Genomic DNA, 57,671 nt, shown 5'->3' with positions numbered 1-57,671 from the left:
GATATCTCAAGTGGAAGAAGCTCAACAAGCTATTGTAAATGTTGTTAGACGACTTGAAGATGCTGGCGAAATAACATTATCTAGAGGTTCAGACGATGAGTTTATTTAAAAGTAACAGTATTTTAAAATCTAATGGAATAGTTTTTAAAGGTGTTAAGCCTTTAAAAACTACTTCTAAACCAAAAGAAATTAATAATGAAGAAATAGTTGATGAAAATGAAGAATTAAAAGTCAAAGAAGAAATAGAAGAACAACTGCATCAAGCAAAGGATACTTGTGAAAATATGATATCAAATGCACAAGTAGAAAGTGAAAGAATTGTTCAAGAAGCACAAAATGAATGTGAAGAAATAAAAAAAAGAGCATATGAAGAAGGCCATAACATAGGATTAAGAAATGGATATGAAGATGGATACAAGGAATCATATGAAGATAATATTGAAAAAGCAAAACGAGAGTCAGAAGAGATTATAAATAAAGCAAGTAATATTTTATTACAATCCAATGAGCAATTTACAGACTTTTTAAAAGATAGTAAAAAAGACATTATTAGCTTGAGTATATCTATAGCAGAAAAAGTTCTTAAAGAAAAATTTAAAGATATAGACTCTATGAATAATATACTTGAAGCTACTATAAAAGAATATGAAATTAAAGAAAATTTTGTAATAAGAACTAATGCAATCCATATAGAAAAAATTAATGAACAATTAAATGAGTTAAAAAGCCAACAATTAATAAAAGGAGAATCCTTTATACTAGCAGATGACTTTATAGAACCAGGAAACGCAATAATTGAAACCAATAAAGGTAGATTGATAGTAGGAGTTGACTGTGTTTTAGAAAAAGTGAAAGAGGAACTTTTATGATAGATATAGACTTTGAAAGATTGAAAAATAAAGTTTTAGAAGTGAAAGAGGTTATATCAGAAGGTAAGGTAACGAAGATAATAGGACTTACTGTTGAAGTAGAAGGTATAAAGGCTTTTGTAGGAGAGCTTTGCACAGTTTATAATTATGCGGATGAGCCTATAAACTGTGAAGTTGTTGGTTTTAAAGATAAAAATGTAATTCTAATGCCACTAGGAGAACTTGCAGGAGTAGCGCCTGGGTGTAGAGTTGTTGCTAGAGGAATACCACTTAGTGTCAAATGTAGTAATGATTTATTGGGAAAAGTTCTTGATGGAATTGGAAATCCAATAGATGATGAAGAAGTTTTAGGAGGAGAAAGGTACAGTCTTTCAAATGAACCCCCAGATCCGATGAAAAGGCCAAGAATAAAAAATATAATGCCTACAGGAATAAGAGCAATTGATGGTTTTTTGACTTGTGGAGAGGGGCAGAGGATAGGAATATTTGCAGGAAGTGGTGTTGGGAAAAGTACAACTTTAGGAATGATGGCAAAGACAGCTAGAGCTGATGTAAATGTTATTGCGCTTATAGGAGAAAGAGGTAGAGAAGTACTAGATTTCATAGAGAGAGATTTAGGTGAAGAAGGTATGAAAAAATCTGTAGTAGTTTGTGCAACATCAGATAAATCACCTTTACTTAGATTAAAGGGGGCATTAACCGCAACAGCTATAGCTGAATATTTTAGAGATCAAGGTAAAAAAGTTATTTTAATGATGGATTCAGTAACAAGGTTTGCAATGGCTCAAAGAGAAGTGGGGTTAGCTATAGGAGAGCCGCCTGCACAAAAAGGATACACACCCTCAGTATTTGCACTACTTCCAAAACTTATGGAAAGAAGTGGGATGTCTGATAAAGGGTCGATAACTGCTTTTTATACAGTTTTAGTTGATGGAGATGACTTTAATGAACCAATCGCAGATACAGTAAGAGGTATTTTAGATGGTCACATTGTTCTATCTAGAGAGCTTGCACATAAAAATCATTACCCAGCTATAGACATTTTAAATAGTGTAAGTAGACTTATGAAAGAAATTTGCGAGGATCAACATCAAGAATGTGCATCTTTAGCAAGAGATATATTAGCTACATATAAAGAGGCTGAAGATTTAATTAATATAGGTGCATACGAACATGGCTCTAATAAAAATATAGATTTAGCAATTGAATACATAGATAAAGTTAATTCTTTTTTAAAGCAAGGTGTAAATGAAAAAACTAAATTTGAAGAGAGTATAGTTGAACTAAAGAACATATTCAAATAACGAGGAGAGGTTTAAGTGACAAACTATAAGTTTAAGCTACAAAAGTTATTAGATATAAAAATAAAAGAAGAAGAAGAAAGTAAATTAGAATATACAAAGGCACAAAATGATAAAAAAGTAATAGAAGATAACATAAAAAAATTAGATTGTAGTTATAAAAAATATGCTCAGTTTGAAGATGTAGAGGATACTATAAGTCAGAAAGTAAGATTAAACTATCTTCACTCAATAAGTCAAACTATAGAGCAAAGTAATCAAATATTAGTAGAAAAAGAAAGAATAGTAGTAGAAGCTAAAGATAAATTTATTGAAAAACAAATAAATAGAAAATCCTTAGAGACATTAAAAGAAAATAAATTTATAAAGTTAAGAAAAGAAGAAGCGAGAAAAGAACAAATAGAAAATGATGAATTTGCTTTATATGCGTACATCAGAAATAAAAAGAATATATCATAAAGGATGATTGAGATATGAATTTTAACTTGGATTTTTCCTTCGACTTAGTAAACTTAGCACTTGGAAAAAGTAATTTAAGCACTAAGTTATCAAGTAAAGGTGGATTTGAAGATTTACTAGCTTCTTTAGATATGGACATTGAAAATACAAATGTAGATCAAAAAAATGAAGATTGTAATTTAATAGCATCATTAATTCAAAATCTTTTTTCAAATTTAAGTAAATTAAAAGATATGGATAATAAAGATTTAAAAAAAGAAGAAATTTTGAAGTCAATAAACGATACCATTTTAAGCATAAATAACGAATTAAATTTAAACTTAAAAACGCTAGATATCGATAAGATGATGAAATTAAGTAATGATGAAATGAGTAGTTATATTGATTTAAATTTTGATTTAGATAAATTTACTAAAACTGGTAGTTTAGATTTACCAATGGATGATGAAATTATTTTACCTAAAGGCCTAAACATAGATGAATTGTCGAAAAAAACTGGTGAATCAAATAATAAACTAACAGAAAATATACATAAACAGGATGGAAATCCGAAAGATGGAATTAAAAAAGTAGACAGTGAGATAAAGTCTTTAAAGTCATATGAAGAATTAAGTGTAGCAACAAATATTAATAAAAATAATATTGTAGATGTGAATCAAAAAGATAAAAGCAAAGATGAAAGCTTAAATATCCTAGAAAATATAGCAGATAAAAATGCAAGTGATTTATCTATAATAAACAACAAAACATTTACTCAAGAACCAGCTGCAAATAAAAATTTACCAGCAGTAACTATACGTGCAAGTAATCTTGGTGATGATTTTATAAAAATGGTTAAATACTTGAAAAGTAACAATATAGAAGAAATTAAAGTAAATATAAATCCTAAAGAATTAGGGGATATGACAATAAAGCTTTTAAAAGACAGTGAAGCCACAAAGGTATTTATACATGTAGGAAAAGAAGAGACTTTTAATATGTTAAATAAAAATTTAAATGATATAAATAAACATCTAGCCGATTTAGGAATAAAAGCTAAAGACATAGTTGTTGAAATGAAATCAAATGATCAAAATTTCTTTTCTGATAATTTAAGTCAAGAGTTTAGCAGAAAAGAAGAACAAAAAAGCAAAAAGAAGTAGTAAAATAATGATATAGCACTAAATTCCATAGAGGATTTAGATGAAGATAAAATAGATGAATCAAATCTTAATATATTAGCTTAGAGGTTAAAATATGAATAATTTTATGAAAGTAAATACACAACAATCAAGTACTAAAACTGTAGCAAATACTAAATCTACTAATAAAACAGAAAATGGAACACAAATAGTTATGCCAGGAGAAGAAACTAATAAAGATTTATTTCTAAAGTTATTAGTAGCACAAATGAGCAATCAAGATCCTTTAAATCCACAGGATCCTACACAATATATAACGCAGCTTGCTCAATTTAGTACACTAGAGCAGATGCAAAGTTTAAATGAAGGGATGTCATACCTAGTAGGGTATAATCAAGGAATTTTCATAAACTCAGCAATGAGTACAGCATCAGCGCTTATAGGAAAAAGAATAGAAGCTTATGCTCCAAAGGAAGAAGATACTGAGGAAAATAATAATGTAGTTAAAGACGATAACAAAACAGATGACAAAAAAACTATTACAGGAGTAGTAGAAGGCGTAAAGATTGAAGATGGTATTGTTTATATGGAAGTAAGATTAGATGAAACAGGAGAATTAAAATCCATAGAATATGGGTCTCTTATAAAAGCAAGTGAAAATAAAGACTCTTCAGAGTCAAATACAAATAAAAAGGGAGAGTAATGATATGTTAAAGTCAATGTATTCAGGAATAAGTGGAATGAAGGCAAATCAAACTAAAATGGACGTTGTTGGTAATAATGTTGCAAATGTTGGAACAACAGCTTTTAAAAAATCAACTACAAGATTTTCAGATGCATTAAATCAAACGGTAATATATTCAAGTGTTCCTGGGGGAGCGGCTGGAGATCCTAATGTAATAGGAGGGGTTAACCCAGGTCAAATAGGTATTGGAACGAAGGTAAGTGGAATATTTAGAAATATGGTACAAGGAAATATACAACCAACAGGAAGACCAACAGATTTAGCTATAGATGGGGATGGGTTCTTTGTTGTAAGTGTAGGACCTAATCAAGAAGCTTACACAAGAGATGGATCTTTTACATTAGATGCCAATGGAAACTTAGTAACAGCTGATGGATATAAAGTTTTAAATACAGATGGAAAACCAATAGAAATACCAAAAGAACAACCTAATCCAGATGGAGAAATGCAAAAAGTATTATCTTTTAATATATCAAAAGAAGGTAAAGTTTCATATCTACTAGCAGATGGAACAAAGGTTGAAAATGCTCAAACATTAAAAATAGCAGTATTCCAAAATCCAGAAGGTTTAGAATCTTTAAGTGGAAACCTTTATGGAGAAACTGCTAACTCAGGAAATGCTATGTACGGAGTAAAATATGGGCAGATAAATCAAGGGGCTATAGAAATGTCAAATGTTGATTTATCAGAGGAATTCACAGAAATGATAGTAACAACAAGAGCATTCCAAGCAGCAAGTAAAGTTATAACGACAAGTGATGAACTTTTACAGGAAATAATAAACTTAAAAAGATAGTAGGAGGGCAATATGAAAAAAAATGATATGTTAACTCCCGTAGGTCTTGTCTTAGCTATTGGATTTGTTGCATATGGTATAGCAATAGGAAAAACAGGGATTGGCGCATTTATAAATGTGCCATCCTTAGCAATTACAGTTGGAGGATCTTTTGCAGCTGTACTTACAACATTTTCCATGGAAGATTTAAAAACGGGATTAAAAATAACTAAAGAAACATTACGATCAGGCAATATAAATAAAGTTGATCTAGTAGATCAATTTAAGGAATTAGCTAGAAAAGTTAGAAAAGACGGACCTTTAGCCGTAGAGCAAGAGGTATCTGAAATAGAAGATGCTTTTTTAAGAAAAGGCTTAGAGTTAGCTATAGATGGAATTGATATGGAAGATATTAAAGAAATATTAGAAATAGAAATAGATGAAGTAGAAAGCAAATACAGTACAGGATCAAAAATATTTAAAATATGGGGATCTTATGCACCTGCATTTGGTATGGTTGGTACATTAATAGGATTAATTCAGATGCTTTCAGACATGGGAAGTCCATCTACAATTGCAAGTGGTATGGCAGCAGCTCTTATAACTACATTTTATGGAGCATTAATGGCAAATGCATTATTAAATCCAATTGGATTTAATATTCAATAAAAGGTGAAAAAGAATGTGAACGTATGGATATGATGATTTGTGGAATTATGAGTATTCAAAATGGGGATAGCACTAGAGTTATTGAAGAAAAATTAGTAAACTTCTTAACTCCAAAAGAGAAGAAATCTTATTACACTAGAGGAACGATAGAAGGTGAAGCAGTAAATGTCGCGTAGAGCTAGAAGAAGAGGAAAAGGCGATGATGTAGAAACTGGGTCTTGGATGGACACATATGCTGATACAATAACTCTACTTCTTACTTTCTTTATCCTACTATATTCAATATCGGCAGTAGATAGTCAAAAGTTAAGTAAATTATCAAAAGCTTTACAAAGTTCTTTAGGTGGTAGCACATCTATAGAAAAGCTTGAAAATATAGAAGATTTAAAAGTGGGAGTAGATAAACCAAATTTAGAAAAAGAGGACCTTGCAAAAAAAGTTAATAAAGCAGTACAAGATAATAATCTTCAAGACTCGGTAAAAGTAAGAGAAGAGGACAGAGGTATAGTACTTCAACTAGATGAGAATATACTATATGACTCTGGTAGAGCAGACTTAAAAGAAACAAGTATAAAAGCATTAGACACTATAACTAAACTAGTTAAAGACATGGATAATGATGTTTTAGTAGAAGGGCACACAGACAATATTCCTATACATAACTCAGAATATGTATCAAACTGGGAACTTTCAACAGCTAGAGCTGTAAGTGTTGTAAGATACTTTGTTGAGACTAAAGAGGTTCCACCAACTAGGTTTGCAGTAAAAGGATATGCAGAGTTTAGACCTTTAGTAGCTAACGATACTCCAGAAAACAGATCGACAAATAGAAGAGTAGATATTTTGATAATAGATAAAAAAGAAAAAGTTAAGAAAGAAGAAAATCAAGAACAGCAACAAAGTCAAGACACGAAGGAGTAAGATAACTTATTATGTATGAAACATTGAGATACTTAGTAAACTTAAGTGCATTTATAATTCTGATGATTGGAGTAATTGCTATTGCTTATAAAATGAATGGAATTAACTTACAAAATGTTGGAATGTATAAATATACAAAAATTTTAGAAAAAGTTGGGATTAATAAAGATACATATTTAGTTGTTTTAAAAACAGGAGAAGATGGATGTGTGTTGTTAGTCTCAAATAATAATATAGAAAGAATAAAAGACTTAACTCCAGAAGACGTAAAAGAGATAGAAGATAAAAGACAAAAGAACAATGTATTAAAAGGCGATAAATTAAAGTTTAAAAAATTAAACTTAAAAAAGATATACAAAGCCCTATAAATTTAATAGGTAAGCTAAAGGAGAAGAAAGATGCAAACACTAAGTGATATAACACCATATTTAAGCGATTATACTCCTTTAATGAAAATGTTTATAGTTTTAACCGGTTTAATGTTTTTAGGTGCAATAGTCTTTATGATGACAAGTTTTGTAAGAATTATAATAACATTTTCTTTTATAAAGTCTGCACTAGGTGCTCAGCAAACAATACCTAATCAGGTGTTAGTTGGACTTGCAATATGTTTGACTATGTTTATTATGGCTCCTACCGTGAAACAAATAAATGAGCAAGCATTAAAACCCTATATGAGCCATGAAATTAAGTTTGAAGAAGCTGTAGAAAAAGCAGAAAAACCTATAAGAAAATTCTTATTAAAACAGACTAGACAAGAAGATATAAAACTATTTGTTGAAAACTCAGATTTAAATGAAAAAAATTTAACTAGAGAAAATATACCCTTGTATGTATTAATACCAGCATTTTCTATTAGTGAATTAAAAACAGCTTTCCAAATAGGATTTTTAATTTATTTACCATTCTTGTTAATAGATTTAGTAGTATCAAGTGTACTTATGTCTATGGGTATGTTTATGCTGCCACCTGTTATGATTTCGCTGCCATTTAAATTGTTACTATTTATTATGGTAGATGGATGGAATTTATTAATAAAATCTTTATTGCTAAGTTTTCAATAATTGAGGAGCGTAATAAAATGAGTGAAAGTGTAGTAGTCAGCATAGTAAAAGAAACTTTATATACAGGAATGTTAATAGCAGGGCCTATTTTAATATTATCTTTATTGGTAGGTTTACTAATAAGTATATTCCAGGCAACCACTCAAATCCAAGAACAAACATTATCTTTTATACCAAAGTTAATAGTTGTAGCACTTACATTGGCAATCGGTGGAGCTTGGATGTTAAATGAGCTTATTCAATTTACAAATAAAATTATGAATATGGTTGCAAATATAAAAGGATAATTTTAAAAATTGATATTTGTATTTTTTAGATTGATTGCATTTTTTTCATGCATAAGTATCATTTTCCCGAGTGGAACGCCAAATGTATTTAAAGTTACTTTCACACTATTTATGTCGGTAATAATTACTTCTACAATAAATGTTCATGTAGAGGTTAAAAATGTATATGAACTAGTCAATATTGGAGTAATGGAAACTATAACAGGATTAGTTTTAGGTTATATAACAAGTATATGTATAAACAGTTTAAAGATCGCTGGAAGCTTAATAGATCAACAACTTGGATTATCGATGATAAATATTTACGATCCAAGTAGTCATGAGAGTAACACACTAATTGAGAATATAATTTATTGGATTGGAATAATGGTATTTTTTAGTATAAATGGTCATCATGAGCTTATAAAAGGTATAAGTCAAAGTTTTAAACTTATAGAGGTGGGAAGTTATATATTAAAAGATAACTACACATATGTTGTAAATATATTTATTCAGTGTTTTATAATCGGATTCAAGATAGCAGTTCCGATAATATTAGCACTTATAATAACCGACTTTATAATGGGATTAATTTCAAGAAGTGTACCACAATTAAATGTAATGGTAATAGGAATGCCTTTAAAGATAATTGTTGGAATAATGTTCTTTGTAGTTTCATTACCATTTCTATTAAATGAATTACATAATTTATTGATTAATATGACTGATATTTTAGATGGAACTTTTAAAGCCACTAGCAAAATGCACGTAACATCTATGGCACCATTAGGTTTTTTCCTTTCAACTGATGATAAAACAGAAGAGCCTTCTGGTAAAAAAATAAAAGATGCTAGAAAAAAGTGGTAATATAGCAAAAAGTAAAGAAGTTGTAACGACGGTAACACTTTTAGGTGTCCTTATGATAATTTACGCTATGTCTGATTTTATAATTGGGGAGCTACAAAGTTATATAGTTCAATATTTAAATACTGGCTTTACAAATGAGTTTTCAATAGTATTGGTAAAAGATTTACTTATGATTCTTTTGATGGGGTTTATGAAAATCATAATACCCATTGGCATGATTATCATACTTTTTTCATCAATAGGAAACCTTATGCAAAGTGGATTTTTAATGACAACAGATCCATTAAAGCCAAAGCTATCAAAATTAAATCCAATAAGTGGATTTAAAAATATGTTCTCTAAGAAAGCATTAGGAAATTTAATAAAAAGTGTAATAATTGTAACTGTTCTTTTTAAAGTAGGATATTCATTTATGGAGAAAAACTTCATGGGAATAATGAAAACTGGAGATATTTATCTACCATATTTAATGAAAACTATAGTTGAGTTAATTAGAGATTTAATACAGAACATACTTTTAGTTTTAGTAGTTGTATCTACTCTAGATTATGCATACCAAAAGTATGTATATAAAAAAGATCTTAAAATGACAAAACAAGAGGTAAAAGAAGAGTACAAGCAAATGGAAGGTAATCCAGAAATAAAAGGAAAGATAAAGCAAAAACAAAGAGAAATAGCATCAAGAAGAATGGTGGAATCTGTACCATCAGCTAGTGTAATTGTAACAAATCCTACTCATATATCTATAGCTATAAAGTATGAAAAAGGAGCAGATTCTGCACCAATAGTTGTAGCAAAAGGAGCAGATTTAATAGCCTTTAAAATAAGAGAAATAGCAAAAGAGCATGATATACCTATTATAGAAAATAAGCCATTAGCAAGACTTATTTATAAAGAAGTAGAGATTGAACAAGAGATACCTGAAAGATGTATCAAGAAGTAGCAGAGGTATTGGTTGCAGTTTATAAAATAAAAAATAGATATAAAAAAATGTAAAAAGAGGTTTTAAATGGAAAAATTAGGACTTAAAAAAAGAACTGATATATTAGTTGGATTTGGGATAATAGGAATTATACTTATGATAATAATTCCACTACCACCGTTTTTATTAGATATAATGCTAGCTATAAATATAGGTTTGTCGGTGCTTATATTACTAATGACGATATTTTCAACTAGTATATTAGAATTATCAATATTTCCAACGATACTTCTAGTGACAACTTTATTTAGGCTAGGTCTTAATATATCATCTACAAGACTTATATTAGGGCAAGGTTATGCAGGAAATGTTATAGAGTCTTTTGGAAGTTTTGTTGTTGGAGGAAATTACGTAGTTGGTATAATCATATTTTTAATAATTGTAATAATACAATTTGTTGTTATAACAAATGGTTCGAGTAGAGTATCTGAAGTATCAGCAAGATTTACATTAGATGCAATGCCAGGTAAGCAGATGAGTATAGATGCAGATTTAAATGCAGGAGCTATAGATGAAAAGACAGCTCGAAAAAGAAGAACAGAATTACAACAAGAAGCTGAGTTTTATGGGTCTATGGATGGTGCATCTAAGTTTGTAAAAGGTGATGCAATTGCAGGTATAATCATAACTACAATAAATATACTTGCGGGGATAGTTATTGGGGTTGTAATGCTTAATATGGATTTTATGGAATCTATTCAAACTTATACAAGGCTTACAATAGGAGATGGACTAGTAAGTCAGGTTCCTGCATTAATTATTTCAACTTCTGCAGGTATATTAGTAACTAAAGTTAATGGCGATGAAAACTTTAGTACTCAATTAGGAAAACAGTTAATATCAATTCCTAAAGCGGTAATTATGGCAGGTATAGTTTTAGTATTACTAGGATTATTGCCTGGGTTACCTAAATTATCATTTTTCACTCTAGGTGCAGGAGCTATATTTATAGGATACACACTTAAAAAAGAAGAAAAAGAAGCTGAAGAAGAAGCATTGTATGAAGTTGAAGCTGCACCAACAGCTGAGGAAAGTCTAGAAAATGCAGAAGATGTTTCATCTCTTTTAAATGTAGAACCTATAGAGATAGAAATTGGATATGGAATAATTCCTCTAGCTGATGAAAGTAGCGGTGGAGATTTATTACAAAGGATTGTATCTGTTAGAAGACAGTGTGCAATTGATATGGGAATAATAGTTCACCCAATAAGGATAAGAGATAACCTTCAGTTAAATCCAAATCAATACACTATAAAGATAAAAGGTATACCGGTAACCACATATGAACTTATGCCAAATATGCTTTTATGCATGAACCCAATGGGTATGGATGTGGATTTAGATGGTATATCAACTAAAGAACCTACATTTGGGTTAGATGCCTTATGGATAGAAAAAGACAAAGCAGAAGAGGCAGAATTATACGGATTTACTGTTGTAGACCCTACAACTATATTAGTAACTCACTTACTTGAGACTATAAAATCTAAATCTCATGAACTTATGGGACGTCAAGAAGTAAAGGCGATAATAGATGCTACAAGAGAAAAATACAGTGCAGTTGTAGAAGAATTAATACCAGATTTAATGACATTAGGAGAAGTTCAAAAAGTATTCCAAAATCTATTAAAAGAAAAGGTATCTATAAAAGATAGAGTCACTATACTAGAAACTTTAGCAGATAATGCAAGAAATACTAAAGATTTAGAGCTACTTACCGAATATGTAAGAATGGCTATGAGTAGAAGTATATGTCTTGAATTAATAGATGAAAACAATTCGATAGTGGTTACAACACTATCTATGGAAATTGAAAATTTAGTAGCTAATAGTTTACAAAGATCTGTAAATGGAACATATCCAGCTATAGATCCAGAAACCACTAATAAGATTTTCAAAGGAATACAGTCGACTATAGAGTCTATGAATTTTAATAATAATAGACCAATAGTATTAGTTTCTCCTAAGATAAGAGCACCATTAGAAAATTAGTTGAAATGGTGTTTACTAATTTAACTATATTGTCATTAAATGAAATACCTAATGATGTGCAAATAAAATCTCAAGGGGTAATTAATATATAGTGATTGGAGTTGTTGACATTATGATTAGTAAAGAAGATCTTATAAATCAAAATATGCCTATTGTTAGAAGCATAGCTTCTAAGTACTATACAAATAAAATAGGAATGGAATACGAAGACTTAGTAAGTTATGGGGTTATGGGATTATTAGATGCAAGTGATAAGTTTGATGAAGGAAAAGGTGTTAAATTTTCAACATATGCTTCTATAAGAATAACATCTTATATAATCGATGAAATTAGAAAGCAATCACCAGTATCTAGAGGATGTATAAGTAAAGTAAGGTCATATAAAAATTGTATAGAAAATTTACAACATAAACATTTTAGAGAGCCTACAGTAAATGAAATAGCTGACTTTATGGAAATATCGAATGACGAAGTTCATAAAATAAGAAAAAGCACTTTAAATTTAAGTACAAGTTCTCTTGATAATATGGTTTTAGATAATGAAAATGATTTAAAACTTATAGATATAATAAAAGACGAGTCTATAAATGTAGAAGCATCAATAGAAAAAGAAGAGTTAATAGAAACAGTTGCTAAGGCTTTAGATTTGTTAAAAGAAAAAGATAGACTTGTACTATCACTTTATTATTACGAAGAGTTGACACTTAAAGAAATTGGAGAAATATTAGGCGTTACAGAGTCTAGAGTTTCACAGTTAAGTAAAAAAGCTATTTCAAATTTAAGAGGTATTATGAAAAAACTAAAATACCTGGATTAGGAGGAAATATGATAAGAGGACTATATGCATCTGTATCTTCGATGATAAACTTACAATCGAGACAAAGTATAATAACAAATAATGTAGCAAATTTAAAAACAAACGGATATAAAGAAGATAAGTTAATATCTAAAAGTTTTGAAGAAATGACTTTATCCAATAATGATAACTATAAAAATGGAAAAGCATATCAGCAAATTTTAGGTGGAGTAAGTTTTGGAGCTAGAATAGATGAAGTTAATACAAATTTTAAACAAGGGACTTTTCTATCAACTGAAAATAATTCCGATTTTGCAATAGATGGAAGTGGATTTTTTCAGATAAGAGACTCTGGTGGTAATACGTTTTATTCTAGAGATGGATCATTTAAGGTTAATTCACAAGGATATCTTGTAACTAATGGCGGTCATAATGTTATGGGATTGAATCAGGCAAGTGGAGCTAATGAACCTATATATGTGGGCAATGGTAAAATTACAGCTACACCTTCAAATGAGATACTTGTGGAAGGTGGAGCTAGGTATAAGTTTTCTATTGTAGATTTTAATGATTACAAAAACCTTAAAAAAGTTGGAGATAACTTATATTCAGGAAATAACCCTGTAAACTCAAATAATTATTCTATAAAGCAAGGTTATGTAGAAGGATCAAACGTAGATTACATAAGCTCAGTAACAGAAATGATGGAAACCGTAAAAGAGTTTGAAGCTAATCAAAAAGTTATACAAACTATAGATTCAACATTAAGACAAATAGCTAATGAAATCGGAAGCGTAAGGTAGGTATAAAATATGTATAATATAATGCATAATAGTAAGTCTGGGATGTTATCAAGTCAATCTAATATAGATTTAATTTCAAATAATATAACAAATGTTCAGACTGTAGGATATAAAAAATTAGATGCTAATTTTTTAGATTTATATCAAGAATCATTACATAAAAATTCATACCCAACTAACTCTACAAGTGTTAGAACAGGTACTGGAAGTAGAATATCTCAAGCAACTAGAAACTATGAACAAGGTGCAATTAAAGAAACTAAAATAAATACTAATTTAGCAATAGATGGAGATGGCTTTTTTAGAGTGATGAAATCAGATGGAAGCTATGCATACACTAGAAATGGGGAATTTAATTTAGACTCAACTGGTAAATTAGTAGATGATAAGGGTAATATACTAGATATACAACCATTAAATGGTAATGGTAAAAATATTAATCTAAAAAATGGAGATTTAAGTATAAATAAAAATGGGGAAATATACCTAGATAATAACAAAGTTGGAGTTATTAATTTATATCAACCTAAAGGGGATGCTGATTTTGTATCAGTAGGAGATAACTTGTTTACTGCAAAACCAACCAATGTTGAAACTGTACAAAATAAAAGCATATTACAAGGATATGTAGAAATGTCAAATGTAAATATGCAAGATGAATGGTAAATTTAATCATGGCTCAAAGGTCATTTCAGTATAACAGCAAGGGTATACAGGTAGGAGACGATATGTGGTCAATGGTAAACAATCTTCAAAGTAGATAGCACCGGAGGCATATAAAATGGAAATTACAATCAGAGATTATGATTTTAAAAAACCTCAAAGATATTCTGCTGATAATATGAGATTTTTATCACTTATAGCCGAAGACTTTTGCAAGTACATGAATTTAAATATAGCATATGATTTAAAACAGAAAAGTATAAATTCTGAACTTAAAAAAATAAGGCAAACTAATTTTGAAGAATTTATGAAATCGATTGAATATGACTCGATAATAATAGAACATGACATATTACCCTTAGTAAAGGGACTTATATATCAAATGGATAAAACAGTAGCTCTTACACTTATAGATTTAATGTTAGGTGGAGATGGAAGCTTTAAAAATAAAAATAGAGAATTAACTGAAATTGATAAGCATCTAATTTTGAATATTGCTGAAACTTTCATAAAGAGATTACACATAGTAGATGGATGTAATAAACGGGAAGTTTCAAATATTTATACCAATATTGAATCCAGTAATAAGTTTTCAGTAAGTGAGTCTGTACTTATTGCACAAATGACTATGTATAACGGGAACGAAAAAATTGGAAAGATGCATTTTGCAATCCTTATTGTTGCATGGAGCCAGTACTTGAACAATTAGAAACAAAAAAACTTCTAAAAACTAGAGATATAGAAGGTCAATATGAATTTACCAATGCTATATATCAAAACATTTGTAGTGTAAAGGCTGATATGACTGCAACATTAGGAAATACAAACATATCTGTAAGAGACCTTATTAATTTAAATGTAGGAGATGTTTTGAAACTAGACAATAAAGCTAATGGAGTTGCACTACTTAGCGTAAATGGATATAATGTTTATGAGTGTAAGCCAGGGCTTATAAAAAATAAAAAAGGACTTATTATAGTAGACACAATAGATAAATAACAACCATAGATAACAAAGTTCATTTGTAAAGGGTGAAAATTATATATGACAAAGATACTAAAAAGTAAATATAGTAGCAGTGGCGAACGATGTGTTGATGCATGTTTGAATTATGGTGAGCTAAGATTTGTAAACGAAGATGGATCACCTATGAGTATTGAAATACCTCTAGATAAATATGAAGAAGCTATAGCGGATTTTGAAGATAGAATAAAAGAAGGTATGACGCATGCAACATTAGAGCCAAAAGAAATATTAAAAAGAGGAGCTTTTACATACAATCAAGCTAAAATTATAGCTAACGAAGGTAGAGTAAGAGGAGTTGAGTTTTTTGAAATTGATGGAAGTGTGGAGACAGAACATATACTAGGTATGTCAGGGTGTATAGAGTATGCACTATCTATATGGAATGGAGATTCAAAAAATGAAGCGCTTATCAAATCTATTTTGAGAAGTATAAAAATTTATGGAGATAAATTTATTGAAAGTATAAAATTAGATAATACTGTGGATAAAAGTGAATACTGTAGATTTGCAAATAGTCTACAATCTACGAACAATTCATTTGATATAGATTTGTATAAATATAGAAATCACACAATAGAAGATGATTTTTATTTAGAAGATGAAAAAAATTATCAAAAGATTAACAATATGAAATTAATATTAGGAGTTTTAGGAGGTACATTAGCCTTCTTCATATTGGCTCTTATTACTAACTTTGGGAAATTATTAAGTAATTCTTATATATACATACTGTTAAACATAGTAGGAATAGGTGCAGGAGGACTTGCAACAGCTAGATTATCAAAATTAATACTTGATAAATACATAAAAAATACTAATCAAGAAGTTATGGAAATGTTCAATGAAGAAGTTGAAAGAGTTTCAAGAGATAATTTATTAACAGAAAAAGAAATTTACATAATTTTAAAGAATATAACCAAAGGTGAATTTTCTAAATTACTTTTAGATATGAAAGGTAGTGTAAATAAGAAAATTTCTAGTGTGAATATAGTTAACAAAGAAAGTAAATTTATATTAGATGCGAGAAGGTATGTAATATTACCAAGTGAATATGAAATAAAGCAAGCATTAGACTCACTAGTAAATGGATATAAGTCAAAGCTAGATACTGATTATAATGTAGAAAATGTAAAATAACATGAAAAAAGAGCTATATAAAATAGCTCTTTTTTATTTAAGTTTTAACTTTCAAGTCCTTTTTTCATTGGAGAGAATACTAACCCTGAAAATATAAGTCCGCATAATGCACAACCTATATAAAGCACAGGAGTTAATACAGGTTTATCTAGTAAATTAGCAGATATACCACAGATTAGTCCTAATAATAAGAACATAACCATATTATAACTTCTTCTCAACCGATCCATTGCTGATTACAACCCCCTTTAAATTTACGAAAATCGTAGGAAGTAAAAACACGAGGTAGTCAATTGAATTCTCAATTAACTACATATATATATATTAACACAAATTTAATACTAAACCAATAAAACTAAGTACTTTACTGATTTTGTTAATAATATTTAACATTAAAATTTTATCGAATATATATTAAAGTTTGAGAAAAAGATATAAGAGGATATACATGGGTTAGCGACATTTAAAGCTGAACTTTGCTTGTGGAGTAAAAAGTGTATATCTTCTTATATCTAAGACTTATGCTATACTAAATATGGTGTGCAATTAAAGAAAAGAGGTATAAAAATGAATAACAAAACATTAGTTAATTTCGAAGAAATTCAAAAACTAACAGAAATAGATAAAAAAACGATAGAACAAAGAGCTTTAAAATTAACAGAAGAAACAGGAGAAGTAGCACAAGCTATACTTAGCAGTATAAATGCATGTGGATGTGGATATAAAGATAAGTCAAAGCATGATATAACTGAAGAATGTTTAGATGTTATTATAGTTGCAAGTTCAATAATAAGTCAAAATTATGAAAATGAAGTAGATGTTGAACTTATAAAAAAATATACAATAAAAAATTAGAAAAATGGAAAGAAAAATGCAGTCAAAGGTAGAAGTTAACTCATAAAAAGTGAGTTAACTTTTTTAGTTTTAGGAAAAATTATTCTCTTGAAATGTATTAATAGAATATAAATTTTTGTTATATATATAAAATAATATTTCTTTATTTTAAAAATATATTGAAATGATATTTCAAACATGATATTATGAAATTATAAATAAGAAAACGAATTCATAGAATGAAATAAAATATGGAGGTAAAAAAATGGATAAATTAAACTTATCAAAATTAACAACAGAAAGTAGAAATCAAAATACATTAAATATAGATAAAGTATCAACTTTAGAAATGGTTAAGATGATAAATGAAGAAGATAAAAAGGTAGCAAATGCAATAGAAATAGAACTACCCCAAATAGCAGAAGCCATAGATGGAATAGTAGAGAGAATGCAAAAAGGTGGAAGGTTAATATATATAGGAGCAGGGACTTCTGGAAGGTTAGGAATACTAGATGCATCAGAATGTCCTCCAACATACGGAGTATCAGAAGAATTAGTTCAAGGATTAATTGCAGGAGGTCAAGAGGCTATATTTAGAGCTAAAGAAGGTGCTGAAGATTCTAAAGAGTTAGCTGTATTAGATTTAAAGGATAAAAGTTTAAATGAAAATGATACGGTAGTGGGTATAGCTGCATCAGGTAGAACACCATATGTAATAGGGGGATTGGAGTATGCAAATGAAATAGGAGCCCTAACGATATCAGTTACATGTAATGCAGATTCAGAAGTAGCAAAGGAAGCTAAAATAGCAATATCTCCAGTTGTTGGAGCAGAAGTTGTAACAGGATCTACAAGATTGAAGTCAGGGACAGCACAGAAGTTAGTATTAAATATGCTATCAACAGGAAGCATGATAAAAATGGGAAAAGTATATGGAAACTTAATGGTAGACGTAAAAGCAACAAATGAAAAATTAGTTGAAAGATCTAAAAAAATAGTGTGTGAAGCGACAGGAGTAAGTTTTAAAGAAGCAGAAACTATTTTAAATGAAACTGGTTTTGATGTAAAGTTATCTATATTTATGATCTTGTCAAACTTAGAAAAAGAAGAAGCTAAAGTAATATTAGAAATGAATAATGGATATATAGCAAAAGCTCTTAAAAATATATAAAAATAGATAGGAGGAATTGTAATGACAAACCAAGAAATAGCAAAAAATTTAATTGACTTAGTTGGTGGAAAAGAAAATATTAAAAATGTACAAAACTGTATGACACGTTGTAGACTTGAACTTTTTGATTATTCAAAAGTTCAAATGGAAGAATTGAAAAAGTCAGAAGGTGCATTGGGAGTAGTTCAAGCAGAAGGACAATTACAAATTATTTATGGACCAGGTAAAGTAAATAAAGTAACTGAAGAAGTAAATAAGATAGTTGGTAAAAAAGTTTTATTAGGTGATGATGCAATAAGAGAAACAAAAGATAAACTAAAGGAAAAAAATAATACAAAATTCAAAAATGCACTTAAAAAAGTTGGAAATATATTTATACCTTTAATACCATTATTTGTAGCATGTGGATTGGTTTTAGCAGTTAACAATATTGCAGGTGTATATTTTGGAGAAGCATATACAAGTACAACTGCAGCTAAGATAATAGGGTTAATAGGAAACGGAGTTTTCTCAGTTTTATCTATATTAGTTGGATTAAATGCAGCAAAAGAATTTGGATCACAAATGCCTATGATGGGTGGAGTACTTGGAGGGATTTTATCATCTCCAGTACTTGCTGATATAAATTTATTTGGAATGACATTAACACCAGGTAGAGGTGGAATAATATCAGTAATACTAGTTGCACTATTAGTGGTTTATATTGAAAAAGGATGTAAAAAAGTAGTACCAGATGTGCTAGACTTATTTATAACACCACTAGTGACACTAACAGTTTCAGTTTTAGTTGCATTATTAATATTGCAACCAGTAGGTGGATTTATATCTGATTCAATAGGCTTAGTAGTAGCAAATACTGTAGCATCAGGAAATATGCTAGTTTCTGTTATATCAGGAGCAGTGTCAGGAGCATTATTCCTACCATTAGTTATGACTGGAATGCATCAAGCTTTAACACCTATACATGCAGATTTAATAGCAAGTACAGGGTCAACAGTTTTACTTCCAATACTGGCAACAGCAGGTATGGCTCAAGTAGGGGCTACAATAGCAGTTTTTAAAAAGACTAAAAATAAAAGATTAAAAGAAACAGCAAAAAATGGATTAGTACCAGGCTTTTTAGGTATAGGAGAGCCTTTAATATATGGAGTAACATTACCTCTTGGAAAACCTTTCCTAGGGGCTTGTTTAGGAGCTGGAATAGGTGGAGCAGTAATGGCATTTTTCAAAGTTGGAGCAGTTGCAATGGGAGTATCAGGATTACCACTTGCACTATTAATAGCTGATGAAAAAATGTTTGTATTCTTAATTGGAGTTGTAGCATCATACGTAGGTGGATACTTCTTTACAGAATTATTAGGGTTTGAAGATCCAGTAGAATAAAAAATAGTAAAGGACTGACCTAAGGTTTGGGTACTCCAGATATAATACTAAGTTGTGCTCCCAAAGCTTATAAAGATGCTTTGAAGGTCGCTACAAATTAGCATTATATCTGGCTCAGTAAATAAGGTCAGTCCGTTTTTATATGATGAGGAGGAAGTAATTATGAGTTTAGGATTTTCAGTTTATTTTGGATTAGATAACACAAAAGATGAAAATATACAATTATTAAAAGATGCTAATGAGTTAGGATTTACTAGAATTTTCACATCACTTCATATTCCAGAAGCTAATTATGATATTTTAAAAGTTGAAGTAAGGGAGTTTTTTAAACTAGCAAAACAATATGATATGGATATAATTAGTGATATATCTCCAAATACTTTTAAATTTTTAGATTTAGATAACATGGATTTAAAAGGGTTAAGAGATATGGGAGTAAAAACTATAAGAATTGACTTTGGATATACAGAAGAAGAGATATCTATTATGAGTAAAAATGATTATGGCATACAAATACAATTAAATGCTTCTACAGTAACAGAATCATTTTTTAAAAACTTAGATAAATTTTCTCCAAAATATGAAAATATAGATGCGCTTCACAATTTTTACCCAAGAATCGGAACTGGGATATCTGAGGAATGTATGTTAGAAAAGAATAAAATTTTAAATGATAGAGGAATAAAGATATGTGCATTTGTTCAGTCTAATAACAGAAAAAGAAGTCCATTAAAAGATGGATTGCCAACATTAGAAGATCATAGAAATAAAGGTGTAAGGCAAGCTGCAAATCATTTGTTTGCAATAGGTAATCAATCAGTTTTTATAGGTGACTCACTTCCAAGCAAACAAGAACTAAAGGACTTAGCGAATCTTTTTGCTGAAGGAGTAGAATTAAGAATAAAAGTAGATACTAAAGATAAAGTTTCTTTGAAATTATTAGAAGAAATATATAGTTCACGAACTGATGTAGCAAGAGATGCTATAAGAGCTAGTGAAAGTAGATTAATATTAAATGGAAATAATATAAAACCTGAAAATACAGTAGATAAAAATTATGGAGATATAACTATAGACAATGAAGGATACAAGAGATATATGGGAGAAATTCAAATTTTAACTACAAATCAAGATAACGATGCTAGAATAAATAAAGTAGCGTCAGTTTTACAAGATGACTTTTATCTATTAAAATATATAAAGGATGGTAAAAAGTTTTATTTTAGAAAGGTTTAAGTTATGAATATTTTAGAGTATATAAAACAAAATTATGAAGATTTTACAGATAGAGAGAAACTTATCGCTGACTATTTACTTTCTAATAATGAGAGTATAATTAACTTGTCAGCTAAAGAAATAGGGGAATTAACAAATACTTCAGCAGCTACACTGATTAGATTTTCAAAAAAGTTAGGTTTTGAAAGTTTAAATGAAATGAAGTTAAAGTTATCTATGAGTTTAAGAGATATAAAAGAAAAAGCTGATTTTGAGTATATAAACAAAAAACTTGAGACAACAGATATAATATATGGGATAAAAAAATCGATTGATAAAGTTATGGATAAAACTGTTAATTTAATACAAGAGGAAGATTTAGAAAAAGCAATAGAGCTGCTTTCTAAAGCAAAGAATATATACATTTATAGTGTAGGTGTTTCAGGTTTAGTAGGACAAGATTTTTATTATAAATTAAGTCGAATAAATAAAAGGTGCATAGCACATGTGGACACTCACCTACAAATTACTTCATCTATTTTAATGGAACCTGAAGATGTAGCAGTTGCAATATCATATTCAGGAACAACAAAAGAAGTAATAAAGTGTATAGAAAATGCAAACAAAAATAATATTCCAGTAATAAGCATAACAAAGGCAAGCATAAATAATAAATTAGAAGATTTATCGGATATAACGTTAAAGGTTCCTTATGTAGAAAAATCTTTAAGAGAAGGAGCTATGAGTTCAAGAATATCTCAACTTGCGATAATAGATATGCTATTTATAGGTATGGCTAAAGAAAATATAGAAGAAATAGAAAATAAATTAGTAGCAACAAGAGAAGCAGTAAAAGATTTAAAGTTATAAGTAAAGATAGGGATATAGTTGTATTTTGCTACACAAGCAAAAAGACGCTTGAAATGTAACTAAAATACAACTATATCCCTATGCTTATTGTGGAAAAGAAGAAGAAGAAGGGTGTAGGTAGTTGATTTAAAACACTTAAAAGTCAAAGACTTTGGTGTTAAGAGTCAACTACCTACACCCTTCTTTACGATATAAAATAAATCCACAAATTATGAGAAACTAGTGAAAAATATGAAGGAATTTAACTAAAGGAAAAGCATCCAATTTAAGTGAATAGATACTATAAAACAAATAGAATAATATTAAGCAAAGGAGTTAACAAATGAATAAAGAAGGAAAAGTTGTAGTAGCCTCAACAATTTTAACAACTGCACTAGTTTCAGGGTTTACTTTATCACAAGCTCCAATTCTTGCAAATGAAGAATATAAAAGGATAGAGCAGCAAGAAGTAGTCTTAAAAAATAGTGAAGATAAGACTAATAAACAAGAAAATAAAAAAGAGGAAATCGTTAAAGAAGATGAAACTACGGACAAATCTAATAAAAATGAAAAAATATAAAAAGATTATTACGTCAATAAAAATTCAAATGAGCAAACATCAATAAATTCTCAGTATAAACCTACAAATGAACAACAAAATCAAGTAAAACCTTCAGTAAAGCCTGAGGAACCGATAACACCGGAAAAACCAGTAGAACCTCCAGTAAAACCTGATGAACCAATAACACCGGAAAAACCAGTAGAACCTCCAGTAAAACCTGATGAACCAACAACACCTGAAAAACCAGTAGAACCTCCAGTAAAACCTGATGAACCAACAACACCTGAAAAACCAGTAGAACCTCCAGTAAAACCTGATGAACCAACAAAGCCTGAAAATCCAGAAGAACCTTCAGTTAAACCTGATGAAGAATCATATGAATCAAATCTAATTAGTAATATAGGTGAAGCAGTAAGTAAAAATGTTTACTATAATGATATTAATATAAAGTAAATTTATTAGTAAGCTTTAATTATAAATAAAAATAACTTAATTTTGATATGTATGATAAATCTATTACATCAAAGTTAAGTTATTTTTTTCTTTACTTTGTTGTGTATGAAATGTTTTCATGTATAATTGATGTTTTTGTTTTGATTATAATTTTAATATCTTATTTTAGAGGATTACTTAAATTAAGTCATACCATTATTTTTTTATTCATAAAATTTAAGTAGGACAATAAACAAAAAATTAAAATGTCTATAGGGGGAATAGAACTTGTATAAAGTAGATTTAAATAGTGATTTAGGAGAGAGTTTTGGTTGTTATAAACTAGGTATGGATGAGGAAGTTTTAAAACATATAACTTCAGCAAATATAGCTTGTGGGTTTCATGCAGGAGATCCAATTCAAATGGACAAAACTGTAAAATTAGCGATTGAAAATAATGTGAAAATAGGTGCTCATCCAGGATTTATGGATATTATAGGGTTTGGAAGAAGAGAAATGAAAATTAGCCAAGAGGAAGTTAAGGCTTACGTAAAATATCAATTAGGTGCACTAAATTCTTTCGCTATTTCAAATGGAACAAATATACAACATGTAAAAGCTCATGGTGCTCTTTATAATATGGCAGCAAAAGACTATGAGTTATCTTTAGCTATAGCACAATCAGTATATGAGGTTGATAAAAATATAATTCTTCTTGGACTTGCAAATAGCTCAATTATAGATGCTGGTAAAGATGTTGGTCTGAGGGTTGCAAATGAAGTGTTTGCAGATAGAGCATACAATAGCGACGGAACGTTAGTATCAAGAAGTATTGAAGGGTCTATTATACATGATACAAATATAGCAATAAAAAGAGTTATAAAAATGATAAAAGAAAATAAAGTAGAGGATATAAATGGAAAAGACATAGATATAAAAGCGGATTCTATATGTGTACATGGAGATAACCCTAAAGCTATAGAATTTGTAAAAAGCATAAAATCAGAGCTTATAAAGGAAGGCATAAATATATGTTGCATAAGTGAAGTTATTAAATAATTGGAGGGGTATTTATGTCTAATAAAAAAGATTTAACAGCTCTTATGGGAGCTGCTTTTATAATGGCGACTTCAGCTATTGGACCTGGGTTTTTAACTCAAACAGCTAAGTTTACGGAGTTATATGGAGCTAGTTTTGGGTTTGTAGTTTTAATGACTACTATATTTTTTGTTGGAGCACAGCTTAATGTGTGGAGAATAATAGGAGTATCTGGACTTAGAGGCCAGGACATAGCAAATAAGGTGTTACCAGGATTAGGTTATTTCATAGCCATATTAGTAGGGATAGGAGGACTTGCATTTAACATTGGGAATGTAGGGGGGGCGGCACTTGGAGTAAATGTAATGTTCAATGCAAATATTACAATATCAACTTTAGTATGTGGATTTATAGCAATAGCAATTTTTTTAATAAAAGAATCTGGTCCAATAATAGATAGATTCACAAGATTTTTAGCAATTATAGTAATAGTTGTAGTAGGATATGTTGCTATAATAAACAAACCTGATATGTACCAAGTTGTAAAAGGAGCCTTTATTCCAAAAAACCAGGAGGATTAATTTTTCCAATAATAACTCTTTTAGGTGGAAGTGTTGGAGGATATATAACTTTTGCAGGAGGTCACAGACTTATTGATGCAGGAATAACAGGTGAAGAAAATTTAAAGGATGTAAACAAATCTTCAGTATTAGGTATAAGTGTAGCAACTATAGTAAGGATTTTATTATTTTTAGCGGTTTTTGCAGTTGTTTCACAAGGAGTAAGTTTAGATCCTGAAAATCCAGCTGCATCAGCTTTTAAGTATGGAGCAGGAAATTTAGGATACAAATTTTTTGGTTTAGTATTATGGAGTGCCAGTATAACATCAGTTATTGGAGCTGCATATACATCTGTTTCTTTCATAAAAACACTTCATCCATTAATAGAAAAACATGAAAATAAATTTATAATTTTATTTATATTTATTTCAACATTAATAATGGCAGTAGTAGGAAAACCAGCAAGTTTGCTTATTTTAGCTGGGTCTTTAAATGGATTGATTCTTCCTATAACTTTAGGGGTTATATTGTTAGCATCTAAAAATAAAGATATTGTAGGTGAATATAAACATCCTAAATGGTTATTAATTTTAGGATGTTTAGTAGTAATAGTTACTGCTGTAGGTGGATTAATATCACTTAAGGATATAGTGAAGTTATTTTAAAAATACTTGCTGGGGGGATGGAATTAGTTATGGAAACAAAATACTTATTAGCAGGAGATAAATCTATAGTAGTTGAATTTGGGGATATTATAGATGAAGAGATAAATAGAAAAGTTATAAATTTAATGAAAAGCATAGAAAAATCCAGTTTAAGTGATTATATATATGAGATGATACCAACATATAGATCTCTTATGATAATTTATAACCCATTAAAAATAGCATTTAATAATCTTATAAACACAGTAAAAGATATGGAAAGTAATTTGGAAATTTTAGAGAAACATGAAAAAAATATAGTTAAGGTACCTGTTTTGTATGGAAATGATTTTGGACCTGATATAGAGACTGTTGCAAAGCATAACGGATTAAAAATTGAAGATGTTATAAAGCTTCATAGTGAAGCTGAGTACTTAGTTTATATGTTAGGTTTTACGCCTGGATTTACATACTTAGGGGGAATGAACAATAAACTCGAGACCCCTAGGTTAGCTAATCCAAGAGTTAAGATACCAGAAGGATCTGTAGGTATAGCAGGAAAGCAGACAGGAGTATACCCTATAGAGAGCCCTGGAGGATGGCAATTAATAGGAAGAACACCTATAAAACTATATGATCCTAAAAGAGAAAATCCTATTTTATTAAAAGCAGGAGATTATGTGAAGTTTATACCTATAACAAAGGATGAGTTTAATAACTTTTAAAATGAAGGGGGGCTAATTGGTGGGAGCTAAAATTTTAAATAAAGGTTTATTAAGTTTAATACAAGGCGGTACTAGAAAAGGATTTCAACAATATGGCGTTCCGGCTTCTGGAGCAATGGATGATTATTCATTAAGAATTGCAAATATACTAGTTGGAAATGATGAATATGAAGCGTGTATAGAAGCATTAATAATTGGTCCAACGATAGAATTCCATCAGAAATCTATTATAGCAATAACTGGTGGGGATTTAGGGCCTATGTTAAATGGAATTAGAATTGATATGTATAGAAGTTATATTGTAAGTAGCGGAGATATATTATCTTTTTCTGGAGTAAAAAATGGATGTAGAACTTATATTGCATTTGGAGGAGGAATAGATGTTCCAATTGTTATGGGTAGTAAGTCAACTTATTTAAAAGGGAATTTAGGCGGATATAAAGGAAGAGAACTTAGGGAGGAAGATTATCTAAAACTTTTAAAATTTGATGGAGACACAAATTCAATTTTACCTAAAAAATATATAAAAGAGTATGATAAAGAAATTATGTTGAGATCAATAATGGGACCTCAAGATAATATGTTTGATTCAAAAAATATAAAAACTTTTTTTAACTCTATATATGAAATAACAAATGAATGTGACAGGATGGGATATAGATTATCTGGGGATAAAATTAATCATTTAAATGGTGCAGATATAGTCTCAGACGGAATAGCATTTGGTGCAGTTCAAATTCCAGGACATGGAAATCCTATTATTATGATGGCAGATAGACAGACAGTTGGAGGTTATACTAAAATAGCTAATGTTATAAGCGTAGACTTATGTAAATTAGCTCAAGGCAAACCAGGAGACAAAGTTAGATTTAAAGAAGTAGATATATATGAAGCACATAGGATTTTAAAAAAATATGAAGATGAAATTTCTGAAATTAAAGATAACATAAACAAATTTGAAGTAATAAATAAAAAATTTTATAGTATAAGTTTAAATGGTGTTAATTACAGAACCATATGTGAAGAAATACATTAATTTTTTAACACCTATTAATATATGTGAAAAAATACCAATATATAATTATAATTTCATATTAAAATATTTATTTAGAATAAAATTATTATATATTGGTATTTTTTGTACTCATATTTTATTCTGATAACACTATTTCATAATAGCTATTATTTTTAATTCTAATATTTAATATTATTTTTAAAAGATTCTGTACAAAATTTTAAAAAACACTAATTTCGACAAAAAATTACAGTTAAAAAGTGTATACTCGTAGTAATAGCAAAAAGTATTAAAGGAGTGATTCCATGAAAATAAAATTTGATTTATTTAGACGGAAAAATTCTAAATGTAATGAAAAAAATTATATAGTAGAAAATGACAAAAGCTATTTAAATAAAAAATATGCAGGATATAGTTACTTAAAAGAATTTAATTTAAATAAAGACTACTTAGATAAATCTGATTTTGAACCTGGAAATAAAGGTTTGTTAAAGAAAATAGATTGGATTGAATCTAGTGACAAGATAAAAGAGATTAAATCATTAAAACTAGAAGATGAGTATACATCTGAATTTAAGAAAAATTCTCTTTATTATAAGTCTGTATATATATGCCCAAGATGCAATAGTCATATGCTTTACAAAATTAGAGCATATAACATAGATACTAAATTTAATAATAAAAATAAAAGAACACACCATATATATACATGTCCGAAATGTAGAATATTTTTAGCTTCAATTAGGATATATAGTAAATTACACTCTAGATGGATAGGAAATAAGCTTTCAAACTATGCGCTTATAAGTGATAGTTACCCAAGATTAAAGTATAGGAAAATTTTGAGCTATACTGAAGAACTACACAGTGAGTAATAAGTAAATATTTAGGAGAAAAAATTTATGCAAAGAATAAAATACTTAAAACTATTTATATCTATAGTTTTTGTAATGATACTCAGAGTTGATATTTCCAATGCACAAGAAAGTATAAATTTTAAAAATATAACTATAAACCAAGGGTTATCTCAGGGAACGGTACAAGCGATAGAACAAGATAGTAAAGGGAGAATATGGATAGGAACAAATGATGGACTAAATGTTTACAATGGATATGAATTTAAAGTGTATGGGCAAAAAAAAGACCCTAAAAAAGGAATAGCAAATAGTTATATAATTGATATAAAAGAAGATAAGAAAGGTAATTTATGGGTTGCGACTATAGGCGGTGTAAGCAAAATAAATACAGAAACAGACTCTATAAAAAATTACTATAATAGTAAGAACAATGGAAATTTATCAGATAGTAGTGTTTATGATATTTTAATAAATAAAGATGGAGATGTTTTAATTGCAACGGCAAATGGAGTAGATATATATGATGAAGTCAGTGATCGATTTAGGCCGGCAATTAAAAATTTGAACCAATTAAAAAGTAAACATATATATGATATAACTGAAGATAATAGTGGAAACTATTGGATAGGGACTAAAAATGGATTATATAAATTAAATAAAAAAAGTGAACGGGTTGAAAGGTTTCTAACGAAGGATACCTATGGAAAAGAGATAACTATATACAAAGTGTATTTTGATGGGGATGAAAATTTATGGGTTGGGACTAGAAATGAAAATCTATATAAAGTAAACACAAAAACGAATAAGATAAAAGAGTATGACCCTCCAGATGGAATTGACAAAAACTCATCTATAAGAGATATACTACAGGATAAAAATAAAGACCTTTGGATAGCAACAGACTCAGGAGTAGTCAAATACGATAAATTAAAAGATAAGTTTAGAGTTTATCAAAAAGGTAAATACGATGTAAATGGGTTAACCGATAACTTGATATTTTGTATTATGGAGGATAAAAGTGGACTTTTATGGCTTGGAACTTATTCTGGAATAAGTATATTTGACTCAAGAACTAATATAAATTATTACAAACATGATTTAAACCCAGAAGATAATACGTCGATTTCAGATAATATGGTAAGCGGGATTTATAAGGACAAAGATGGAGCATTATGGGTTGGAACGAATTCGGAAGGAGTAACGGTTTTAAATAGAGAAAATGAAAAAACTTATTATATAAAAAGAAAAGATGGATTAAGCAGCAATAAAGTATATGACATAAAGGGAAAAGGTGACCTAATATTAATATCAACAGATGATGGATTGAATGTAATAAATAAAAAAGAAAAAACGTTAAAGGTATACAATAAAGATAATGGCTTGAAAATAGTAATGTAAGAAGTGTGCTTATAGATGATGACAATAAGGTATGGCTAGGAACAACCGAAGGGATTGCAATATTAAACCTAGATACAGGTGAAATAATAGATATGTCTAGCTTGTCATCTAAATATAATATAGAAGACAAATTAAATGGATGTATTTATAAAGATAGCAATGGAATATATTGGATAGGATATTTTTTAGATGGTGGACTTTTAAAATTTGACCCTAAGACTCAAAAAACAACACTATACAGGATGAGAGAGAACGACTCAAACTCTATAAGTAATAATTCTGTACGAGTTATAAATGAGGATAAACAAGGTAATTTGTGGATAGGAACGAATTATGGACTTAATAAATTTAATCCAAAAACAGAAAAATTTGAAGTTTACACGATGGAAGATGGATTGCCAAATAATACTATATACGGAATAGTGATAGATAAATTAGACCATATATGGGTAAGTACTAACTATGGATTGTCAAAGTTTGATTATAAAAAAATGAGTTTACAAATTTTGATATAGTAGATGGTTTGCAGGGAAGAGAATTTAATGGAAAGTCATTCCATATAAGTGAAGATGGTGAAATTTTCTTTGGTGGAACAAATGGTTTAAACTCATTTAGATGTGAAGAGTTAAAGAAGAAGAAATATTTTATAGATTTATCTATAGGAGATATATATGTAAATGAAAAAAGATATAACAGCATTGATGATGTTAAATTTAAATTTAATGAAAATAATATAAGTATAGAAATGTTTTTACCATATTATAAGAATATAAGGGATATTAAGTATTATTATAAGATAGAGGGAGTAGACCAAGATTTTAAAGATGTTAAAAGTAACAAATTAAACTTGGTAAATTTAAATCCAGGTCAGTATACTCTAAAACTTAAGGCAATAAATAATAATGTAGCTGAATCTAGTGAGAAAACTATTAAATTTGCTATAAAACCACCTATTTGGAAAAGCAAAACAGCGATGGTTATTTATTGTGCTATATGCATATTGGCTATTTTATATTATGATAGCAAAGTAAAGCTATTAGACTCTATGGTAAATAAAAGAACAAAAGAACTTACAAAGGAAATTAAAAAAAATGAAAACTTATTTAATAAAGTTTTAAGTTTAGAAAAGAAAAAAAATAGCTATTTGTAAACTTATCTCACGAATTGAGAACTCCATTAAACGTTATATCATCAACTGAGCAACTAATAAGTATTATGATTGATAAAAAAGGCTTAAGTAAAGATAATCTAAAGTACCATATGAGCGTAATTAATAAAAATGCAGAGAGGTTGTTAGAATTAATTACAAATCTAATGGATATAGAAAAATAGAATATGGGAAATATAAAATAAACAAAACAAAACAAGATATAGTTGAGGTCATAGAAAATGAAGCTTTAAGACTAAAAAATCATGTAGAATGTAAAGGTATAGAACTGATAATAGATCCAGAGGTAGAAGAAAAAATAGTTAGTTTTGATAAAATAGAAATAAAAAGATGTATAGAAAACTTAATAAGTAATGCTGTAAAATATACACCAGAAGGTGGAACTATAGAGTTAGGTATAAAAGATCATATAAATGAAGTAGAGATATATGTAAAGGACGATGGAATTGGAATAGACGAAGAACATAAAAAGATTATCTTTGATAGATTTAGACAGGTAGTAGACGCAAATGAAGAAATCCAAAACTCAAGTGGACTAGGACTTACGATAACTAAAGAAATAGTAAACCTACATGGAGGAGAAATTTATATTGAAAGTGAATTTGGAAAAGGTAGCAAATTTATTATAATACTACCAATTGAATAATGAATTATGAAATAGAATACAATAATTGTATTCTATTTTTATCTTGAAATTTAAAAGCTAAAAAATGTTAAAAAATATCAAAAAACACGAAAAAAAGTAAAAAAAGAGTATAATATACACATGATTAAATAAGTAAAAAATATAAATAGGAGGGGAAAATGGATAAGTTATCAAAAATAGACTCGTATATGATAGCACTATTATTAGAATTATTTATTGTTGTAATTATATTATTTATATCAAAAGAAGATGTTAATTTTTTATTGAACTTTATTATGCTAGGGATTACATTTTTAATTTCAATAACAACATATATAGGAGGTATTATAGTTGGACTTATATTGACATCAGTAGCAATTTTTATATATGCAACTTTAATATTTTACAGAAATACAGTATTAAATATAGATATAAACTATATATCTTATATTTGGATGGCAGGTATACCTATAATATGTATGACTAGTGGAAGGCTATCTAGTGTTATTTTATCACTTCAAAAAAATAATGAAATTTTAAAAAATAAATACAAAAATCTTGTTACAGTTGATGAAGTGACAGGACTTGGAAATATTAAACATTTCTATTCTACTTTAGAAAAAGAAATGAGTAAATCAAATCGACATAAAAACAAGCTAGCACTAATGATTATAAAGCTTCCTTATTATAAAGAAATTAGAAAAATAATTGGAGAGGAAAAAACATATAACTTAATTAAAAGTGTAAGCAACATAATAATAGATTCCACAAGGACAGAAGATGAGAGATATTATTTAGAAAGCGACATGATGGGTATTATAATGCCCTATACAGATTTTAATGGTGCAAATACAGTAAAAGAAAGAATTAAAAAAAATGTAGGTGAATTAAATCTTGAATTAAATCAAGGAAAGTCATATATAGATATAGACACTAAAATAGCTATAGTAGAATACAAAGAAAGCATAAATAGTGCTATAGAATTTAAAAATTTATGTGAAGAGGAACTTCAGTATGATGTGTAAAAGATATATTGTTATATTTCTAATTATTTTATTAGTTTTTAGCAATATTGGTATAGGTTTTGCAAATATAGAGAAAAAAGAAAATGCTCTAATAATATATGAAAATCAAAAAACATTTTCATATAAAGAGAATACAATAAACCATTTAAATGAACTTTTATATAGATTTAATAAAAGTGTAGATAGTGTTTATATAAATGATTATAAAAAAGGAAGTTTAAAACAATATGATTCAATATTTGTAATAAATATAGAAAATGAAATAAATGATAGGGATTTGCTAGAGGATTTATCAAATTATGAACATGGGATATATTGGATAAGTAATGGAATAGAAGACTTTTTAAGTTATAGTGATAAATATGATTTGATTTATGAAAAAAAGATAAATAGCATAAATGAATTAAATTATAAAGGAAACAAACTAACTATTTCTAGTAGTGATTATTTTAATGTTGTTAATACTAGAAGGCAAAATAGCAAGATTTTAGCAACTATGAAAGATTCGTATAAAGAGTATCCTTATGTTATCAATAATAAAAATTTATATTTTATTAGTAATTATAAAATAGATCAATCTTTTATATTTGAAGATACTTTAAATGATTTCTATAATATAAAAAATTTTGAAAAAGGTAAAGTATTTGTAAGAATTGAGGATGTACATTTATTTAGAGATAAGGATAATTTAAAAGAGATTGCAGACTACTTATACTCTGAAGGTATACCTTTTATGGTAGCATTAATTCCAGCATATGTAGACAGCAAAACTGGGAAAATAAATACCATAAAAGATGATCCAGAGTTTATAAAAACTATAAAGTATATGCAAGATAGAGGTGGTAGTGTTGTTCTACATGGATATATGCATTCTTTAGATAAAAGAGAGATTTCAGGAGAAGGATATGAGTTTTGGGATATGGAAAAAGATGAGCCTATATCTGAAAATATGGAGGAATATGTTAAAGATAGAGTTTTAAGTGGATTAAGATTATGTGTAGAAAAAGGTATTTATCCTATTGCCTTTGAAGCGCCTCATTATGCTATGGATCAAAATGGCTACACAGAATTAAAAAAATATTTTCAACTTATGTTGGGCAATATCAAAACAATAATGAAAACTTTGCTACAAGTAGTTTTCCATATATCATAGAAGGAAGTAAAAACTTCAATATTTTAATTCCTGAGAATTTAGGGTATATAGAACGAGATAATAAATTTTCAATAGATATTATAAAGAATAACTTTTATAAACTTTCTATGGTAAGAGGATACACTGGAGGATTTTTCTTCCATCCGTATATGAATTTAGATTATTTGAAACAAGTTATATCTTATTTAAAAGAAAATGATTCAGAGTTCTTAAATTTAAAAGATATAAATAATTATGTAAAAATTGATGATATAAATATAAGGTCGAAAGATGGGAAAATAGATGTTACGTATGATAAGAATAAGTCAAATGAAAAATCTAAATCTGAGATAAGTTTTGAAAATTCTATGTCTAATATAAATAAGATAATCGTAATATTTGTGTCTACTGTATTGGTTATATTTACGATAATATTTATATTCTTTAGATTTATAAATAGACGAAAATTTAGAAGGAGATAGTTATGAATAGATTTACTATAGTAGATTACTTATTTTTATTTTCTTTAATATCTATATGGGCAATACTTTTTATAAATATTCTTTTAGCTGCAAGTGGATATGTATATTATCTTAAAAATCTTAATTTTAAAGATGAAAGATTAAAAGAATATCCATTTGTATCTATATTAGTTCCAGCTCATAATGAGGGAAAAGTTATAGGAAAAACTGTAGAGTCATTATTATTATTAGATTATCCTAGAGATAAGATGGAATTGATAGTAATAAATGATAACTCAAGTGATGATTCTAAAGATATACTTCAAAATATAAAGAATAAATACAAAAAATATAATTTTACTATTATAAATACAGATAATATTACTGGAGGTAAAGGAAAATCAAATGCACTAAACATTGGATACCAAGAAGCAAGAGGAGAGTTTATTGCAATATATGATGCAGATAACACTCCAGAAAAAACAGCACTTAGATATTTGATTCAAAGTATAGTAAAAGATGATAAGTTAGGTGCTGTTATTGGGAAATTTAGAACTAGAAATAAATATAAAAACATTTTAACAAAATTTATAAATATAGAAACATTAAGTTTTCAATGGATAGCACAAGCAGGACGAAGACAGTTATTAGGACTTTGCACGATACCAGGAACTAACTTTGTATTAAGAAGAACCACTATTGAGAAGTTAGGAGGATGGGATACTAAAGCAATAGCTGAAGATACAGAGATAAGCTTTAGAATCTATAAATTAGGACAAAGAATAACATATGTTCCACAAGCTGTAACTTGGGAACAAGAGCCAGAGACTATCAAAGTGTGGATAAAGCAGAGAACTAGATGGGTTAAAGGAAATATATATGTTCTAGTTAAGTATATAAAAAATATATTTAAGGGAAAACAAAATAGAGTATTATTCGATATAGTATATTTTTTCTCGGTATATTTTTTATTTTTAACTTCGGTTATAATATCAGATTGTATATTTGTTTTAAGCTTATTTAATTTAGTGAAAGTTAACATACCATTTAACTTTTGGATTGTATGGATATTATCATATGTCCTATTTATTTTGCAAGTTAGTATAACTTTATCAATGGAAAAAGGAGAAAGTGGATTAGGAAATATATTTTTAGTTGCAATTATGTACTTTACATATTCTCAGATGTGGTTATTAGTAGCAATTAAAGGTATGTTTGGCCATTTTCAGGATGTATTTTTAAAAAGAGAAGCTAAATGGTATAAAACAGAAAGATTCTAGGGAGGTACTTAATGAGAATAGTAACTATAGCATTATCATTAATACTAACTTTTTCTAATATTAGTTTGGTATTTGCAGATAATGAAGATGTGAAAGCGTACAAATTTCAAGATGATGTAACTATAAATGGTGTTATTGGAAGCACCGAAAGATTTTTTAATGTATCTCAAAATTGGGATGTTAAGGATTTGAAATTGAATTTAGTATATACAAAAAGTGAGCTATTGGATGTAAACTATTCAACGATTACCGTATTTATTAATGGAGAACCTGTAAGTTCGAAAAGATTAGATGGTAATAGAAAATATCAGGATAAATGGCAAGTTAATATTCCTAAAGAACTTGTAAAATCAGGATATAATAGTATTTCTATAAAAGCATATAAAACTATATCAGATAAAATATGTAGAGATGATTCTAATACTGCAAATTGGTTAGTAGTACATAAGCAATCAGATATAGAACTGAAGTATGCATTAAAAGATAACTCAAATGAAATAAAAGACTATGCTAGTGTATTTGCTAATATAGGTAATGAGGCATATATAGATACTACTTTTGTATTACCAGATAAATATAATAGTAATGAATTAAGTTCTGTAATGAACCTGAGTTTAAATATGGGGCAAAAACTAAAAGGTGACAATTTTAAATTAGATGTAAAACTAAAGTCAAATTTAAAAGAATATAATAAAAATATTATCTACATAGGTGGAACAAATGACACGTCTACAGATTTTTGAATTTTCTAAGCGATGACGAAAAAAATCAGGCTAAAAATAAAGCTGTTATAAAGCAAGTAATTTCTCCGTTTAATAAAGAAAAAAGAATGATTTTAATAATTTCAGATAATGGTAAAGCTCTTAAAAATGCAACTAAATTAATATGTAATAATGAGCTGTTAAATGAATTAAATAGTAGCAGCTTCATAATTGATGAAACTAAAGATGTTTCAGATATAAAAAAAGAGATTAAAAATAAATTGACTTTAAATGACTTAGGGTATAATGACTTTTTACTTAAGGGACCTTTTTCACAAGAAACTAATTTTGATGTATCTATACCTAAAAATAAAATAAGTACAGCTGGATCGATTCTGAATTTAAAATTTAGATATGCTAAAAATTTAGATTTTGAAAGATCATTAATTACTGTGTATGTTAATGATAAGCCTATTTCAAGTAAAAAGTTATCTTTAGAAAAAGCAGATAATGATATTTTAGAAGTAAATCTGCCAACGGATGTTTTAGGTAAAAATTATTATAAAATAAAAGTTGTATTTAATTTAGAATTAAAAGATTTAATGTGCGTTACAAGAGATACAGATAGCCCATGGGCTTATATTTTGGATAGTTCATTTATAAAGTTTGATTTTAAAGACAATGATAGTTTAAATTTCAAAAGTTATCCGTATCCTTTTATTGATAATCAACAAGCAAATGATATAAATGTAGTGGTTTCGAAGAATTTAAACTCTTCAGATTTAAGTAATATAGCTAATATAATTGGAAATATGGGAAGAGATGCAGTTTATAATACAGGAAATTTAAATGTGTTAACTGATAGTGAATTTTTAAACACGAATAAAAAAGGAAATCTTATAGTTATAGGAACTCCAGATGATAATAGTATTTTAAAAGATATAAATAAAGACTTATACATTAAATTTGATAAGAATTTTAGTGGATTTGAAAATAATGATAAGATTAAATTTTTAGATGATAAATATTCAAAACAATTATCAACAATACAACTTATAAATTCACCTTATAGTAAATCAAATTCAGCTATTATAGTATCTTCTTTAGATAAAAACAGCTTGAGTTCATCAGTAAGGTATTTATCTGATAATAATTTAACTAGAGATTTAAAAGGAGATGCAGCTGTAGTAAATAGAGATGGAGGTATTCAGGATATAAATTTCAAAGAAAACAATAGAAGTGATGAAGAATTAGAAGATAATTCTTCTAAATTTAAATTAGAAAAAGCAAGTTTAACATTCATACTTATTGCAGGATTTTTATTTTTAACTGTAATAATATCAGCTATATTATTAATATTAAAATATAGAAAGTAGTTGATACAATTGAAAAAGATAATAATTTTAACAATTATATTAGCTTTATGTAGTTTTATGGCTGTATACAAAATGGATAAAGGAGAATTACCGGATAAATTAAATTCAGTAAATTTATCTACAGATTATGAAATTAATCAGGCATTACAAGATATAAAAATGTTAAGTGCAAATACTGTAAATGTACCTATAGTTATAAAAATACCTTCTTTAGAATCTAACAAAATGATTATAGATGAATATAGTAAAAATAAGGCCATACAGATTATTAAAATTTTGAAAGAAAATAATAAAACAGTAATATTAGAAGCTTTTCCCTGGATTGACAATGGAAGTAAATATGAAACTGAATATAATCCTAAAAACAAAGAACAATTTTTTAAAGATTGGAAAATTATATTAAGTGAGCTAATTGATGAAGTAGCAATTCCATACAACGTAGATATTGTAAATACAGCATCGAATTTTAGCAAGCTTGAACCTTATGAACAAAATTGGTGCGATATAATAGATTTTACGAAAAAGAGATTCAAAGGACTTGTAACATATAAAACTTCATGGTGGTACACTGCTGAATGGGATCTCAAAAGTAAAGAATTATATAATAAAAAGCTAAATAACAAATTGTTTTCGAAAGTAGACTTTATATCTATTGCAGCTTATTTTGAACTGAGTGATAAGCCTATAAATACAGTAGAAGAATTAGTTAAATGTATCAATAGCTCTACAGTAAATAATAGAAATCAAAATATAAAACAAGAAATTGAGAACTTTGCAAACGAGTACAATAAAAAAATATTTTGGAGAATTAGGATTTCCAAGACTTGAATATGCCGCAACACACCCTTGGAACAATAATGTATCTGACTTGGTAAATGGAGATGAGCAAGCTAGATGTTTTAACGCATATAAAATAGTCTTTGAGAATGAAAAATATATTAAAGGGTTTTCTATTTTTGCTGTAGGGGAAAAAGGTAAAGATAAAATGTTTTACCCATCAAAAGAGAGTATGAATTTTATTAAGCTATGGTATGAATAAAATGGGAATATATGGTTATGAAAGATTAAAGATAATATTATTATTAAATACAAAACGATTGAAACGGAGAGAATTATGCTTAAAAAAATAAGTAACATTTTAGTTATTCTCATAGTATTAATACCCATAATTGATAATAATATATATTCACAGGAGAAACCATATAAAAATAAAGTTATAAAAGTTGGATTTTATGATTATAACCCTTATTTTATATAGACAAAGGAAATCCAACTGGATATTATAACGATATATTAGACACTATATGCAACGATTTGGGAATTGAATATGAGTATAAATATACTAATATTTTACAAGCGATGAGTATGTTAAAAAATGGAGATTTAGATTTACTTATTGGAATTAATAGAACAGAAGATAGAGTTAATGAATTTGAATTTACAGATAGCTATATAACCCTAGAAACTTATGGTGTATATACTAATAAATCCATAGATTATGGAGATTTAAATGAATTGAAGAATCTAAGATTCGGATATATACCTGGAGAGACTAACTCAAAATGGATAATGGAATTATTAGAGAATAGAGACATAAAAGTAATTCCTGTTGAAGCTCAATCTTATAAAGAACTTGATGATTTACTAGTGAAAAATGAAATCGATGCTACTATTTCTCATATAAATAATACGAAGTTAAGCGATATGAATGAGATTTTTGAATACTCAACAGGTCCTGTTTATATAGCTGGAAATAAAAAAACAAACAAACTAACTTAAGTAAAGATATAGATAGCAAATTAAAGTTATATTCTCAACAAAGATATAGTCCAATAGATAATCTTAAAGATATATATTTTAATAACGGAGGAAGTGGACATAAAAGTAATTTTATTATATTTATTTTAATAGGATTAAGCATTATTATAGCTTTATCATATATATTTATAAAAAGAAATTACCATATATAAAAAAATGTAAGATGAAAAAAATTATAAGAGAAGATTTAAAGGAAAATAAATATTTTTATATTATCAGCCTATAATAAATCCTAAAAAAAATGTAATAGTTGGATTTGAGGGGTTATTGAGATTAAAAAAAGATGATAAAATACTATCCCCTTATTTTTTATAAAAGATATTGAGAATAATGATATGCTATTTGAAACTTCATTACATATATTGAAGCTTGCAATAAACGATTATGAAATTATAAAGGAATACAATAATATTAAAAATGATGACTTTTATATATCATTAAATATGTCCTTAAATGAAATTGAAAATGATCTTTTTATAAAACAAATATGCGATATAGCAACCTTAATGAATATGAAAGAATATAGTATATGTATAGAAATTTTAGAAAAAGTTGGAATAAATGACTTAAGCAAAATAAACACATCTATAGAAAAATTAAAAAAGTGTGGGTTTATGATTGCTATAGATGACTTTGGAGTCGAATATTCTAACTTAGACATATTAGAAAAACTAGATTTTGATATAGTTAAAATAGATAAATACTTTATAGATGGAATAGAAAGTTCCATTTTTGTAAAGGAAATAATAATATTTTTATCTAATATATGCAAAGTCACAAATAAGTCTATTGTATGTGAAGGAGTAGAATATAAATGCCAAAAAGATTTTATAAAAAATATAAAAAATGAAAAGGTATATATACAAGGATATTATTATTTTAAACCACTTAGCATAAATGAGATAAATGAAATAAATATTGATTAATACATATTAATGATTTATAATTAGATAAACTGATTACAATATCTGTATAAATTTGACGATAGGGGTCAAGAGTTTCTACCAAATCACCGTAAATGATTTGACTACAGGAAGTTTATTTATTATTTTTTATAGTAAATGCAACTCCTGTCTTTTTAGACAGGAGTTTTTTTAAACTTTCTCAATATTATTTATGCAGTATACTAAAATTTGGAGGCATATTTATGGAAAAGTTAAAAGAAAAAATATTAACTGAAGGAAGAATTTCAGGTAATGATATATTGAAGGTAGATAGTTTTTTAAATCATCAATTAGATGTAGCGTTTTTAAATGAAATAGGAAAAGAGTTCGCAAAAAGATTTGAAGGAGAAAAAATAGATAAAATACTTACAATAGAAGCTTCAGGTATAGCTATAGCATCTATTGCATCTCAGCACTTTGGTAATGTACCTGTAGTATTTGCAAAAAAAGTGGAATCTAAAAATTTAGATAAGGATGTTTATGAATCTGAAGTTTATTCATTTACTAAAGCTAAAAACTATACAATAAGAGTTTCCAAAAGATATTTAAATAAAGGTGAAAATATATTAGTGCTAGATGATTTTTTAGCAAATGGAAGAGCTGCAATAGGTTTAAATGAATTGGTTGAAAAAGCTCAAGCTAACCTGGTTGGAGTTGGTATAGTTATAGAAAAAGGATTCCAAGATGGTGCTAAACTTTTAGATGAAAAAAATATAAATTTACAATCGTTAGTAATTTTAGATTCAATAGAAAATGGACAAATAAAGTTTAAGTAAAAAAAGCTGGTTTTAACCAGCTTTTTATTATGCATTATTTTGTAGAAAAAATAGATAATAATTTCTGTTAAATAGTCAGGAAATGTTATATAATTTAATTAAGGTAAAAAATGGAAATAAAAAGGGGAGGTCCCATATGAGGCTAAAGATAAAACTGGTAATTGGGATTACCTTAGTTTTTATATTTTTGGGGTTAGGTTATATAATTATAAATACGACTATGAGATACCAACAAGAGTTTGGTAGCATTGTATATAATTACAATGAAAACGAAGAAATTAGAAAAGAAAAAGTTAATTAGTCTTAAAATAAACTGCGTATGCAGTTTTTTTACGCATTGATGCAAGAGAATAAGACTTAGATATAAAATATAATGGTTTGAAAAAAGTTAAAAAGTAGGAATAATATAATTGAATTTGTTTTAATTTTTTCAATATGTTACCATTTTGAAATAGTTGTTACGAAGCTGTAATACACATAATGGGATAAGTGGAGTATAATGTATGTATAATAAAAAGTGACATTAAGTGACAGTAAGGGGGAAGTTATGAAAAAAAATAACAATATTTTTTCAAACTCTAATAAAAATAAGAATCGGGCAAAACTAAATGTTAAAAGAGCATTTTTACTAATGGTAGTATGTTTAGTTATATTTGGTTCTTTTAATAAAGTTAAGGCTTACGTGGATGAAACAATAAAAGAAAAACAAGAAGAAAAAGTTGCAGAAGAGAAAAGACTTGCTGCAGAAGAACAAAAACGTAAAGAAGAAGAAGAAGCTAAAAAGAAAATGATCGGAGTTAAGCATGGAGCGGAAAGTTACAGCTATAGTGCCGAAAAAGTTGCAGAGAAGCTAAAAAGCGGAGACTATTCAAATAATGGGGAAAAGATAGTGTTTTTAACTTTTGATGATGGAACATCAACTACAGTTACTCCAGAGATATTAAAGGCATTAAAAGATGAAGGTGTTAAAGCTACATTTTTTGTAACAGGATCTAATATAGAACGTGGTGGAAAAAAAGCTGAAGATTTACTAAAGCAAGAGCTTGAAGAAGGACATGCAATAGCAAATCACTCATATAGCCATGATTATGGTATATTATATCCAAATAGAACATTAAATCTAGAAGCTTTCAAAGCGGACTTTAAAAAGACTGATGATATATTAAAAAGAGTTTTAGGACCTTACTTCTCAACAGAGGTTATAAGATGTCCAGGTGGACATATGTCATGGAAAGGTATGGAACCTTTAGATGAATATATGGCTGCAAACAGTATGGCGGCAATAGATTGGAATGCATTAAGCGGTGATGCTGAAGGTAAAAAGAAATCACCTGAAGAATTATACAACTATGCAGTAAAAACTTCAGAAGGAAAAGAAATGGTAGTTATTTTAATGCATGATACATATGGTAAAGAAAATACTGCAAAAGCTCTTCCTCAGTTAATAAAATACTATAAAGATAATGGATATCAATTTAAAGTGTTAGTATAGTGAAATTAATTTATTGATTATATATTAAAAAGAGAGGATAAGATGTATATAAATATACATCTTATCCTCTCTTTTATTTAAAGTTTGTTTACAGCATCAAACAATACTGTATCAATACTATCATTTATAACTAAATCAGCTATATTATCAGCAGGGGTAGTACTCTTATTTATAAGTATTAAATTCTTACCTTTAAAATAGTCTATAAGACCTGCTGCAGGATACACTATAAGAGATGTACCTCCTATAATTAAAGTATCAGCTTTAGATATAGCATCAATTGATCCTTTTATAATAGAATCATCCAAACCTTCTTCATAAAGAACTACATCAGGTTTGACCGTATGCCCACATTTAGTGCAAGTTGGCACATCTTTGGAATTGATAATAAAATTAGAATCATAAAATTCATTACAACTAACACAGTAATTTCTATGTACAGAACCATGAAGTTCAAATACATTTTTACTACCTGCTATTTGGTGAAGCCCATCGATATTTTGAGTAACTACAGCTTTAAGTTTTCCCATTTTTTCAAGTTTTGCTAAGGCAATATGAGCATTATTAGGTTTTGCATCAGGATATATGAGTTTTTGCTTATAAAAATTAAAAAATTCCTTAGTATATTTTAAATAAAATGTATGGGAAACTAATTGTTCTGGAGTTAAGGAAATATTTAACTTTTCGTTAAATAATCCATTTGCGCTTCTGAAGTCAGGGATATTAGACGCTGTTGACACACCAGCTCCACCAAAGAAAACTACATTATTACTTTCCTTTAAGATCTGAGTTAGGTTTTCTATTTTTTTTGACATTAAATCATCTCCGTTTTAATTTATAGGACTATTATATCATATAGTAAAAGGATTTTTTATATGTAGGGTTAATTGATATTATAATAGTTTTCTGAAATTAAGCATTTACTTTAATTACAGATTAAAATATTTAATTAAATAAATATAGGTTGAATAGTTGATGACTAAACACTTAAAGACTATTTCTTAAGTCTTTGTGTGAAGAAAGCAACTATTCAACCTACAATGTATTAATAAGTTTTACTTTAAATATTCATCTATAGATTGAGCAACAATTTTAGCAGCTACAACAGCTTCTATAACAGTTTTAGCACCATGAGTAACATCACCACAAGCAAATACTCCATCACGAGTAGTATGTCCACTAGTATCTGTCATAATAAGCCCTCTATTATTAACATCTAAGCCTTTGTTATTAGAAACAATAGTATTTCTAGGAACTTGGCTAACTGCAACTAGTATAGAATCACATTCAAATAATTTTTCGCTACCTTCTACAGTAACTAAAGAAGTTGTACCATCCTCCGCAACTAATTTCTCAGTATCAGCTAAAATTATACCTTCATTAACTATTTTTATAGGCGATTTATAAGTCATGAACTTAACACCTTCTTCAATAGCGTCATTAATTTCAGCCTTAGTTGCTGTCATATTATCAAAGTCACGTCTATATGCTACAAAAACATCTTTTGAACCATAATACTTAGCACTTCTAGCTGCATCCATAGCAACGTTACCAGCACCTATAACTACAACCTTATTTCCTAAGTCATAGTTCTTAGGTGAACGTAGGTAGTCTATAGCATAGTGTACATGACCTAGACTTTCTCCTTTTATATCTAATCTTCTTGGATTCCAAACTCCAGTCCCTATAAATATAGAATCATATCCATCTTCAAGTAATTTATCCAAAGTAAGTATAGGGCCAACTGTAGAATTGATTTTAAATTTAACTCCCATATTTTTTAGTATATTGATTAAATTATCAATAATTTCTCGTGGAAGTCTAAATTCAGGAATTCCGTATCTAAGTATTCCTCCAAGTTGTTCATTTTTTTCAAATACAGTTATATTGTAGCCTTTTTTTGCTAATTCAAATGCAACTGTAAGACCAGCAGGTCCAGATCCAACTATAGCAATATTTTTTCCGTTTTTGCTTATATCAGAAAAATCAGCATCTTTTAAATAGTTTTTAGAGATTTCTTCTTCTATTTTATAAAATTGAATTGGCTCTCCTTTAATTCCTCGTATGCAATTACCAGCACACTGATCTTCGTGAGGGCAAACTATTGCACAAACAGCAGAAAGCGGATTATTATTAAATAGAAGTTCACCAGCTTCTTTTATTTTACCTTCTTTATATAAATTTATTACAGTAGGTATATCTGTACTTATAGGACAAGCACTTTTACATCTAGCATTTTTACAAACTAAGCATCTATTAGCTTCTAAATTTAAATCTAACAAAAAATCACCACCTATATTAATATCTATTATTATACCCCAGAATAAGTACTTATAACATAGGTAAAATGTCGGAAAATGTAAAAATATATAAACAAACACATATATTTGACTAAGAAATGAGCTGAGTATACGTGAATATGATATAAAAATTAGTGATAATAGAAGGAGTGATGGAGTTTATATGGAAATTATAAATATTACAGAAAATCCTTTTGACTTTACTATTGGAATAAAAAATGATAAGTTTAGTAATGCATCTGTTATTTATATGAATATTAAGAAACAGGATATAGATACAATTATAGGGAACTCAATAAAAGTGATTTTTGATAAAGAAAAAATCTGCTTTTTTAGAAAATTCAAAACAAAGGAGGAGTTTCAATGAGTAATTTAAAGATAGTATGTGATAGTTTATCTGACATACCAAAAGAGTTAAGGGAGAGGTACGATATAGAAATGGTTCCTTTGATAGTTAGGTTTGATGATAAAGAATATAGAGATGGCATAGATTTAGGACCTAAAGAATTTTATGATATGCTCAGAGCTGGTAAATTACCTCAAACATCACAAGCTACATATTCACAATTTAAATCTGTATTTGATAAGTTTACAAAAGAAGGTAGAGAAATTTTATATATATCAGGATCATCTAGAGCTACAGGAACATATCAAAGTGCAATAATGGCTAAAAATGATACAGAGGGTAATATATATACTTTTGATACTATGAACTTTTCATATGGATGCGGTATGCAGGTTGTTAAAGCTGCGCAAATGGCTAGAGAAAGTTATACTATAGATAATATTTTAAATCAGCTAGAATATATGAAAGAAAATATGTATGTAGTATTTTCTGTAGATGACTTAAAATATTTACAAGAGGTGGGAGGATATCATCCTCTAAGGCTGTTATAGGGAGTATGTTAGGAATAAAACCTATATTAGAAGTAAAAGATGGGTTAGTAACACCAGTAGCACAAGTAAGAGGTAAAAACATGTTTCTAATGGTAGATTTGGTTAAAGAAAGTTGTGGACAGGATAAAGAAATTGCTATAGGACATGGTGATTGTACTCAGGATATGAATAAATTAAAAGATATTGCGACTATAGAGTTAAATCCTAATGGAATTTCAATAGTAGATGTAGGATCTTGTGTAGGTGCTCATGCAGGTCCAGGGATTTTAAGTATATTTTGTGTTAGATAGGTAAGTGCTATAAATTTAAAAGATAAAAATTAGGCATAGGTCACTGGGCTTATGCTTTTTTTATACTTAATGAAATTTGAGATATGTTAGTTAAACTGGCAATTTGTTAAAAAATTACCATCATATTTGGTGTATTTGTAGTCAGTTGATTGTAATTCGTATACAATTTATGAGGGAGGGGAGAATCATGAAGTTATACGCGCTTTGTTGTGTCACTGTTTTAGGTATATTTATATACGGAGGACAAGGAGAAGAGCCTGTAATGAAAGAAGTTTTTAATGAGATTCAAATAGAACAGTCAGTAAAACTTGACATTGAAGATTTTTATGCATAAAAAAGCACATCATAACATGATGTGCTTTTATAATATGCCGATTAAGCAGCAGTATCTTCGTCATTTCCGTTACCACGGATTATGTCAGCAGTAACTATTTTATAATTTTTAAATATTGTATGACCTATAAATCCACCTAATACACTTACTACTATACATCCAACAGCAGCCATTAAAGCAGGAGTTCCATTTTGTCCAACTGCTACAGCAAAACCAGCTATTGGAGTAGCCATACCTGGAACACTTATTGCAAGAGGTGCAACGTAAGTACTTATTAAAGCAACTACAACACCTGATAATGCTCCACCTATAAAGTTAGTAGTGAATACTGGTATTGGATTTGCAGATATTATATCTGATTGAGTTAATGGTTCTATAGCAACAGCTATAGTATCTTTCTTATCACCAAACTTCATTCTAGAGAAGAACACAAAGTTCATGAAAGAAGAACCAAATACTGCTAATGCACCTATTGCCATTGGAAGGCCAGTTAATCCTATTATAGATGTTAAGGCCATTGATGATAACGGAGCAGTAGCAACAACTGTTATTAATCCTCCAAGTATTATACCCATTAATATTGGAGATACATCAGAAGCAGCTATTAAAGCTTGTCCTATTTGCATTAATGTATCATTACTATAGGATCCATAAACATAGCTATTCCTCTTGCTAATGGAGCAGCAACTAGTATTACAACTATTAAATCAAGTCCAGCAGGAGTTTTTTCTTCTAAGAACTTAACAACAAATGATATTAAGTATCCTGCAACGAATCCTGGAAGTATTCCGAATCCTGAAACTGTTAAACCAACTAAAACTGCATAAACTGGAGATACTCCTAAAGCTAATGGTACTAATATACCAGCAGCAACTCCTCCTAAACTACCGTTTGCAGCTCCAACTTGCTCTAAGAAAGAGATTCCAAACTGTTGTCCAAATAATGAAGCGTGGAATGCTTCAACTAAGAAACTAGCGCAAGCAGCACTTGCTAGTGCACCCATAGCTTTCATACCGTGAGGTGCTTTGTAACTGAATAAAGTGAATAATGCCAGTACAACTAATAATAGTGCCGTACTCGTTATAATTTGCATCATAAAAAGTTTTCCTCCTCGTTGATTAAAATAAATAAATGCTTGTTATTGTTTTCCCGCTTTTTGCGGTTATGATTCAATTATATTATAAAATATTAATTTTGTAAATAGTTTAAATGTAGAAAAATGTAGAAAGAGTTAGAAAATAAAATCAAATTTGAAAAATAATGTTAAAATTGCAACACAATCAGATTGCTGTTTTTGGGTGTTGTCTATACAAAGGAATTAGTGTAAACTAGAATTTAACAATACTTTTAAGGGGGTGGAGGTGAAGAAATGAATGAAATAATAAAAGACATTATAGACTTCGTATCAAAAACTTTTCCTAAGATACATGCTAGTTTATATTTAGAGTCTTTAAAAGAGTATGCCGCAAATATAAATGTAAATAGAACACAATTAAGAGCACTTGTATTCATAAATAATAATGGGGAAATAACAATGACGGACTTATGCGAAAAATTAAATATAGAAAAAGGAAGTCTTACTACTATGGTAGATGACTTAACTAAAAAGGGATATCTGACTAGAACAAGAGATTCAAGAGACAGAAGAAAATATATATTAAATTTAACAACTTCAGGTGAAGAAATAGCTAAAGACTTTTTAGAAGCATTAGGAAATAGATTAGAATCAAGATTCTTAGAATTAAATGAAGAAGATCGTAATAAATTTATGGATTCTATAAAAAACTTAGAAGAAATACTTATAAAAGAAAGCTAGATTATGTGCATAAGCACCCAGTTTAAGAGACAAGTTAACAATAAGTGAAAAAAGTGGCGAAAAAATAGACTAATCATTTGATTAGTCTATTTTTAAATTTAGTTATTAGTTGCTAAATCATTTTTAACTTCCATGTATTTTTCAAGACCTTGCTTTAAAATATTTGCAGCTTTCTTTAAATCTTGTTCATTTAATATATAAGCAAGTCTTATTTCACTTTTGCCTAATCCTTCAGTTCCATAGAATCCTTCAGCAGGGCATGCCATAACAGTTTCTCCGTCTACATCGAACTCGTTTAACATCCATATTACAAAATCTTCTGCATTTTCTATTGGTAATTTAGCAAGTATATAAAATGCACCTGTTGGTTTTTCGCATATTACTCCTTCAACTTTCATTAACTCACTATATAAAACATCTCTTCTTTTTTCATATTCTTCATTAACTTTTTTAAAATAAGTATTAGGAGTTTTGTACAGTTCTATAGATCCTATCTGATCAAGAGTAGATACACATAATCTTCCTTGACATAATTTTAAAACCTGAGCAATGAACTCTTTATTTTTACAAGCTAAAGATCCTATTCTTGCTCCACATGCACTATATCTTTTTGATACGCTGTCAACTATTATTACTCTATCTTTTATTTCTTCAATGTTTCCGAAACTTATATAATCTAATTTATCATAAACAAATTCTCTATAAACTTCATCAGCTATTATCCACAAGTCATTTTCTTTCGCTATGTCAGCTAACATATGAACTTCTTCTTTTGTATATACAGTTCCAGTTGGATTTCCTGGATTTGATATAAGTATAGCTTTAGTATTTTTATCAATCTTAGAACAAATTTCTGATTTGCTTGGAAGATGGAATCCATTTTCTGGATGTGTAGTTATAGGTTTTACAGAAACGTTTACACAAGAGCTGAACCCATTATAGTTTGTATAAAATGGCTCAGGAACTAAAATATTATCCCCAGGATCACAAATAGCCATCATAGAAAATAATAAAGCTTCACTACCACCATTAGTTATAAGTATTTCATCTTTTTCAAAATGCATATCATATGTAGCATAATAATTAATCATTGCATCTATTAGCTCAGGCAAACCTTGAGATACAGCATACTCTAAAACATCACTATTAAAAGTGTTAACAGCATCAAAAAAACCTTTAGGTGTTTTTATATCAGGTTGACCTATGTTTAATGATAAACTTTTATTCCTTTTTCCTTAGCAGCAGTTGCATAAGGAACCAACTTTCTTATAGGTGAAGATTGCATAGAAACAACTCTATTAGAAAAGTACATTTTTAATACCCCCTGTATTATGAAAAATATGTAAAATCCCCTTACAAGAGAATAATATCATAAACGAAGGTAAAAAGCACTCAGTTTTTTCAGATATTATAAGGGTTTTATAAGATTTACAATCTGTGATAAAATATGTAAAATTATAATTATAGATTTACAAAAAATATTATAGCAAAATAGTATTTTGAAAATATTATATTAAGTATATATTTAAAAATTAATTAATTATTAAATACTCTGAATAGAGGTGTTAAATTTGAGTGATTTAAGGGTAGATTTATTTAGTGGAGATATAATTATATTTGCTCCTGATAGGACAGGTAGACCAACTGATATGAAAAAAATTGAAGATGAAAAAGAATTAGCTAATATTTATGAAAAGAAATGCCCTTTTTGTAGAGGTAATGAAGAACTTTCAGCAGGAACGACTTTTCAAATAAATAGTGATTCTGGATGGATATGCAAATCTATTTATAATAAATATCCAATAATAGAAGAAAGGGCAGTAGGAATAAGTGGTATTCATGAGGTTATTATAGATACATACAGACACAATGGTTCTTTTTATAATATGAGTGAAATTGAATTTAGAAATATGTTTATAGCATACCAAAATAGGTATAAAGAGTATGTAGAAAATAAAGACACTATATATATAAGCATATTTAAAAATTTTCTTAAAAAGGCTGGAGCATCTTTAGCACATCCTCATTCGCAAATTATTTCTATGTCATTGATACCTAAGTATATAAAAAATGAAGTAAACATATTAAAAGAGCACTATGAAAGCAAAAAAGAAAGCTTATATGAGAAAGTTATAAATGAAGAGATAACTTTAAATGAAAGAGTTGTGTATAACGGAGAAAAGTTTTTGGTGTTAATTCCATATGCATCAATGTATAACAATGAAGTTAGAATAATATGTAAAGATAGTTCTAAATTTGAGAATTTAAGTGAATTAAACTTAAATGAACTTGCCTATATTTTTAAAAAAGTATTTGGGAAAATATACATTGAATGCGGATATATGCCTTTTAATTTATGTATGCATGCACATCCAAAGGGATTGGAAAATGATGATTTATTTCATTTACATTTTCATGTGATTCCTAGAAAATACAACTTTGGAGGTTTTGAAGTAAGCAATGGAATATACGTATCCTCAACTAAACCTCAAGATTTGCAAAAAAAATACAATTTAAGTAGATACAAAGGAGAAAAATATGAAATTTATATCGTGGAATGTAAACGGACTTAGAGCTTGTGTAACTAAAGGTTTTATGGACTTTTTCAAAGAAATAGATGCAGATATATTTTGTTTGCAAGAAACAAAACTTCAAGAAGGTCAAATTAATTTAGAACTTGAAGGATACTATGATTACTGGAATTATGCTCAAAAGAAAGGTTATTCAGGTACAGCTATATTTTCAAAAAATGAAGCTATAGGTGTTAAGTATGGAATAGGAATAGAAGAACATGATAATGAAGGAAGAGTTATAACCCTAGAATTTGAAGACTTTTATTTTGTAACAGTATATACACCAAACTCGCAACAGGGTTTAAAAAGACTTGATTACAGAATGAAGTGGGAAGATGATTTTAGAGATTATTTAAATAGATTAGATGAGGTAAAACCTGTTATAATGTGTGGAGACTTAAATGTAGCTCATGCAGATATAGATTTAAAAAATCCTAAGACAAATAGAAAAAATGCTGGGTTTACAGACGATGAAAGAAATAAATTTACGGATTTTTTAAATTCAGGATTTATAGATACTTACAGATATTTCAATCCAGACAAAGAAGGCGTATATAGCTGGTGGTCATATAGATTTAATGCTAGAAATAATAATGCTGGGTGGAGAATTGACTATTTCTGTGTATCTGATAAGTTAAAGGAGAGACTTGTATCAGCAGATATTCATACTGAAATACTAGGTTCAGATCATTGTCCAGTTGAATTAGTCATAAAATAAAACATAAAATCATAATACCTTTAATATAATTTAATAAACTGTTAAATAAAGGAGGGTATTATGAATATAGTACAGCTTAAAGAAAAAATAAATAAAGGGATAGCTTTAGGAGCTGAAGTTGTTTATATAAAAGAAGAGAGTCTATTGTTTGGAATAGAGTCTATAGTTAGAAATGAAGATAATGAAAGTATAGTATTTATAAAGTCTAAGGGAGAAAGTTTAAAAAGTGAAGATTTTATAAATATTATAGATGAAGTATACAATCAAGTTGGTAATGTAAATGTATACGTAGGTAAAGAAAGTAAATTTAGAAATGAAGACAAACCAATAGATGTTGTAGAGTTTGCTCAATATGAAAATATAAAAATGTTGTTTTTGAATGCATAAAAAAGATAAGTCCTAAAATTAGGACTTATCTTCTTTTTTTATACTTAAAACCATGTTTTGCTTTTTTCTTACTTGATTTAGGTGAAGCTTTAGGGGTTGGAGCTGGGATATCATCTATTAAAAACTGATTAGTTTTCCCCATCTTATAAGCTAAATCTATAAGTTTCTTATCATCTGAAGTTAAATCTCTTCCTAGTATCTTTTTAAATTCTTCAAATAAAGCAAGGTAGTTAACTTTCTTTTTAACTGATTTAGATCTAGTTCTATTGGATTTAACAGGTGTATATACATAAGTATCTGCAACTATATTTTCATCGTAAATACTTTTTAAAACTAAAGCTGTATAGTAAGCGTCATTTAAAGCATCGTGGTATGCTTTGTCTTGTTCAAGCTGTAAAATTTGTATAGCATTTTGAAGGCCGATACTTTGGCCAGTTGGATTATTAAAGTAAGATGATGCATACTGCTGAACGTTTATATATAACTGGGGCAATCCTTTTGAAGGAAGTGAGTAATAATTTATATTTCTGTATAACTCCTTTAAATCTCCAGAACCCCAAACGCACATTATACTAGACTTGCTAGAAATAAACTTTCTAAATTCCTTATATACGTTTGAAAAAGAAGGTGCATCTTTTACTTTGTCCAATGTTATATGAGTCATTTTTCCAACAAATGGATGGATGGTTTTATATATATTGGGTTTTACAAAACTACTAAATTTGTCGATTATATTAAAATTAGCATCAAGTTTTATAGCTCCTATTTGTATTATTTCAAAAGGGCATTGTTCATTAGAAAATGTTTTGTTATTTTCTTTATCAAATCCCTGATTAAATTCTAAATCGAAAACTATATATTCCATACGAATCTCTCCTAAAAATTTTTGGTTATTAATTTAGTATACCCTATGTAAAAAAAAAATCATACACAGGATTTTTAAGTAAATTTAAAAAATTAAATATATTGCGAACAAAATACAAATATATTATAATAATATAAATTATATTGCGAATTAAAAGTGTTTTATTCTGAAAAACATCATAACTTGCAAATCATAAAATAAAATCAGTGAATTGGGGGATAAAAATGCAATCTTTATTATATGTTATTGAAAAACATAGTCACAATGAAAAAGATTTAAAGGAACTATTGTCTCAACATGAAAATATAAAATTTGTATCTCTGATGGGAGTTGATCTAGGTGGAAATGCTATAGATGAAAAAATACCTATAGAACTTTTTCTAGATGATATTACAGGATTTTTAAATTCAGGGATACAAACTGATGGTTCTAGTGTTGAATTATACAATATAGCAACATTAAACAATGCAAAAGTTGATTTAATGCCAGATAATGATGCTATTTGGTATATAGATTATAATATGGAAAATATGTGTAATAAGTGCAACTTACCGATAGGAACTTTAAAAATACCAGCATTTTTATTACATGAAGGAAAAAGAGTTTGCTCTAGAGGGATTTTAAAAAAGTCAGAAGAATATACAAAAGAAGTTATAATGAACATAATATCACAACAACCACACATGCTTGAAGGTCTAGGAATAAGTAGCATAGATGAAATAGAAAGTATAAATCTAACTGCTGCAACAGAACTAGAATTTTGGGTAAACACACCAGAAGATAAAGCGGATATAGAAGCTCTTCATGTATCTCAAAGTTTAAAAGAACAGTATTGGAAAAGAACAAAAGGAATTATAAGAACTTGTCTAGAAAATAGTCTAATAATACTTCAAAATTTAGGGGTAGAACCAGAAATGGGTCATAAAGAGGTTGGAGGAATAACAAGCTCTATTAGTATAGATGGGAAAACTAACCATGCAATGGAACAATTGGAAATAGACTGGAAATATTCAACACCACTTCAATGTGCAGATAATGAATTATTGGCTAGAGAAGTTATAGAAGACGTTTTTTGTAGGAGTGGTTTAGAAGTAACTTTCAAAGCTAAGCCTTTAGATAGTGTTGCAGGAAGTGGAGAACACACTCACTTTGGAATCAGTGCAAAGCTTAAAAATGGAAAGATAGTCAATTTATTTTCGCCAGAAGATATGAAAAATGATTATACTACAAAGTTTGGATACGGAGCTTTAATGGGAATACTTAGAAACTATGAAGTACTAAACCCATTCGTTACTTCGTCTAATGATGGATTCAATAGACTAGTTCCAGGTTTTGAAGCACCTGTTTGTATAGTTACATCAGTAGGTCACTCTTACGAAGTTCCATCAAGAAATAGATCTATATTAGTTGGACTTATAAGAGATCTTAATAGTCCTTTAGCTACAAGATTTGAGCTTAGATCTCCAAATCCATTATCTAATACTTATTTAGTTATAGCTGGAGCATACCAAACTATAATTCATGGGATAAAGGCTGTTGCTGAGAGTAAATTAGGTACAAAGGAATTAGAGAAGGAACTATCAAAAGATATAGGAGAAAATAGTTTTTATCTAGAAAAAAACAGAGCCTACAGAGACGAAAATGATGTATTTGAAGATTATGAAGAAGAAGAAAGAAATCAAAGATTTTCAACTCCTCCAGCTACTGTATATGAGAATATGAAAAACTTAGAAACTCAAAGCTATAAGTTAGAATCATTAACTCAAGGAAATGTATTTTCAGATAAAATAATAGACTCATTTAAAGTAGGGGCTATAGACAAATGGAAAAAGAGCTTAAAAATAGAATTATACAAGATAATATAGATATAATAAGAAGTTTAAAAAATTACATATAAATGATGATATGGACGTTTTAGATGAAGTGTTGTGGGAAGAGATAAACTATATAAAACATTATTTAATGAAAGATACAATGAATACAAAGTCTTTATTTACAAGAATAAAAGATTCTATAGAAATTAAAGATTATGAAACAGCATCGAATCTTCAAATAGAAATGAAAAAGAAAATGAAAGAAGTTCAACAAAAATATATTCAATATCAAAAAACATATTTTAATAGTTTTTATATTAGATAAAAGAGTATATTAAACCACTTTTATTTAGAATTTAGAAAGGGATTAAGCAAAGCTTAATCCCTTTTGTTATATTGAATGAACTTTTTATCTGAAAAATATATGAACAGATAAACTTACTATTAATAAATAAGCAATTATAGATGAGTAGTGTTTTATTTTTAGTTTATTTAAAAAATTTAACTTTGTGCAAGTCGCCATAAACAATACAAATAATAACATAGAACTACTATCAAATATAGAAAAATTAGTTTTTAATGTATAAACATGAGGGATTAAACAGGCAAGGGATATTATTAGTGAAGGTGTATTTAACTTACTAAGTGTAGGGAGTACTTTATTTATATTTGATTTTAAAGTTTTAGAATTTACTATCAAATATAAATCAGAAAGTATGTATGACGCAGAATATATTATTATAAATATAGCAGATATAATTCCAAATATAACCTCTTGATTTTTAATCATATTATCTTCCCCTTTCTTAATAAATTAATAGGTTTAAACAAATAGTTTATATTATTTTATTAAGATTGATTGTCCATTGTGATTGATATTAAGTTAAATTTTGAATAATTTATATTTAACTTGTCTATATTAAGAAATAGTTATTAAGAAGGAGGAAAAAGTATGATTAAGAGCTTAAAAATATTAATGACTGTAGGTTTAATAACGACTATTAGTACACTTAATATATATGGAGTAGAAAATGAAAATTCATCAAGTGAACAGATTGTAAAAGGTATATACAACTTAAAAATTGAACAAAGGAATATTAATGAGAAAATTACAGGTATAGATAAGTCTATAGAAGAAAAAAAGTTAATTCAAAAAGAATCTAATGAAGTGGAAGTTGTTCAATTAAACTTTGTTGATGATGAAAATAGCTTAAAAGACAATAAAGCTTTATTAAAAAATTCTATAGACTCAGAAATAAAAGATCTAGAGGATTCGAAATTATACTTGAATGATCAAATAAAAAACTTAGAAGATAAAGAAAATAATTTGAAAAACGAAATTAACGGGAAAATAAATTATGGATCTTGGCCTGTTCCAGGATATACAGAGTTGAGTTCGCCTTTTGGGTATAGAATTCATCCTATAAGTAAAGAAAGAAAGCTTCATAAAGGTGTAGATATACCTGCTGATTATGGAACCGAAGTATTAGCCACTGACTATGGAGTTGTAAGTTTTTCAGGTGTTCAAAATGGATATGGAAATGTAGTTGCTATAAAACATTTTGATGGAAAAACTTCTATATATGGACACAATAGTCAAAATATAGTTAAAGAAGGTGATTTAGTATATAAAGGGCAGCCTATAGCTAAGGTAGGATCTACAGGCCGTTCCACAGGCAATCACGTTCACTTTGAAGTAACAATAAATGGAGAACTAAAAAATCCTTTAGATGTAACTTATAAATAAAAATTAAATAATAAAAAAGCTTATATGATAAAAATTAAAAGTTTATTATATAGCTTTTTTATTATTTAATTTAATAAAGAAAGAATTTAATTGAATTTATTTTATTCTCGAAATTGGTATTACCAATTATTAAAAAAAAATTAAATAAAAAAGTTTTGTAAAAAATTGTTTGATTTTTGAAATATAATGAAATATTATTAAGTGATTGACTTTATATTTCAAGAGGACTATAATTATTAATTGCTTGATAAAGAAACAGTTAGAAATCTAATTAATGGAAAGAATGGGGTGAACAGTATGGAAAATACAATGGAGGCAATTGCTACCAACAATCTATTGTTTATATTTTCAGTAGTAGTAGTAACAGGTATAGTATTAGGTAAATTAAGTGAAATACTAAAATTACCCGATGTAATTTTATATTTAATAGCAGGTATTATAATAGGACCAGCTGTTTTAAATATAATAAGTATAGAAGCTTTTCCAATAGAAAATAATCTTATACTGACTTTCGGATCGGCATTTATATTATATGAAGGCGGTAGAGAGATAAATTTAAAGGTTTTAAACAAAGTTAAAATTAGTGTAGGGCTACTAGCAACTTTAGGAGTTGTAATATCTACTGTTGTAGTCGGGTTTGCAACTAGCAAAATTTTCCCAGTATCAATTATGACGGCTTTACTTATAGGTGCAGTTATAGCATCTACAGATCCAGCAGCACTTATACCAGTATTTAAGCAAGTTGCAATAAAAGATAAAATAAAGCAAACAGTAGTAAGTGAATCAGCATTTAATGATGCAGTTGGAGCAATACTAGTAAGTACTTTATTGGCGGTTATAACATCAGGATCATTTTCACTTGGTGAAAGTGCAAAGGAATTATTAATTTCAGTAGTAGTAGGACTAGCGGTTGGAATTGCTATAGGCTTATTATTTTCACTTTTAGTATCAGATAAAAAATGGGGTGTGTTCCACTCATATGCACCAATAATATCTGTTTTAAAAGTTGCATTAGCTTATGAAATAGCTACTAAGTTACATGGAAGTGGATATATGGCTGTATTTATAGCAGGACTTATAGCAGGAAATAGAAAATTATTCGGACTATGGGTACCAGATATTGATTTTCATGCAGAGCATTGTTTCAGAGAGAGTGTAGGAGCTTTATGCAGAATGGCTATATTTATAGTTTTAGGAACTCATGTAGACCTATCTGCACTAGCACAATACTGGTTACCTTCACTATTAGTAGTTTTAGTTCTAATGTTTGTAGCGAGACCATTAGTAGTTTTAATATGTACGTTATTTGATAGACAAGCCAAATGGAAATTTAAGGATAAGTTATTTATGATGTGGGTAAGAGAAACGGGTGTTATACCAGCGGCTTTATCAGGAATAATTGTGTCTATGCAACTTCCAGGTTATCAAATAATTTCATCAGTTGTATTTATGACGATTTTAATAACATTAATAGTACAAGCAAGTACTACAAAGATATTAGCTAAGAAACTAGACTTATTAGAAGATGATAAAAATAAAAATTCAAAAACTGAAAAGTAGCATAAAAAATAAAGGCTATCTAGGTAAAGTAATATGATCCATATAACTTTCATTAGATAGCCTTTATTTTTGTGAATAAAAACTATGGAAAAGGAGGAAAAAAATTAGTTTGATAGAATTTATTTTATATAGAGAGAAATTACAGGAAGATTTGAAATATTCAATGAAATGGAGGTGGATTTATGAAAAAAAGGCTTATAGGAGATGCCTTGGTATATTTTGTTGCTCCGATTGTTCTATTTGCTATATTTAAAGGGGAATCTAAAATATATTCTCTTATGACTACTACTATGATTTTAATTGCATACTCTATGATTATTAAATACAATCAGTTTATGATTAATTTTTCAGGTTTATTTTTTTTCAATTGGATACACCTTTATTTGCAATTCTTTAAAGATAGGACTTAAATTGAAGCCTTATCTATATAATA

The 57,671-nt window shown here is 28.1% G+C and carries 62 protein-coding genes, 7 pseudogenes and 1 riboswitch (1 of these 70 running past the window's edge); of the genes and pseudogenes, 62 read left to right on the top strand and 7 right to left on the bottom strand.

Going from position 1 to position 57,671, the window contains the following annotated elements; translation table 11 throughout:
* From fliG to LEQ07_RS06920, 23 genes are all read left to right on the top strand, one after another.
* Positions 1-109 carry the end of a flagellar motor switch protein FliG gene (fliG, locus tag LEQ07_RS07025; RefSeq protein ID WP_263330059.1) on the top strand. Its footprint begins 944 nt before the window's first position, so only the last 109 of its 1,053 coding nucleotides appear in the window; its start codon lies beyond the left edge, outside the window; the stop codon is at positions 107-109.
* The gene (locus LEQ07_RS07020; protein ID WP_263330058.1) at positions 96-869 is read left to right on the top strand and encodes a FliH/SctL family protein; all 774 of its coding nucleotides are present in this window, start codon (positions 96-98) and stop codon (positions 867-869) included. Before fliG ends, LEQ07_RS07020 begins: the two co-directional genes overlap by 14 nt.
* Positions 866-2,173: a flagellar protein export ATPase FliI gene (gene fliI, locus LEQ07_RS07015; protein ID WP_263330057.1), complete on the top strand. Its 1,308-nt coding sequence runs from the start codon at positions 866-868 to the stop codon at positions 2,171-2,173. The genes LEQ07_RS07020 and fliI overlap by 4 nt, the downstream gene beginning before the upstream one ends.
* 15 nt (positions 2,174-2,188) lie before the next feature.
* Positions 2,189-2,629, top strand: a complete 441-nt coding sequence (gene fliJ / locus LEQ07_RS07010; RefSeq protein ID WP_046821801.1) for a flagellar export protein FliJ — start codon at positions 2,189-2,191, stop codon at positions 2,627-2,629.
* 14 nt (positions 2,630-2,643) lie between these two features.
* Entirely contained in the window at positions 2,644-3,771 is a 1,128-nt protein-coding gene (locus LEQ07_RS07005) for a flagellar hook-length control protein FliK (RefSeq protein WP_263330056.1), read from the top strand.
* 94 nt (positions 3,772-3,865) lie between these two features.
* On the top strand, positions 3,866-4,453 hold the full coding sequence (locus LEQ07_RS07000; protein ID WP_052951953.1) for a flagellar hook assembly protein FlgD: 588 nt from the start codon (positions 3,866-3,868) through the stop codon (positions 4,451-4,453).
* A 4-nt stretch (positions 4,454-4,457) separates the two neighbouring features.
* Entirely contained in the window at positions 4,458-5,291 is an 834-nt protein-coding gene (flgF, locus tag LEQ07_RS06995) for a flagellar basal-body rod protein FlgF (RefSeq protein ID WP_046821803.1), read from the top strand.
* A gap of 12 nt (positions 5,292-5,303) precedes the next feature.
* Complete coding sequence (locus LEQ07_RS06990) at positions 5,304-5,939, top strand: motility protein A (protein WP_263330055.1); 636 nt, start codon at positions 5,304-5,306, stop codon at positions 5,937-5,939.
* A 23-nt stretch (positions 5,940-5,962) separates the two neighbouring features.
* Positions 5,963-6,115, top strand: coding sequence for a hypothetical protein (locus LEQ07_RS06985; protein WP_263330054.1), 153 nt, complete (start codon positions 5,963-5,965; stop codon positions 6,113-6,115).
* The gene (locus tag LEQ07_RS06980; RefSeq protein ID WP_046821805.1) at positions 6,105-6,860 is read left to right on the top strand and encodes an OmpA/MotB family protein; all 756 of its coding nucleotides are present in this window, start codon (positions 6,105-6,107) and stop codon (positions 6,858-6,860) included. The genes LEQ07_RS06985 and LEQ07_RS06980 overlap by 11 nt, the downstream gene beginning before the upstream one ends.
* Positions 6,861-6,871: 11 nt before the next feature.
* The gene (locus LEQ07_RS06975) at positions 6,872-7,228 is read left to right on the top strand and encodes a hypothetical protein (RefSeq protein WP_263330053.1); all 357 of its coding nucleotides are present in this window, start codon (positions 6,872-6,874) and stop codon (positions 7,226-7,228) included.
* A gap of 30 nt (positions 7,229-7,258) precedes the next feature.
* Positions 7,259-7,924, top strand: a complete 666-nt coding sequence (gene fliP / locus LEQ07_RS06970) for a flagellar type III secretion system pore protein FliP (protein WP_046821807.1) — start codon at positions 7,259-7,261, stop codon at positions 7,922-7,924.
* 17 nt (positions 7,925-7,941) lie between these two features.
* Entirely contained in the window at positions 7,942-8,211 is a 270-nt protein-coding gene (gene fliQ / locus LEQ07_RS06965) for a flagellar biosynthesis protein FliQ (protein ID WP_046821819.1), read from the top strand.
* Between the two features lie 9 nt (positions 8,212-8,220).
* Positions 8,221-9,057 carry a flagellar biosynthetic protein FliR gene (gene fliR / locus LEQ07_RS06960; RefSeq protein WP_263330052.1) on the top strand — a complete coding sequence of 279 codons (837 nt, stop codon included), beginning with the start codon at positions 8,221-8,223 and terminating at the stop codon, positions 9,055-9,057.
* Complete coding sequence (locus LEQ07_RS06955) at positions 9,038-10,000, top strand: EscU/YscU/HrcU family type III secretion system export apparatus switch protein (protein ID WP_263330051.1); 963 nt, start codon at positions 9,038-9,040, stop codon at positions 9,998-10,000. The genes fliR and LEQ07_RS06955 overlap by 20 nt, the downstream gene beginning before the upstream one ends.
* Before the next feature lie 66 nt (positions 10,001-10,066).
* Positions 10,067-12,031, top strand: coding sequence for a flagellar biosynthesis protein FlhA (flhA, locus tag LEQ07_RS06950; protein WP_332842981.1), 1,965 nt, complete (start codon positions 10,067-10,069; stop codon positions 12,029-12,031).
* A 91-nt stretch (positions 12,032-12,122) separates the two neighbouring features.
* Complete coding sequence (locus tag LEQ07_RS06945) at positions 12,123-12,848, top strand: sigma-70 family RNA polymerase sigma factor (RefSeq protein WP_317852035.1); 726 nt, start codon at positions 12,123-12,125, stop codon at positions 12,846-12,848.
* Positions 12,849-12,856: 8 nt separating this feature from the next.
* Entirely contained in the window at positions 12,857-13,630 is a 774-nt protein-coding gene (locus tag LEQ07_RS06940) for a flagellar hook-basal body complex protein (protein WP_046821810.1), read from the top strand.
* A 9-nt stretch (positions 13,631-13,639) separates the two neighbouring features.
* Positions 13,640-14,296, top strand: a complete 657-nt coding sequence (locus LEQ07_RS06935; RefSeq protein ID WP_332842980.1) for a flagellar hook-basal body complex protein — start codon at positions 13,640-13,642, stop codon at positions 14,294-14,296.
* Complete coding sequence (locus LEQ07_RS22930; RefSeq protein WP_332842979.1) at positions 14,290-14,394, top strand: flagellar basal body rod C-terminal domain-containing protein; 105 nt, start codon at positions 14,290-14,292, stop codon at positions 14,392-14,394. Before LEQ07_RS06935 ends, LEQ07_RS22930 begins: the two co-directional genes overlap by 7 nt.
* A 17-nt stretch (positions 14,395-14,411) precedes the next feature.
* Entirely contained in the window at positions 14,412-15,002 is a 591-nt protein-coding gene (locus LEQ07_RS06930; RefSeq protein WP_263330050.1) for a hypothetical protein, read from the top strand.
* On the top strand, positions 14,978-15,292 hold the full coding sequence (locus LEQ07_RS06925; RefSeq protein ID WP_263330049.1) for a FliM/FliN family flagellar motor C-terminal domain-containing protein: 315 nt from the start codon (positions 14,978-14,980) through the stop codon (positions 15,290-15,292). The genes LEQ07_RS06930 and LEQ07_RS06925 overlap by 25 nt, the downstream gene beginning before the upstream one ends.
* 45 nt (positions 15,293-15,337) lie before the next feature.
* A complete protein-coding gene (locus LEQ07_RS06920) occupies positions 15,338-16,456 on the top strand; it encodes a hypothetical protein (protein WP_046821813.1) in 1,119 nt (372 codons plus the stop codon).
* Positions 16,457-16,500: 44 nt separating this feature from the next.
* Here LEQ07_RS06920 and LEQ07_RS06915 read toward each other — a convergent pair whose 3' ends face one another.
* On the bottom strand, positions 16,501-16,686 hold the full coding sequence (locus LEQ07_RS06915; RefSeq protein ID WP_152650748.1) for a hypothetical protein: 186 nt from the start codon (positions 16,684-16,686) through the stop codon (positions 16,501-16,503).
* Positions 16,687-17,023: 337 nt separating this feature from the next.
* Between LEQ07_RS06915 and LEQ07_RS06910 the strand changes: the two genes are divergently transcribed.
* The 28 genes and pseudogenes from LEQ07_RS06910 (at position 17,024) to LEQ07_RS06775 (ending at position 41,937) form a co-directional block, all read left to right on the top strand.
* The gene (locus tag LEQ07_RS06910; protein WP_263330048.1) at positions 17,024-17,311 is read left to right on the top strand and encodes a MazG-like family protein; all 288 of its coding nucleotides are present in this window, start codon (positions 17,024-17,026) and stop codon (positions 17,309-17,311) included.
* Positions 17,312-17,555: 244 nt separating this feature from the next.
* Positions 17,556-18,461 (top strand): N-acetylmuramic acid 6-phosphate etherase, encoded by a 906-nt coding sequence (murQ, locus tag LEQ07_RS06905; protein WP_263330047.1) that lies wholly within the window; start codon positions 17,556-17,558, stop codon positions 18,459-18,461.
* Positions 18,462-18,482: 21 nt separating this feature from the next.
* Entirely contained in the window at positions 18,483-19,844 is a 1,362-nt protein-coding gene (locus LEQ07_RS06900) for a PTS transporter subunit EIIC (protein ID WP_263330046.1), read from the top strand.
* A gap of 162 nt (positions 19,845-20,006) precedes the next feature.
* On the top strand, positions 20,007-21,080 hold the full coding sequence (locus tag LEQ07_RS06895) for a DUF871 domain-containing protein (protein WP_263330045.1): 1,074 nt from the start codon (positions 20,007-20,009) through the stop codon (positions 21,078-21,080).
* A gap of 3 nt (positions 21,081-21,083) precedes the next feature.
* Entirely contained in the window at positions 21,084-21,929 is an 846-nt protein-coding gene (locus LEQ07_RS06890) for a MurR/RpiR family transcriptional regulator (protein ID WP_263330044.1), read from the top strand.
* 322 nt (positions 21,930-22,251) lie between these two features.
* Positions 22,252-22,488: a hypothetical protein gene (locus LEQ07_RS06885; RefSeq protein WP_263330043.1), complete on the top strand. Its 237-nt coding sequence runs from the start codon at positions 22,252-22,254 to the stop codon at positions 22,486-22,488.
* 702 nt (positions 22,489-23,190) lie between these two features.
* Positions 23,191-23,961, top strand: a complete 771-nt coding sequence (locus LEQ07_RS06880; RefSeq protein ID WP_046822653.1) for a LamB/YcsF family protein — start codon at positions 23,191-23,193, stop codon at positions 23,959-23,961.
* Positions 23,962-23,975: 14 nt separating this feature from the next.
* Positions 23,976-25,165, top strand: a pseudogene (locus LEQ07_RS22925) (NRAMP family divalent metal transporter).
* Between the two features lie 17 nt (positions 25,166-25,182).
* On the top strand, positions 25,183-25,869 hold the full coding sequence (gene pxpB, locus LEQ07_RS06870) for a 5-oxoprolinase subunit PxpB (RefSeq protein WP_263330042.1): 687 nt from the start codon (positions 25,183-25,185) through the stop codon (positions 25,867-25,869).
* Positions 25,870-25,888: 19 nt separating this feature from the next.
* Positions 25,889-26,905: a biotin-dependent carboxyltransferase family protein gene (locus tag LEQ07_RS06865; RefSeq protein ID WP_046822650.1), complete on the top strand. Its 1,017-nt coding sequence runs from the start codon at positions 25,889-25,891 to the stop codon at positions 26,903-26,905.
* Between the two features lie 284 nt (positions 26,906-27,189).
* The gene (locus LEQ07_RS06860) at positions 27,190-27,759 is read left to right on the top strand and encodes a hypothetical protein (RefSeq protein WP_046822010.1); all 570 of its coding nucleotides are present in this window, start codon (positions 27,190-27,192) and stop codon (positions 27,757-27,759) included.
* 27 nt (positions 27,760-27,786) lie between these two features.
* Entirely contained in the window at positions 27,787-29,139 is a 1,353-nt protein-coding gene (locus LEQ07_RS06855; protein ID WP_263330040.1) for a ligand-binding sensor domain-containing protein, read from the top strand.
* Positions 29,140-29,144: 5 nt separating this feature from the next.
* A complete protein-coding gene (locus tag LEQ07_RS06850; RefSeq protein ID WP_263330038.1) occupies positions 29,145-29,654 on the top strand; it encodes a ligand-binding sensor domain-containing protein in 510 nt (169 codons plus the stop codon).
* Positions 29,655-29,662: 8 nt separating this feature from the next.
* The gene (locus LEQ07_RS06845; protein WP_263330036.1) at positions 29,663-30,289 is read left to right on the top strand and encodes a triple tyrosine motif-containing protein; all 627 of its coding nucleotides are present in this window, start codon (positions 29,663-29,665) and stop codon (positions 30,287-30,289) included.
* Positions 30,290-30,300: 11 nt separating this feature from the next.
* A pseudogene (locus LEQ07_RS06840) lies at positions 30,301-30,471 on the top strand (histidine kinase dimerization/phospho-acceptor domain-containing protein); the annotation flags it as partial.
* Positions 30,438-30,953 carry a sensor histidine kinase gene (locus LEQ07_RS22920; protein WP_442952404.1) on the top strand — a complete coding sequence of 172 codons (516 nt, stop codon included), beginning with the start codon at positions 30,438-30,440 and terminating at the stop codon, positions 30,951-30,953. The pseudogene LEQ07_RS06840 and the gene LEQ07_RS22920, both read left to right, overlap by 34 nt.
* 158 nt (positions 30,954-31,111) lie before the next feature.
* Positions 31,112-31,957 carry a GGDEF domain-containing protein gene (locus LEQ07_RS06835; protein ID WP_263330032.1) on the top strand — a complete coding sequence of 282 codons (846 nt, stop codon included), beginning with the start codon at positions 31,112-31,114 and terminating at the stop codon, positions 31,955-31,957.
* Positions 31,947-33,571, top strand: a pseudogene (locus LEQ07_RS06830) (DUF2334 domain-containing protein). Before LEQ07_RS06835 ends, LEQ07_RS06830 begins: the two are co-directional and overlap by 11 nt.
* 2 nt (positions 33,572-33,573) lie before the next feature.
* On the top strand, positions 33,574-34,830 hold the full coding sequence (locus LEQ07_RS06820) for a glycosyltransferase (RefSeq protein WP_046822013.1): 1,257 nt from the start codon (positions 33,574-33,576) through the stop codon (positions 34,828-34,830).
* 11 nt (positions 34,831-34,841) lie between these two features.
* Positions 34,842-35,573: a cellulose biosynthesis cyclic di-GMP-binding regulatory protein BcsB gene (locus tag LEQ07_RS06815; protein ID WP_263330027.1), complete on the top strand. Its 732-nt coding sequence runs from the start codon at positions 34,842-34,844 to the stop codon at positions 35,571-35,573.
* Positions 35,570-36,907 (top strand): cellulose biosynthesis cyclic di-GMP-binding regulatory protein BcsB, encoded by a 1,338-nt coding sequence (locus LEQ07_RS06810; protein WP_263330025.1) that lies wholly within the window; start codon positions 35,570-35,572, stop codon positions 36,905-36,907. Before LEQ07_RS06815 ends, LEQ07_RS06810 begins: the two co-directional genes overlap by 4 nt.
* 9 nt (positions 36,908-36,916) lie before the next feature.
* The gene (locus LEQ07_RS06805; RefSeq protein ID WP_263330023.1) at positions 36,917-37,735 is read left to right on the top strand and encodes a hydrolase; all 819 of its coding nucleotides are present in this window, start codon (positions 36,917-36,919) and stop codon (positions 37,733-37,735) included.
* Entirely contained in the window at positions 37,680-37,946 is a 267-nt protein-coding gene (locus LEQ07_RS06800) for a hypothetical protein (protein ID WP_263330021.1), read from the top strand. Before LEQ07_RS06805 ends, LEQ07_RS06800 begins: the two co-directional genes overlap by 56 nt.
* Positions 37,947-38,161: 215 nt before the next feature.
* A complete protein-coding gene (locus tag LEQ07_RS06795; RefSeq protein ID WP_263330085.1) occupies positions 38,162-38,686 on the top strand; it encodes a substrate-binding periplasmic protein in 525 nt (174 codons plus the stop codon).
* 335 nt (positions 38,687-39,021) lie between these two features.
* Positions 39,022-39,651, top strand: a complete 630-nt coding sequence (locus LEQ07_RS06790; protein ID WP_317852036.1) for an EAL domain-containing protein — start codon at positions 39,022-39,024, stop codon at positions 39,649-39,651.
* A 22-nt stretch (positions 39,652-39,673) separates the two neighbouring features.
* Positions 39,674-39,775, top strand: a riboswitch (purine riboswitch).
* 97 nt (positions 39,776-39,872) lie between these two features.
* Positions 39,873-40,445, top strand: coding sequence for a xanthine phosphoribosyltransferase (locus LEQ07_RS06785; protein WP_263330019.1), 573 nt, complete (start codon positions 39,873-39,875; stop codon positions 40,443-40,445).
* Positions 40,446-40,581: 136 nt separating this feature from the next.
* Positions 40,582-40,746 carry a hypothetical protein gene (locus LEQ07_RS06780; protein ID WP_263330017.1) on the top strand — a complete coding sequence of 55 codons (165 nt, stop codon included), beginning with the start codon at positions 40,582-40,584 and terminating at the stop codon, positions 40,744-40,746.
* A 246-nt stretch (positions 40,747-40,992) separates the two neighbouring features.
* The gene (locus LEQ07_RS06775; protein ID WP_263330016.1) at positions 40,993-41,937 is read left to right on the top strand and encodes a polysaccharide deacetylase family protein; all 945 of its coding nucleotides are present in this window, start codon (positions 40,993-40,995) and stop codon (positions 41,935-41,937) included.
* Between the two features lie 77 nt (positions 41,938-42,014).
* Here LEQ07_RS06775 and LEQ07_RS06770 read toward each other — a convergent pair whose 3' ends face one another.
* Both LEQ07_RS06770 and LEQ07_RS06765 read right to left on the bottom strand, forming a co-directional pair.
* Positions 42,015-42,752 (bottom strand): NAD-dependent protein deacylase, encoded by a 738-nt coding sequence (locus tag LEQ07_RS06770; RefSeq protein ID WP_046821823.1) that lies wholly within the window; start codon positions 42,750-42,752, stop codon positions 42,015-42,017.
* 240 nt (positions 42,753-42,992) lie between these two features.
* Positions 42,993-44,219, bottom strand: coding sequence for an NAD(P)-dependent oxidoreductase (locus LEQ07_RS06765; RefSeq protein ID WP_263330014.1), 1,227 nt, complete (start codon positions 44,217-44,219; stop codon positions 42,993-42,995).
* Positions 44,220-44,400: 181 nt separating this feature from the next.
* Here LEQ07_RS06765 and LEQ07_RS06760 point away from each other — a divergent pair, with 181 nt between their 5' ends.
* The 3 genes and pseudogenes from LEQ07_RS06760 to LEQ07_RS06745 all read left to right on the top strand — a co-directional run bounded on the left by LEQ07_RS06760 (position 44,401) and on the right by LEQ07_RS06745 (position 45,758).
* On the top strand, positions 44,401-44,604 hold the full coding sequence (locus LEQ07_RS06760) for a hypothetical protein (RefSeq protein ID WP_263330013.1): 204 nt from the start codon (positions 44,401-44,403) through the stop codon (positions 44,602-44,604).
* A pseudogene (locus LEQ07_RS22915) lies at positions 44,601-45,424 on the top strand (DegV family protein). Before LEQ07_RS06760 ends, LEQ07_RS22915 begins: the two are co-directional and overlap by 4 nt.
* Positions 45,425-45,611: 187 nt before the next feature.
* Complete coding sequence (locus tag LEQ07_RS06745) at positions 45,612-45,758, top strand: hypothetical protein (RefSeq protein WP_161794367.1); 147 nt, start codon at positions 45,612-45,614, stop codon at positions 45,756-45,758.
* A gap of 41 nt (positions 45,759-45,799) precedes the next feature.
* Here the strand turns inward: LEQ07_RS06745 and LEQ07_RS06740 are convergent.
* A pseudogene (locus LEQ07_RS06740) lies at positions 45,800-46,761 on the bottom strand (PTS sugar transporter subunit IIC).
* A 366-nt stretch (positions 46,762-47,127) separates the two neighbouring features.
* Between LEQ07_RS06740 and LEQ07_RS06735 the strand changes: the two are divergent.
* Positions 47,128-47,574 (top strand): MarR family winged helix-turn-helix transcriptional regulator, encoded by a 447-nt coding sequence (locus LEQ07_RS06735; RefSeq protein ID WP_046821826.1) that lies wholly within the window; start codon positions 47,128-47,130, stop codon positions 47,572-47,574.
* 98 nt (positions 47,575-47,672) lie between these two features.
* Here LEQ07_RS06735 and LEQ07_RS06730 read toward each other — a convergent pair.
* Positions 47,673-48,886, bottom strand: a pseudogene (locus tag LEQ07_RS06730) (pyridoxal phosphate-dependent aminotransferase).
* A 259-nt stretch (positions 48,887-49,145) separates the two neighbouring features.
* Between LEQ07_RS06730 and LEQ07_RS06725 the strand changes: the two are divergent.
* Genes LEQ07_RS06725 through LEQ07_RS06715 form a run of 3 tightly spaced genes read left to right on the top strand, consistent with a single transcriptional unit; the run spans position 49,146 to position 51,252 of the window.
* Positions 49,146-50,147 carry a galactose-1-phosphate uridylyltransferase gene (locus tag LEQ07_RS06725; RefSeq protein ID WP_263330008.1) on the top strand — a complete coding sequence of 334 codons (1,002 nt, stop codon included), beginning with the start codon at positions 49,146-49,148 and terminating at the stop codon, positions 50,145-50,147.
* Complete coding sequence (locus LEQ07_RS06720) at positions 50,113-50,865, top strand: exodeoxyribonuclease III (RefSeq protein ID WP_046822336.1); 753 nt, start codon at positions 50,113-50,115, stop codon at positions 50,863-50,865. The genes LEQ07_RS06725 and LEQ07_RS06720 overlap by 35 nt, the downstream gene beginning before the upstream one ends.
* Positions 50,866-50,925: 60 nt before the next feature.
* A complete protein-coding gene (locus tag LEQ07_RS06715; protein ID WP_046822337.1) occupies positions 50,926-51,252 on the top strand; it encodes a hypothetical protein in 327 nt (108 codons plus the stop codon).
* Between the two features lie 25 nt (positions 51,253-51,277).
* Here LEQ07_RS06715 and LEQ07_RS06710 read toward each other — a convergent pair whose 3' ends face one another.
* Entirely contained in the window at positions 51,278-52,117 is an 840-nt protein-coding gene (locus tag LEQ07_RS06710; protein ID WP_064503603.1) for a 3'-5' exonuclease, read from the bottom strand.
* A gap of 224 nt (positions 52,118-52,341) precedes the next feature.
* On the opposite strand from LEQ07_RS06710, the pseudogene LEQ07_RS06705 reads away from it, so the two are divergent.
* A pseudogene (locus LEQ07_RS06705) lies at positions 52,342-54,256 on the top strand (glutamine synthetase).
* An 84-nt stretch (positions 54,257-54,340) separates the two neighbouring features.
* Here the strand turns inward: LEQ07_RS06705 and LEQ07_RS06700 are convergent.
* Positions 54,341-54,721, bottom strand: coding sequence for a hypothetical protein (locus LEQ07_RS06700; RefSeq protein ID WP_046822339.1), 381 nt, complete (start codon positions 54,719-54,721; stop codon positions 54,341-54,343).
* A 162-nt stretch (positions 54,722-54,883) separates the two neighbouring features.
* Between LEQ07_RS06700 and LEQ07_RS06695 the strand changes: the two genes are divergently transcribed.
* From LEQ07_RS06695 to LEQ07_RS06685, 3 genes are all read left to right on the top strand, one after another.
* Entirely contained in the window at positions 54,884-55,678 is a 795-nt protein-coding gene (locus LEQ07_RS06695; RefSeq protein ID WP_052951983.1) for a peptidoglycan DD-metalloendopeptidase family protein, read from the top strand.
* Between the two features lie 297 nt (positions 55,679-55,975).
* Positions 55,976-57,238, top strand: coding sequence for a cation:proton antiporter (locus tag LEQ07_RS06690; RefSeq protein WP_263330005.1), 1,263 nt, complete (start codon positions 55,976-55,978; stop codon positions 57,236-57,238).
* A 182-nt stretch (positions 57,239-57,420) separates the two neighbouring features.
* Positions 57,421-57,648, top strand: coding sequence for a hypothetical protein (locus tag LEQ07_RS06685; RefSeq protein WP_263330003.1), 228 nt, complete (start codon positions 57,421-57,423; stop codon positions 57,646-57,648).
* Positions 57,649-57,671: the final 23 nt, after the last annotated feature.

This window comes from Paraclostridium sp. AKS73, assembly GCF_025671395.1.
In the GTDB taxonomy this organism is placed as follows: domain Bacteria; phylum Bacillota; class Clostridia; order Peptostreptococcales; family Peptostreptococcaceae; genus Paraclostridium; species Paraclostridium benzoelyticum.
Note: the sequence above shows the minus strand (reverse complement) of the source record. Positions and strands in the feature narration are given on the sequence as shown.

Excerpts from the sequence above, each read along its gene's own strand:
- LEQ07_RS07020 (WP_263330058.1), top strand. The coding sequence starts at position 96 with ATGAGTTTATTTAAAAGTAACAGTATTTTAAAATCTAATGGAATAGTT.
- fliI (WP_263330057.1), top strand. The coding sequence starts at position 866 with ATGATAGATATAGACTTTGAAAGATTGAAAAATAAAGTTTTAGAAGTG.
- LEQ07_RS07005 (WP_263330056.1), top strand. The coding sequence starts at position 2,644 with ATGAATTTTAACTTGGATTTTTCCTTCGACTTAGTAAACTTAGCACTT.
- LEQ07_RS07000 (WP_052951953.1), top strand. The coding sequence starts at position 3,866 with ATGAATAATTTTATGAAAGTAAATACACAACAATCAAGTACTAAAACT.
- flgF (WP_046821803.1), top strand. The coding sequence starts at position 4,458 with ATGTTAAAGTCAATGTATTCAGGAATAAGTGGAATGAAGGCAAATCAA.
- LEQ07_RS06990 (WP_263330055.1), top strand. The coding sequence starts at position 5,304 with ATGAAAAAAAATGATATGTTAACTCCCGTAGGTCTTGTCTTAGCTATT.
- LEQ07_RS06985 (WP_263330054.1), top strand. The coding sequence starts at position 5,963 with ATGGATATGATGATTTGTGGAATTATGAGTATTCAAAATGGGGATAGC.
- LEQ07_RS06980 (WP_046821805.1), top strand. The coding sequence starts at position 6,105 with ATGTCGCGTAGAGCTAGAAGAAGAGGAAAAGGCGATGATGTAGAAACT.
- LEQ07_RS06975 (WP_263330053.1), top strand. The coding sequence starts at position 6,872 with ATGTATGAAACATTGAGATACTTAGTAAACTTAAGTGCATTTATAATT.
- fliP (WP_046821807.1), top strand. The coding sequence starts at position 7,259 with ATGCAAACACTAAGTGATATAACACCATATTTAAGCGATTATACTCCT.
- fliQ (WP_046821819.1), top strand. The coding sequence starts at position 7,942 with ATGAGTGAAAGTGTAGTAGTCAGCATAGTAAAAGAAACTTTATATACA.
- LEQ07_RS06955 (WP_263330051.1), top strand. The coding sequence starts at position 9,038 with ATGCTAGAAAAAAGTGGTAATATAGCAAAAAGTAAAGAAGTTGTAACG.
- flhA (WP_332842981.1), top strand. The coding sequence starts at position 10,067 with ATGGAAAAATTAGGACTTAAAAAAAGAACTGATATATTAGTTGGATTT.
- LEQ07_RS06940 (WP_046821810.1), top strand. The coding sequence starts at position 12,857 with ATGATAAGAGGACTATATGCATCTGTATCTTCGATGATAAACTTACAA.
- LEQ07_RS06935 (WP_332842980.1), top strand. The coding sequence starts at position 13,640 with ATGTATAATATAATGCATAATAGTAAGTCTGGGATGTTATCAAGTCAA.
- LEQ07_RS22930 (WP_332842979.1), top strand. The coding sequence starts at position 14,290 with ATGGTAAATTTAATCATGGCTCAAAGGTCATTTCAGTATAACAGCAAG.
- LEQ07_RS06930 (WP_263330050.1), top strand. The coding sequence starts at position 14,412 with ATGGAAATTACAATCAGAGATTATGATTTTAAAAAACCTCAAAGATAT.
- LEQ07_RS06925 (WP_263330049.1), top strand. The coding sequence starts at position 14,978 with ATGGAGCCAGTACTTGAACAATTAGAAACAAAAAAACTTCTAAAAACT.
- LEQ07_RS06920 (WP_046821813.1), top strand. The coding sequence starts at position 15,338 with ATGACAAAGATACTAAAAAGTAAATATAGTAGCAGTGGCGAACGATGT.
- LEQ07_RS06915 (WP_152650748.1), bottom strand. The coding sequence starts at position 16,686 with ATGGATCGGTTGAGAAGAAGTTATAATATGGTTATGTTCTTATTATTA.
- LEQ07_RS06910 (WP_263330048.1), top strand. The coding sequence starts at position 17,024 with ATGAATAACAAAACATTAGTTAATTTCGAAGAAATTCAAAAACTAACA.
- murQ (WP_263330047.1), top strand. The coding sequence starts at position 17,556 with ATGGATAAATTAAACTTATCAAAATTAACAACAGAAAGTAGAAATCAA.
- LEQ07_RS06900 (WP_263330046.1), top strand. The coding sequence starts at position 18,483 with ATGACAAACCAAGAAATAGCAAAAAATTTAATTGACTTAGTTGGTGGA.
- LEQ07_RS06895 (WP_263330045.1), top strand. The coding sequence starts at position 20,007 with ATGAGTTTAGGATTTTCAGTTTATTTTGGATTAGATAACACAAAAGAT.
- LEQ07_RS06890 (WP_263330044.1), top strand. The coding sequence starts at position 21,084 with ATGAATATTTTAGAGTATATAAAACAAAATTATGAAGATTTTACAGAT.
- LEQ07_RS06885 (WP_263330043.1), top strand. The coding sequence starts at position 22,252 with ATGAATAAAGAAGGAAAAGTTGTAGTAGCCTCAACAATTTTAACAACT.
- pxpB (WP_263330042.1), top strand. The coding sequence starts at position 25,183 with ATGGAATTAGTTATGGAAACAAAATACTTATTAGCAGGAGATAAATCT.
- LEQ07_RS06860 (WP_046822010.1), top strand. The coding sequence starts at position 27,190 with ATGAAAATAAAATTTGATTTATTTAGACGGAAAAATTCTAAATGTAAT.
- LEQ07_RS06855 (WP_263330040.1), top strand. The coding sequence starts at position 27,787 with ATGCAAAGAATAAAATACTTAAAACTATTTATATCTATAGTTTTTGTA.
- LEQ07_RS06835 (WP_263330032.1), top strand. The coding sequence starts at position 31,112 with ATGGATAAGTTATCAAAAATAGACTCGTATATGATAGCACTATTATTA.
- LEQ07_RS06820 (WP_046822013.1), top strand. The coding sequence starts at position 33,574 with ATGAATAGATTTACTATAGTAGATTACTTATTTTTATTTTCTTTAATA.
- LEQ07_RS06815 (WP_263330027.1), top strand. The coding sequence starts at position 34,842 with ATGAGAATAGTAACTATAGCATTATCATTAATACTAACTTTTTCTAAT.
- LEQ07_RS06785 (WP_263330019.1), top strand. The coding sequence starts at position 39,873 with ATGGAAAAGTTAAAAGAAAAAATATTAACTGAAGGAAGAATTTCAGGT.
- LEQ07_RS06780 (WP_263330017.1), top strand. The coding sequence starts at position 40,582 with ATGAGGCTAAAGATAAAACTGGTAATTGGGATTACCTTAGTTTTTATA.
- LEQ07_RS06775 (WP_263330016.1), top strand. The coding sequence starts at position 40,993 with ATGAAAAAAAATAACAATATTTTTTCAAACTCTAATAAAAATAAGAAT.
- LEQ07_RS06770 (WP_046821823.1), bottom strand. The coding sequence starts at position 42,752 with ATGTCAAAAAAAATAGAAAACCTAACTCAGATCTTAAAGGAAAGTAAT.
- LEQ07_RS06760 (WP_263330013.1), top strand. The coding sequence starts at position 44,401 with ATGGAAATTATAAATATTACAGAAAATCCTTTTGACTTTACTATTGGA.
- LEQ07_RS06745 (WP_161794367.1), top strand. The coding sequence starts at position 45,612 with ATGAAGTTATACGCGCTTTGTTGTGTCACTGTTTTAGGTATATTTATA.
- LEQ07_RS06735 (WP_046821826.1), top strand. The coding sequence starts at position 47,128 with ATGAATGAAATAATAAAAGACATTATAGACTTCGTATCAAAAACTTTT.
- LEQ07_RS06720 (WP_046822336.1), top strand. The coding sequence starts at position 50,113 with ATGAAATTTATATCGTGGAATGTAAACGGACTTAGAGCTTGTGTAACT.
- LEQ07_RS06715 (WP_046822337.1), top strand. The coding sequence starts at position 50,926 with ATGAATATAGTACAGCTTAAAGAAAAAATAAATAAAGGGATAGCTTTA.
- LEQ07_RS06710 (WP_064503603.1), bottom strand. The coding sequence starts at position 52,117 with ATGGAATATATAGTTTTCGATTTAGAATTTAATCAGGGATTTGATAAA.
- LEQ07_RS06700 (WP_046822339.1), bottom strand. The coding sequence starts at position 54,721 with ATGATTAAAAATCAAGAGGTTATATTTGGAATTATATCTGCTATATTT.
- LEQ07_RS06695 (WP_052951983.1), top strand. The coding sequence starts at position 54,884 with ATGATTAAGAGCTTAAAAATATTAATGACTGTAGGTTTAATAACGACT.
- LEQ07_RS06690 (WP_263330005.1), top strand. The coding sequence starts at position 55,976 with ATGGAAAATACAATGGAGGCAATTGCTACCAACAATCTATTGTTTATA.
- LEQ07_RS06685 (WP_263330003.1), top strand. The coding sequence starts at position 57,421 with ATGAAAAAAAGGCTTATAGGAGATGCCTTGGTATATTTTGTTGCTCCG.